The sequence below is a fragment of the Stenotrophomonas sp. Nf1 genome, from assembly GCF_003028475.1.
In the GTDB taxonomy this organism is placed as follows: Bacteria; Pseudomonadota; Gammaproteobacteria; order Xanthomonadales; family Xanthomonadaceae; genus Stenotrophomonas.
In genome coordinates, this window is the sequence record NZ_PYTV01000013.1 from 56118 (window position 1) to 108326 (window position 52209).

The 52209-nt window shown below is 66.3% G+C and carries 61 protein-coding genes, 6 tRNA genes and 1 riboswitch (1 of these 68 cut by a window edge); of the genes, 42 read left to right on the forward strand and 25 right to left on the reverse strand.

Going from position 1 to position 52209, the window contains the following annotated elements; translation table 11 throughout:
- The 3 genes from uvrC to C9412_RS19155 all read left to right on the forward strand — a co-directional run.
- On the forward strand, positions 1–26 hold the end of the coding sequence (uvrC, locus tag C9412_RS19145; protein ID WP_107233061.1) for an excinuclease ABC subunit UvrC. The gene continues 1819 nt to the left of window position 1, outside the view; 26 of the gene's 1845 nt are visible here — the last part of the coding sequence; its start codon lies off the left edge, out of view; it ends in the stop codon at positions 24–26.
- Positions 27–44: 18 nt separating this feature from the next.
- Positions 45–674 (forward strand): CDP-diacylglycerol--glycerol-3-phosphate 3-phosphatidyltransferase, encoded by a 630-nt coding sequence (gene pgsA, locus C9412_RS19150; protein ID WP_107233062.1) that lies wholly within the window; start codon positions 45–47, stop codon positions 672–674.
- Positions 675–918: 244 nt separating this feature from the next.
- Positions 919–994: transfer RNA gene (locus C9412_RS19155), tRNA-Gly, on the forward strand.
- A gap of 177 nt (positions 995–1171) precedes the next feature.
- Here the strand turns inward: C9412_RS19155 and C9412_RS19160 are convergent.
- Positions 1172–1903, reverse strand: coding sequence for a hypothetical protein (locus C9412_RS19160; protein ID WP_107233063.1), 732 nt, complete (start codon positions 1901–1903; stop codon positions 1172–1174).
- A gap of 258 nt (positions 1904–2161) precedes the next feature.
- The gene (locus C9412_RS19165; protein WP_107233064.1) at positions 2162–2722 is read right to left on the reverse strand and encodes an Rrf2 family transcriptional regulator; all 561 of its coding nucleotides are present in this window, start codon (positions 2720–2722) and stop codon (positions 2162–2164) included.
- A 285-nt stretch (positions 2723–3007) separates the two neighbouring features.
- Between C9412_RS19165 and C9412_RS19170 the strand changes: the two genes are divergently transcribed.
- Both C9412_RS19170 and C9412_RS19175 read left to right on the forward strand, forming a co-directional pair.
- Positions 3008–4219: an NAD(P)/FAD-dependent oxidoreductase gene (locus tag C9412_RS19170; protein WP_107233065.1), complete on the forward strand. Its 1212-nt coding sequence runs from the start codon at positions 3008–3010 to the stop codon at positions 4217–4219.
- A gap of 169 nt (positions 4220–4388) precedes the next feature.
- Positions 4389–4464 (forward strand) — tRNA-Gly (locus C9412_RS19175).
- A 67-nt stretch (positions 4465–4531) separates the two neighbouring features.
- Here C9412_RS19175 and C9412_RS19180 read toward each other — a convergent pair.
- Complete coding sequence (locus C9412_RS19180) at positions 4532–4846, reverse strand: hypothetical protein (protein WP_258190363.1); 315 nt, start codon at positions 4844–4846, stop codon at positions 4532–4534.
- 360 nt (positions 4847–5206) lie between these two features.
- Between C9412_RS19180 and C9412_RS19185 the strand changes: the two genes are divergently transcribed.
- Genes C9412_RS19185 through C9412_RS19200 form a run of 4 tightly spaced genes read left to right on the forward strand, consistent with a single transcriptional unit; the run spans position 5207 to position 9351 of the window.
- Entirely contained in the window at positions 5207–6532 is a 1326-nt protein-coding gene (locus C9412_RS19185; RefSeq protein ID WP_107233118.1) for a TolC family protein, read from the forward strand.
- Positions 6529–7668, forward strand: coding sequence for an ABC transporter permease (locus C9412_RS19190; RefSeq protein ID WP_107233066.1), 1140 nt, complete (start codon positions 6529–6531; stop codon positions 7666–7668). Before C9412_RS19185 ends, C9412_RS19190 begins: the two co-directional genes overlap by 4 nt.
- A gap of 10 nt (positions 7669–7678) precedes the next feature.
- Entirely contained in the window at positions 7679–8407 is a 729-nt protein-coding gene (locus C9412_RS19195; protein WP_107233067.1) for an ABC transporter ATP-binding protein, read from the forward strand.
- Positions 8404–9351 (forward strand): HlyD family efflux transporter periplasmic adaptor subunit, encoded by a 948-nt coding sequence (locus tag C9412_RS19200; protein ID WP_107233068.1) that lies wholly within the window; start codon positions 8404–8406, stop codon positions 9349–9351. Before C9412_RS19195 ends, C9412_RS19200 begins: the two co-directional genes overlap by 4 nt.
- Here the strand turns inward: C9412_RS19200 and C9412_RS19205 are convergent.
- The 3 genes from C9412_RS19205 to C9412_RS19215 all read right to left on the reverse strand — a co-directional run bounded on the left by C9412_RS19205 (position 9328) and on the right by C9412_RS19215 (position 10761).
- A complete protein-coding gene (locus C9412_RS19205; RefSeq protein ID WP_258190364.1) occupies positions 9328–9768 on the reverse strand; it encodes a hypothetical protein in 441 nt (146 codons plus the stop codon). The two genes, C9412_RS19200 and C9412_RS19205, sit on opposite strands and share 24 nt — an antisense overlap.
- Positions 9769–9875: 107 nt before the next feature.
- The gene (locus tag C9412_RS19210; RefSeq protein WP_107233069.1) at positions 9876–10319 is read right to left on the reverse strand and encodes a hypothetical protein; all 444 of its coding nucleotides are present in this window, start codon (positions 10317–10319) and stop codon (positions 9876–9878) included.
- Positions 10312–10761, reverse strand: a complete 450-nt coding sequence (locus C9412_RS19215; protein WP_146160189.1) for a hypothetical protein — start codon at positions 10759–10761, stop codon at positions 10312–10314. Before C9412_RS19215 ends, C9412_RS19210 begins: the two co-directional genes overlap by 8 nt.
- 81 nt (positions 10762–10842) lie before the next feature.
- On the opposite strand from C9412_RS19215, the gene C9412_RS19220 reads away from it, so the two are divergent.
- The 4 genes from C9412_RS19220 (at position 10843) to C9412_RS19235 (ending at position 11968) form a co-directional block, all read left to right on the forward strand.
- Positions 10843–10918, forward strand: a tRNA-Gly gene (locus C9412_RS19220).
- Between the two features lie 142 nt (positions 10919–11060).
- Positions 11061–11136 (forward strand) — tRNA-Gly (locus C9412_RS19225).
- 66 nt (positions 11137–11202) lie between these two features.
- Positions 11203–11276, forward strand: a tRNA-Cys gene (locus C9412_RS19230).
- Between the two features lie 182 nt (positions 11277–11458).
- Positions 11459–11968, forward strand: a complete 510-nt coding sequence (locus C9412_RS19235; protein ID WP_107233071.1) for a GNAT family N-acetyltransferase — start codon at positions 11459–11461, stop codon at positions 11966–11968.
- Between the two features lie 88 nt (positions 11969–12056).
- Here the strand turns inward: C9412_RS19235 and C9412_RS19240 are convergent, their stop codons facing one another.
- Complete coding sequence (locus C9412_RS19240; protein WP_107233072.1) at positions 12057–12512, reverse strand: hypothetical protein; 456 nt, start codon at positions 12510–12512, stop codon at positions 12057–12059.
- A gap of 199 nt (positions 12513–12711) precedes the next feature.
- Between C9412_RS19240 and C9412_RS19245 the strand changes: the two genes are divergently transcribed.
- Positions 12712–12981 carry a hypothetical protein gene (locus tag C9412_RS19245; protein WP_107233073.1) on the forward strand — a complete coding sequence of 90 codons (270 nt, stop codon included), beginning with the start codon at positions 12712–12714 and terminating at the stop codon, positions 12979–12981.
- Between the two features lie 16 nt (positions 12982–12997).
- On the opposite strand, the gene C9412_RS19250 is transcribed toward C9412_RS19245, so the two are convergent.
- The 3 genes from C9412_RS19250 to C9412_RS19260 form a co-directional block, all read right to left on the reverse strand.
- Positions 12998–13762: a thioesterase family protein gene (locus C9412_RS19250; RefSeq protein ID WP_107233074.1), complete on the reverse strand. Its 765-nt coding sequence runs from the start codon at positions 13760–13762 to the stop codon at positions 12998–13000.
- A 118-nt stretch (positions 13763–13880) separates the two neighbouring features.
- Positions 13881–14081 carry a hypothetical protein gene (locus C9412_RS19255; protein ID WP_107233075.1) on the reverse strand — a complete coding sequence of 67 codons (201 nt, stop codon included), beginning with the start codon at positions 14079–14081 and terminating at the stop codon, positions 13881–13883.
- Positions 14082–14172: 91 nt separating this feature from the next.
- Positions 14173–15249 carry a hypothetical protein gene (locus C9412_RS19260; protein WP_107233076.1) on the reverse strand — a complete coding sequence of 359 codons (1077 nt, stop codon included), beginning with the start codon at positions 15247–15249 and terminating at the stop codon, positions 14173–14175.
- A gap of 261 nt (positions 15250–15510) precedes the next feature.
- Between C9412_RS19260 and C9412_RS19270 the strand changes: the two genes are divergently transcribed.
- Positions 15511–16029: an ATP-binding protein gene (locus tag C9412_RS19270; protein ID WP_107233078.1), complete on the forward strand. Its 519-nt coding sequence runs from the start codon at positions 15511–15513 to the stop codon at positions 16027–16029.
- Positions 16030–16039: 10 nt separating this feature from the next.
- Here C9412_RS19270 and C9412_RS19275 read toward each other — a convergent pair whose 3' ends face one another.
- On the reverse strand, positions 16040–16957 hold the full coding sequence (locus C9412_RS19275) for a LysR family transcriptional regulator (RefSeq protein WP_107233079.1): 918 nt from the start codon (positions 16955–16957) through the stop codon (positions 16040–16042).
- Between the two features lie 103 nt (positions 16958–17060).
- Here C9412_RS19275 and C9412_RS19280 point away from each other — a divergent pair, with 103 nt between their 5' ends.
- Positions 17061–18080, forward strand: a complete 1020-nt coding sequence (locus C9412_RS19280; RefSeq protein ID WP_107233080.1) for an aldo/keto reductase — start codon at positions 17061–17063, stop codon at positions 18078–18080.
- Between the two features lie 20 nt (positions 18081–18100).
- On the forward strand, positions 18101–18511 hold the full coding sequence (locus C9412_RS19285) for an SRPBCC family protein (RefSeq protein ID WP_107233081.1): 411 nt from the start codon (positions 18101–18103) through the stop codon (positions 18509–18511).
- Between the two features lie 58 nt (positions 18512–18569).
- On the opposite strand, the gene C9412_RS19290 is transcribed toward C9412_RS19285, so the two are convergent.
- Positions 18570–19070, reverse strand: a complete 501-nt coding sequence (locus C9412_RS19290; RefSeq protein ID WP_107233082.1) for a DUF6265 family protein — start codon at positions 19068–19070, stop codon at positions 18570–18572.
- Between the two features lie 133 nt (positions 19071–19203).
- On the opposite strand from C9412_RS19290, the gene C9412_RS19295 reads away from it, so the two are divergent.
- Positions 19204–20037: an AraC family transcriptional regulator gene (locus C9412_RS19295; protein ID WP_057495859.1), complete on the forward strand. Its 834-nt coding sequence runs from the start codon at positions 19204–19206 to the stop codon at positions 20035–20037.
- 3 nt (positions 20038–20040) lie between these two features.
- On the opposite strand, the gene crcB is transcribed toward C9412_RS19295, so the two are convergent.
- Both crcB and C9412_RS19305 read right to left on the reverse strand, forming a co-directional pair.
- The gene (gene crcB / locus C9412_RS19300; RefSeq protein ID WP_107233120.1) at positions 20041–20433 is read right to left on the reverse strand and encodes a fluoride efflux transporter CrcB; all 393 of its coding nucleotides are present in this window, start codon (positions 20431–20433) and stop codon (positions 20041–20043) included.
- 82 nt (positions 20434–20515) lie between these two features.
- Positions 20516–20579: riboswitch (Fluoride riboswitch) on the reverse strand.
- A gap of 36 nt (positions 20580–20615) precedes the next feature.
- Complete coding sequence (locus C9412_RS19305; protein ID WP_107233083.1) at positions 20616–21017, reverse strand: helix-turn-helix transcriptional regulator; 402 nt, start codon at positions 21015–21017, stop codon at positions 20616–20618.
- A gap of 111 nt (positions 21018–21128) precedes the next feature.
- On the opposite strand from C9412_RS19305, the gene C9412_RS19310 reads away from it, so the two are divergent.
- The gene (locus C9412_RS19310) at positions 21129–21338 is read left to right on the forward strand and encodes a hypothetical protein (RefSeq protein WP_107233084.1); all 210 of its coding nucleotides are present in this window, start codon (positions 21129–21131) and stop codon (positions 21336–21338) included.
- A gap of 353 nt (positions 21339–21691) precedes the next feature.
- Complete coding sequence (locus tag C9412_RS19315; protein WP_019337197.1) at positions 21692–21928, forward strand: hypothetical protein; 237 nt, start codon at positions 21692–21694, stop codon at positions 21926–21928.
- 9 nt (positions 21929–21937) lie between these two features.
- Here the strand turns inward: C9412_RS19315 and C9412_RS19320 are convergent, their stop codons facing one another.
- Together C9412_RS19320 and C9412_RS19325 are read right to left on the reverse strand one after the other, a co-directional pair.
- A complete protein-coding gene (locus C9412_RS19320; protein WP_107233085.1) occupies positions 21938–22987 on the reverse strand; it encodes a 4Fe-4S dicluster domain-containing protein in 1050 nt (349 codons plus the stop codon).
- A complete protein-coding gene (locus tag C9412_RS19325) occupies positions 22984–23271 on the reverse strand; it encodes a hypothetical protein (protein ID WP_107233086.1) in 288 nt (95 codons plus the stop codon). The genes C9412_RS19320 and C9412_RS19325 overlap by 4 nt, the downstream gene beginning before the upstream one ends.
- 179 nt (positions 23272–23450) lie before the next feature.
- Here C9412_RS19325 and C9412_RS19330 point away from each other — a divergent pair, with 179 nt between their 5' ends.
- Positions 23451–23891, forward strand: a complete 441-nt coding sequence (locus C9412_RS19330; RefSeq protein WP_107233087.1) for a group III truncated hemoglobin — start codon at positions 23451–23453, stop codon at positions 23889–23891.
- Positions 23892–23935: 44 nt separating this feature from the next.
- Positions 23936–25345: an oxygen-independent coproporphyrinogen III oxidase gene (gene hemN, locus C9412_RS19335; RefSeq protein ID WP_107233121.1), complete on the forward strand. Its 1410-nt coding sequence runs from the start codon at positions 23936–23938 to the stop codon at positions 25343–25345.
- A 60-nt stretch (positions 25346–25405) separates the two neighbouring features.
- Here hemN and C9412_RS19340 read toward each other — a convergent pair.
- Positions 25406–25492 (reverse strand) — tRNA-Leu (locus C9412_RS19340).
- 132 nt (positions 25493–25624) lie between these two features.
- Here C9412_RS19340 and C9412_RS19345 point away from each other — a divergent pair.
- The 4 genes from C9412_RS19345 (at position 25625) to C9412_RS19360 (ending at position 29768) form a co-directional block, all read left to right on the forward strand.
- Positions 25625–26059: a BLUF domain-containing protein gene (locus C9412_RS19345; protein ID WP_107233088.1), complete on the forward strand. Its 435-nt coding sequence runs from the start codon at positions 25625–25627 to the stop codon at positions 26057–26059.
- A gap of 143 nt (positions 26060–26202) precedes the next feature.
- Positions 26203–27489, forward strand: coding sequence for a nucleotide sugar dehydrogenase (locus tag C9412_RS19350; RefSeq protein ID WP_107233089.1), 1287 nt, complete (start codon positions 26203–26205; stop codon positions 27487–27489).
- A 55-nt stretch (positions 27490–27544) separates the two neighbouring features.
- Positions 27545–29167 carry an FMN-binding glutamate synthase family protein gene (locus C9412_RS19355; RefSeq protein ID WP_107233090.1) on the forward strand — a complete coding sequence of 541 codons (1623 nt, stop codon included), beginning with the start codon at positions 27545–27547 and terminating at the stop codon, positions 29165–29167.
- 139 nt (positions 29168–29306) lie between these two features.
- Positions 29307–29768, forward strand: coding sequence for a GNAT family N-acetyltransferase (locus C9412_RS19360; protein WP_107233091.1), 462 nt, complete (start codon positions 29307–29309; stop codon positions 29766–29768).
- Positions 29769–29898: 130 nt separating this feature from the next.
- Here the strand turns inward: C9412_RS19360 and C9412_RS19365 are convergent, their stop codons facing one another.
- Together C9412_RS19365 and C9412_RS19370 are read right to left on the reverse strand one after the other, a co-directional pair.
- A complete protein-coding gene (locus C9412_RS19365) occupies positions 29899–31146 on the reverse strand; it encodes a TIGR03862 family flavoprotein (protein ID WP_107233092.1) in 1248 nt (415 codons plus the stop codon).
- On the reverse strand, positions 31133–31567 hold the full coding sequence (locus C9412_RS19370) for an FKBP-type peptidyl-prolyl cis-trans isomerase (protein ID WP_107233093.1): 435 nt from the start codon (positions 31565–31567) through the stop codon (positions 31133–31135). Before C9412_RS19370 ends, C9412_RS19365 begins: the two co-directional genes overlap by 14 nt.
- 70 nt (positions 31568–31637) lie before the next feature.
- Here C9412_RS19370 and C9412_RS19375 point away from each other — a divergent pair, with 70 nt between their 5' ends.
- The 4 genes from C9412_RS19375 to C9412_RS19390 all read left to right on the forward strand — a co-directional run bounded on the left by C9412_RS19375 (position 31638) and on the right by C9412_RS19390 (position 34618).
- Positions 31638–32003 (forward strand): DUF6164 family protein, encoded by a 366-nt coding sequence (locus C9412_RS19375; protein WP_107233094.1) that lies wholly within the window; start codon positions 31638–31640, stop codon positions 32001–32003.
- Positions 32004–32097: 94 nt separating this feature from the next.
- Positions 32098–32865, forward strand: coding sequence for a sulfurtransferase (locus C9412_RS19380; RefSeq protein WP_107233095.1), 768 nt, complete (start codon positions 32098–32100; stop codon positions 32863–32865).
- A gap of 191 nt (positions 32866–33056) precedes the next feature.
- Positions 33057–34052 carry an LLM class flavin-dependent oxidoreductase gene (locus C9412_RS19385; RefSeq protein ID WP_107233122.1) on the forward strand — a complete coding sequence of 332 codons (996 nt, stop codon included), beginning with the start codon at positions 33057–33059 and terminating at the stop codon, positions 34050–34052.
- Positions 34053–34120: 68 nt separating this feature from the next.
- Positions 34121–34618, forward strand: a complete 498-nt coding sequence (locus C9412_RS19390; RefSeq protein WP_107233096.1) for a pyridoxamine 5'-phosphate oxidase family protein — start codon at positions 34121–34123, stop codon at positions 34616–34618.
- Between the two features lie 130 nt (positions 34619–34748).
- Here the strand turns inward: C9412_RS19390 and C9412_RS19395 are convergent, their stop codons facing one another.
- Positions 34749–35408 (reverse strand): exopolysaccharide biosynthesis protein, encoded by a 660-nt coding sequence (locus C9412_RS19395; RefSeq protein ID WP_107233097.1) that lies wholly within the window; start codon positions 35406–35408, stop codon positions 34749–34751.
- Entirely contained in the window at positions 35392–36696 is a 1305-nt protein-coding gene (locus C9412_RS19400) for a hemolysin family protein (protein WP_107233098.1), read from the reverse strand. Before C9412_RS19400 ends, C9412_RS19395 begins: the two co-directional genes overlap by 17 nt.
- A 292-nt stretch (positions 36697–36988) precedes the next feature.
- On the opposite strand from C9412_RS19400, the gene C9412_RS19405 reads away from it, so the two are divergent.
- Complete coding sequence (locus tag C9412_RS19405) at positions 36989–37615, forward strand: DUF47 family protein (RefSeq protein WP_006431321.1); 627 nt, start codon at positions 36989–36991, stop codon at positions 37613–37615.
- Positions 37616–37628: 13 nt separating this feature from the next.
- Positions 37629–38750, forward strand: coding sequence for an inorganic phosphate transporter (locus C9412_RS19410; RefSeq protein ID WP_057495877.1), 1122 nt, complete (start codon positions 37629–37631; stop codon positions 38748–38750).
- 331 nt (positions 38751–39081) lie between these two features.
- Here the strand turns inward: C9412_RS19410 and C9412_RS19415 are convergent, their stop codons facing one another.
- The 3 genes from C9412_RS19415 to parE all read right to left on the reverse strand — a co-directional run bounded on the left by C9412_RS19415 (position 39082) and on the right by parE (position 43301).
- Positions 39082–40572, reverse strand: coding sequence for a S10 family peptidase (locus C9412_RS19415; RefSeq protein WP_107233099.1), 1491 nt, complete (start codon positions 40570–40572; stop codon positions 39082–39084).
- A 110-nt stretch (positions 40573–40682) separates the two neighbouring features.
- Positions 40683–41261, reverse strand: coding sequence for a GNAT family protein (locus C9412_RS19420; protein ID WP_107233123.1), 579 nt, complete (start codon positions 41259–41261; stop codon positions 40683–40685).
- Between the two features lie 150 nt (positions 41262–41411).
- Complete coding sequence (parE, locus tag C9412_RS19425; RefSeq protein WP_006431439.1) at positions 41412–43301, reverse strand: DNA topoisomerase IV subunit B; 1890 nt, start codon at positions 43299–43301, stop codon at positions 41412–41414.
- 172 nt (positions 43302–43473) lie between these two features.
- Here parE and C9412_RS19430 point away from each other — a divergent pair, with 172 nt between their 5' ends.
- From C9412_RS19430 to truD, 10 genes are all read left to right on the forward strand, one after another.
- The gene (locus C9412_RS19430) at positions 43474–43707 is read left to right on the forward strand and encodes a hypothetical protein (RefSeq protein WP_107233100.1); all 234 of its coding nucleotides are present in this window, start codon (positions 43474–43476) and stop codon (positions 43705–43707) included.
- Positions 43708–44107: 400 nt separating this feature from the next.
- Complete coding sequence (locus tag C9412_RS19435) at positions 44108–45772, forward strand: CTP synthase (RefSeq protein ID WP_057495881.1); 1665 nt, start codon at positions 44108–44110, stop codon at positions 45770–45772.
- An 89-nt stretch (positions 45773–45861) separates the two neighbouring features.
- The gene (gene kdsA, locus C9412_RS19440) at positions 45862–46692 is read left to right on the forward strand and encodes a 3-deoxy-8-phosphooctulonate synthase (protein ID WP_006431480.1); all 831 of its coding nucleotides are present in this window, start codon (positions 45862–45864) and stop codon (positions 46690–46692) included.
- Positions 46689–47036, forward strand: a complete 348-nt coding sequence (locus C9412_RS19445) for a hypothetical protein (protein ID WP_107233101.1) — start codon at positions 46689–46691, stop codon at positions 47034–47036. Before kdsA ends, C9412_RS19445 begins: the two co-directional genes overlap by 4 nt.
- Complete coding sequence (locus tag C9412_RS19450) at positions 47037–47366, forward strand: hypothetical protein (RefSeq protein ID WP_107233102.1); 330 nt, start codon at positions 47037–47039, stop codon at positions 47364–47366. It begins immediately after the preceding gene.
- Between the two features lie 96 nt (positions 47367–47462).
- Positions 47463–48755 (forward strand): phosphopyruvate hydratase, encoded by a 1293-nt coding sequence (eno, locus tag C9412_RS19455; protein WP_107233103.1) that lies wholly within the window; start codon positions 47463–47465, stop codon positions 48753–48755.
- A gap of 4 nt (positions 48756–48759) precedes the next feature.
- Positions 48760–49113, forward strand: a complete 354-nt coding sequence (ftsB, locus tag C9412_RS19460) for a cell division protein FtsB (protein ID WP_107233104.1) — start codon at positions 48760–48762, stop codon at positions 49111–49113.
- Positions 49110–49808 (forward strand): 2-C-methyl-D-erythritol 4-phosphate cytidylyltransferase, encoded by a 699-nt coding sequence (ispD, locus tag C9412_RS19465; protein ID WP_107233105.1) that lies wholly within the window; start codon positions 49110–49112, stop codon positions 49806–49808. Before ftsB ends, ispD begins: the two co-directional genes overlap by 4 nt.
- A gap of 34 nt (positions 49809–49842) precedes the next feature.
- Positions 49843–50340 (forward strand): 2-C-methyl-D-erythritol 2,4-cyclodiphosphate synthase, encoded by a 498-nt coding sequence (gene ispF, locus C9412_RS19470; protein ID WP_005409005.1) that lies wholly within the window; start codon positions 49843–49845, stop codon positions 50338–50340.
- A complete protein-coding gene (truD, locus tag C9412_RS19475) occupies positions 50337–51368 on the forward strand; it encodes a tRNA pseudouridine(13) synthase TruD (RefSeq protein ID WP_107233106.1) in 1032 nt (343 codons plus the stop codon). The genes ispF and truD overlap by 4 nt, the downstream gene beginning before the upstream one ends.
- Positions 51369–51555: 187 nt before the next feature.
- On the opposite strand, the gene C9412_RS19480 is transcribed toward truD, so the two are convergent.
- Positions 51556–52095, reverse strand: a complete 540-nt coding sequence (locus C9412_RS19480; protein WP_107233107.1) for a Smr/MutS family protein — start codon at positions 52093–52095, stop codon at positions 51556–51558.
- Between the last annotated feature and the right edge of the window lie 114 nt (positions 52096–52209).

Here is a 52209-nt window from a genome sequence, read left to right on the forward strand (position 1 = left end):
TGGCCACGCCCGATGCGGCCGAGTAGAGAGAGAAGCACGCAAGCATGAAGTTGACCCTGCCCACCTGGCTCACGTTGTTGCGGATCGTGATGATCCCGGTGCTGGTGCTGGTGTTCTACCTGCCCTACACCTGGACCAACTTCGCTTCGGCGGCGATCTTCGGCCTGGCCGCGATCACCGACTGGCTCGATGGCTGGATCGCCCGCCGCTACCAGCTGGAGTCGGCCTTTGGCGCTTTCCTCGATCCGGTTGCGGACAAGCTGATGGTGGCGGTGGCGCTGTTCCTGATAGTGCAGGGCCACCCGACACCTTGGATGGCGTTCTGGGCGGCGGTGATCGTCGGCCGCGAGATTGCGGTGTCTGCGCTGCGCGAATGGATGGCCGAGCTGGGCCAGCGCGCCAAGGTGCGGGTGGCGATGATCGGCAAGATCAAGACCACCGCACAGATGGTCGCACTGCTGTGCCTGCTGTACTCGGTGGCGCCGAACGTGCCGGTGGAAGATATCTGGATGGGCTGGCCGGTATTCCACATCGGTGATTGGACGCTGGCCATTGCCGCGGTGCTGACCCTGTGGTCGGGCCTGCAGTACCTGCACGCCGCCTGGCCGAGCCTGCGCGAAGATGAGCGCGCCGCGCGCGAGCGTTCGCGGCAGAAGAAGCTGGGCAACGGCTGAGCGATGCTGGGGTCGGAGCCGTTTCCGCAGGAACGGGATCCGACCCCGTCGATGCCTCCATCCACGCATGGCGTGGATCTACCGGATCATGGCGCGCTCCATCCACGCATGGCGTGGATCTACTGATGTGCGTGGGCGTTGGAGTAGATCCACGCCATGCGTGGATACGAAGTGCCAGGTACCGCGCAGACCCTGAAAAAGCGCTTGACGCCATCCTTGGAACAGGTAGAATTTCGCCTCCCAAGCGGGAATAGCTCAGTTGGTAGAGCGCAACCTTGCCAAGGTTGAGGTCGCGAGTTCGAGTCTCGTTTCCCGCTCCAGATTCAAGAAAAACGCTCCCGAAAGGGGGCGTTTTTTCGTTGTGGTCCTCCAAGGCGGCTATAGACGGCTTCGGCCAGGGTCTGAAAGATGCTCGATGTGGTGGCTACCAACATCCACCATCGCCCGCCAGACTTGACCCTTGGCTCGTCTTGCAGCCAATGAAAGCAGGGGGGCAGTCAACTGGGTTTGCCAACCAGTTGCTCTCGGGGCTTGGTGTCCTCCAGAAAGGTGTTCATCCATGCATCCATGGCTCTGAATACATCAATGTCGAATTCCGGAGTTGCAGGATTCTCATGCCACCAGATCAGGCCATCTGAATCACCATGGCTGTCGGCGTTCACTGCGACATAGTCTCCGCCACCGTTCGAGAACACGGTGATCCACCCTGCCGCAAAAGAGTCGTCTGCCTCATCGGCCAGCTCGGAGACCCTTGACTGGTCGCCAAGGTGTTGCGGGCCCATGGAGCGCGCAGGAAAGAAGGTGTAACCGTCGTGCACTTCGCGGTAGAAGTCCTGCAGTCTGCTGGGTAGATGCTTGAATTCAAAGGTCTCTGTGGATTCGCTTCCGATGGGCGTTCCGCCTACGTAGTAGTAGAGGCCGTTTCCGTCGTGAAAGATGTACGCCAGCTCAACTTCATCGCCTAGCAGCAGCACGGTGCCCAGCAGACAGTCGTTGAGCAGTGCAACTGTTGATGGGAACTCATTGGAGAATGAATTCCAGCCATCAGGAAAGACCGGGGCCATTTCAGGTCTGAGACCGAAATTTTCCCAGCTTCTGGGCAATGCGACATTCTGGGGAACATCCTTGAGTTCAAGGCAGACTTTGCGATGAGGGAATGTTTCACCAAGATCCTTGGCAATGTCCTCAAGCCTGATCATCTCATTCCTCATGCAGTGGCCGGCGACCATCTTCTGTAATCCAGACGTCTTGCTGACCAATGAACCCTGCTGGCTCAAAAGCCCGAATCAGCGTCTGCTCGACCTTTTGGCGGTGCGCTCATCGCGAATGGATTGTCGTACCTTGCTGCACTGGATCGAAAGGGTCTATGCAAATAGTCAGAAAAGGCACAGCAAACGCCCATGTTCAAAGCTGATGCAAGGGAAGGTGTCTGAGCAGCGCGGAAGAACCCACCAGCCTTTGGAACGATGCCAGCCCTCCGGTGCAGATCAATCATCATCCTGCACCGATGCGCGCGAACGCATGCCGGTGATGCGCGCTTCTTCCCGCGCGACCTGGCGGTCGGCAAACCACGCCTGCACATCACCCGCGAAGCTCGCCGGGCGCCCTTTGCCCTGAACGCCCTCGGCGATCGAGGCCAGGCTGGAACGCGCCAGTTCCGCACGCATGGCCTTCTGCGCATTGATCATCACCGCGTGGATGCCGCACACCCCGCGGTTGGCCCAGCGGGGTGGGGCGCCATCGAACAGTGCACAGCGCCCGCGGATTTCCTGGCAGTCAAACAGCGCCTTCTGCCCCTCAACGGCATCGACCACATCCAGCACGCTGATGTCTTCAGGTGCACGCGCCAACTGGTAGCCGCCGCGGATGCCGCCGGTGGACTCGACGATGCCCGCCTTCTCCAGCTTGGGGAAGATCTTGGCCATGAAGGCCGCAGGCACGCCCTGCAGTTCGGCCAGGTCGCGGCTGCTTGGCCGCTGCTCCAGCGGCGGGACCAGCCAGAGCAGGCAGTGCAGGGCGTACTCGACGCCCGTTCCGATGTGGGCCATGGGACCGGTCCAGAAGAATATAACGCGGACTATAGGGGCCTGAGTTACCGGTCGCAAGCCGGCGGCGCCTGTTGCAGGGCGTTGATTTCATTGACGTTGTGGCAGGCCAGGCGTGCCCGACTGGACGTCCCATGCTTGAACGCCGTCGATTTCCGGTGCTTGCGCCACATAACGCGGACTCATATGATCCGCGTTATGTGCTGCGCCAGCCCGGCACGTCACCTCCGCCCATGCCCTCCGCGCACCTGGGCGCCCGAACCCCCGATTCCCAGAAGGACTTCCTCCGTGTCCCAACGCATTCTTGTCATCGGCGCCGGCTTTGCCGGCATGTGGAGCGCGCTCGCCGCCGCCCGTCTTCTCGACCAGGCCGCGCGCCGTGATGTGGAGATCGTGCTGGTTGCGCCGTCGCCGGAGCTGCACGTGCGGCCACGCCTGTACGAGAAAGGACCGGAGCGCATGAAGGCGCCGCTGCAGGCCATCTTCGATGCGGGCGGTGTGCGCTACCTGGCCGGGCGCGTTGAGCACATCGACGTGGCCACGCAACAGGTACAGGTGGTCGGTGCGGGTGCGGATGCCGGCGCGCAGACGCTGCACTACGACCGCCTGGTACTGGCCGCCGGTAGTCGTCTGAACTGCCCGTCCATTCCCGGCTTGCAGGAGCATGCCTTCAACGTCGACCAGATTGCCGATGCAGCGCGCCTGCAGGCGCATGTGGAGGGTCTTGCCGCTCGGACGCCAAGCGCGGCGCGCAATACGGTGGTGATCGCGGGCGCGGGCTTCACCGGTATCGAAACCGCAGCGGAAATGCCGGCGCGCCTGCGCGAAGCGCTCGGTGCCGATGCCGCAGTCGACGTCATCATGGTCGAGCGCGCCGATGCGCTGGGCCCGGAGCTGGGTGAAGGCCCGCGCCCGGTCATCACGCAGGCGCTCAAGGAACTGGGTGTGTCCTGGCGTCTGGGCTCGGGCGTCGCTCGCGTGGATGCGGAGGGTGTGACGCTCGAAAACGGAGAACGCATCGACGCCGCCACTGTGGTCTGGACGGCCGGTGCACGCGCCAGTGCGTTGACCGCGCAGATTCCGGGGCAGCGCGACGCCGTCGGCCGGCTGCATGTGGACCGCCATCTCAAGGTGCCGGGCGTGGATGCGGTGTTTGCCACGGGCGACTGCGCACATGCCGCAACCGATGACGAGGGCAACGTGGCGATGATGTCCTGCCAGCACGCGATGAACCTGGGGCGCTCGGCCGGCCACAACGCTGCGGCCGACCTGATCGATGAAACGATGATTCCGTATGCACAGCCCAAGTACGTGACCTGCCTGGACCTGGGGTCGTGGGGCGCGGTCTACACCGAGGGTTGGGACCGCCAGGTGGTGTTGTACGGTGCCGAGGCCAAGGCGCTCAAGACCCGCATCAATACCGAATGGATCTATCCGCCCACGGGTGAGCGCGCGGAGATCCTGGCCTCGGCCGATCCACTGCGCATCGTGGTGGCCTGACAACACGGTCCCTCCCGCCGGTCAGTGGTCTACAGGCCTTCCGCCCAAGGCAAGGAAGCGCGCCCCCGGTGCCTGAACGCTGCCCGGCCATGCAGGTGAAATTTCCTGTTGACGCCGTGCAGCAATATCGACACAATAGCGCTCCTTCGACGCAGGTCGAACGGAATCTGCGGGAATAGCTCAGTTGGTAGAGCGCAACCTTGCCAAGGTTGAGGTCGCGAGTTCGAGTCTCGTTTCCCGCTCCAGATTCAAGAAGAACGCTCCCGCAAGGGGGCGTTTTTCGTTTGCCACAGCCGGTGCACCATCGCTCCGTCAGCGTGCCTTGACGGCCTGGGCGCTGCACCAGGTGCTGGCGTCCTGGGGGTCGAAGCCGGGGCAGCTGTTCTCCAGCGGGATGTAGACGTAGGGGACGTCTTCCTCGGAGGTGAAGTGGTAGTAGTATTTTCGATCCTTCCCATACAGCCAGTAGTTCGATGAGCCGTCGTTGATCGCGTACGGCTCGAACGTGAAGATCGAAGATTCACCGGGAATGAAGTTGCTGCGCTCCATCAGGAGCAGAACGGCGTTCGAGGCCAGTGGGGTGCTCAACGCGACTGCGAGTGCGGCGACAATCAGTGTGGTGATCAAGGCAGCCACTCGCCAGCGGCGGGGACGATTCACAGGCAGGCCGCATGAGACAGGACGATGCCGCAATGTGCAATACGCTGTGAAAGTCGTCCAGTGTTCCGTGCCGGGAACGCATTGAAAGCGGAGTGAAAGACTGGGGTCGCGCTGCCTGAACCGCACGCGTGCTGTGACCTTTTTCGGACCATTTCTCCATGTTCGCTCCACAATCGCACGGTAGCCTGCGTGCTCCCTTAACACGTTGGCGGGCTGGTGGTCAGGCGTATCACTCCAGTGGCAGTGCACAGGACCGGGCGCGGACTTACCTTGCGGGGGGCGCTGCGTCCGGCTGCACTGCTGGCCAGTCTGGCGCTGGCCGGTTGCATGTCGGTGCCCGTCCCAGACCTGCCTGACCGTACACCGAGCGCCTGGACCCAGCCACCACCGGGAAGGGGCGTGGCGGTGGATGCGCGGCAGTGGTGGAAGGTACTGTCCGACCCGGCACTCGATGGTCTGGTCGACCAGGCCATCGCCGGCAACCTCGACCTGCAGCAGGCCACGCTGCGCCTGCAGGCGGTGCGGATCGTATCCGGCACCGCCGACTCGCGCTTCCTGCCGGAGATCTCGGCCAGCGCCAAGCAGGTGCAGGACGCCGCCGCCGTCGATACGTATTTCCATGCCGGTATTGAAGCGATCTGGGACCTGGGCCTGTTCGGTGCTGCCGAAAGCGCGCATCTGGCGGCGCAGGCCTCGGCCGGCAATGCCGAAGCATTGCGCAGCGCGGCGCAGGTGGCGGTGATTGCCGATGTGGTGCGCAGCTATCTGGATCTGACCGTGGCACAGGCGCAGCAGGACCTGCTGGCCCGCCAGCAGGCCGTGGACGATCGTGGCGAACAGCTGGCCCGGGTGCGGCAGCGCCTGCGCCTGGATGAGCCGGGCGAGCTGGAACGCCTGCAGGCGCGCCAGGCGGCCACGCGCGCGGCGTCGGCGCAGGCGCGTGAGAATGCAGACAGCGCAGCGCGTGCACTGGCGCTGTTGCTCGGCCGCGATGGCCCGGACCCGGCGTGGCGCGCGTACCGCACGCCACCGAAGCTCGGTGCATTCGCGTTGCAGCAGGTGCCAGCGGACCTGCTGCGGCACCGCCCGCAGATCCTGCTGGCCGAATCGGCGGTGCTGCAGGCTGCGGCCGACAAGGGCACCGCGCGCGCGGCGATGTACCCGCGGGTCAGTCTGGGCGGCTCGATCCTGTACGCCTACAACCTCACCCAGAATGCGCGCTCCAACTCTGATTCCAGCCCCTCGATCGGTCCCTACATCGATATACCGCTGTGGGACTGGGGCCAGCGCCGTGCGCGCTTCCAGGCCGAGGACAAGCAGCTGGACGCCGCGTTGCTGGGCTACCGCAAGGCGGTGCTGGAAGGCGTAAGCGAAGTGGAAGGCGCACTGGGCAGCCTGGCCCGACAGGACAGCAGCATCCAGTCGCTGCGTGCGGCCAATGATGCTGCCGGACAGCAGGTCACGCGCCAGGCACGGCAGGTGCAGCTGGGCCTGTCCAGCGAATTCGAGGGCCTCGACACGCAGCGTGCCGCGCTGGCCTCGCAGGGCGATCTGATCGCGGCGCAGGGTGCGCGCGTGCTGGCGTTTGCTTCGCTGTACCGCGCCCTCGGTGGCGCGCCGCTGCCGGTCGAGGCCGAGGACGCGTCGCAATGATCGCGCTGGCCCGCAAGACCCTGGCCTATGAGTGGCGCCGGTTCCTGCCGGTGGTGATGGCGATGTGCTTTGCCGGCGTGCTGCTGATCGTGCAGGCGGCGCTGGTGCTGGGCATCTTCGGTACCGCCGCGATCTATGTGAAAGCCTCCTCGGCCGATATCTGGGCCGGCTTTCCCGGGACACAGAGCGTCAACTACGGTCATGCCATCAGCGCCGATGTGGAAAGCCACCTGCGCATGGACCCGGATGTCACCCGCGTCGAACCCTACGAGTGGGTTGATGGCGAGTGGCGCTCCAGTGCGCCGGGCACCGGCAATGTATCGGTGTACCTGTCCGGCATCGCCACCGCCGACGACGCGATGATGTTCGCGCGCATCCTGCCGGCTGACCTGCGTGCACAACTGCGCGAGCCGGGCGCGGTGATCGTCGACAGTGCCGATCTGGATACGCTGGGCGTTGACCTGCAGAACAACCGTGCCTGGATCAACGGCAAGGCGGTGCGTGTGGTCGCCGCACAACCCGGTCTGCGGGGTCTTGGTGGTGTCAACGTGCTGGCCTCGTTGGATACCGCACGTGCCATTGCCGGCACCGATCCGCATGAAGGCAGCACCTATTTCGTGGCGGGCTTGCGCTCGCCGGAGCTGGCCGATCGCGTGCGCGACCGCTTGACCGCCTCGATGGGGCAGGCCACACCGGTCGAGTTCTGGACGGCGCCCGAGTTCGCCAGCCGCTCGCAGCAGTACTGGTTGTTCGACACCGGCGCTGGCATCGCGGTGCTGTTCATGGCGGTCATCGTCTGCTTCGTTGGCGCGGTGATCACCAACCAGTCGTTCGCTTCGGTGGTGGCCGGTTCGGTGCGCGAGTACGCCACGCTCAATGCACTCGGTGCCGGTCGCTATGCGCTGGCGCGGGTGGTGTTCGAGCAGGCGTTGCTGATTGGTGGCGTCGGCATGTTGCTGGCGGCGGCGTTCAGCACCGTGGTGCTGTTGATCGCGCAGACCCAGCGCGTGCCGGTGCAGCTGACGCCGATGGTCATCCTCGGCTGCGTGGCGCTGGTCGCGGTGATGGCCATGCTGTCGAGCATCATGGCGGTGCGCAGTGTCGTCCGCTCCGATCCATCGTTGCTGTTGCGCTGAGGGCCGGCCGATGACATCCACACGCGCCGTTGCGCCAACCCTGCAGGCCGACGCACTGGAGAAGGGCTTCCTGTCCGGCGATGTGCAGGTGCCGGTGCTGCGCGGCCTGTCACTGGACATCTATCCCGGTGAACTGACCCTGGTCTCAGGACCGTCCGGCTGCGGCAAGAGCACGCTGCTGTCGCTGCTGTCCGGCCTGTCGTCGCCCGATGGTGGTCGCGTACATGCGCTCGGCCAGGATGTGGGGCACATGAGCCGCAGCGAGGTGGAGCGGTTCCGGCTGCATCATGTCGGGTTCGTGTTCCAGGGCTTCAATCTGTTCCCGGCGCTGACCGCGCTGGAACAGGTGCAGCTGCCCTTGGGCTACCGGGGAATGCGCAATCGCGATAGCGAACCGTTGGCGCGCAGAGCGTTGGAAGAGGTCGGCCTGGGCCATCGCAGCCATATGCGCCCGGCGCAGCTGTCCGGCGGTGAGAAGCAGCGGGTGGCGGTAGCGCGCGCGTTCGCCAAATCGCCCACGTTGATCTTCGCCGACGAACCGACCAGCGCGCTGGACGCCGAGAATGGCCAACGCGTGATCGACATCCTGCATCGCTACGCGCGTGCACATGGCGCCACTGTGCTGTGCGTGAGCCACGATCCACGCCTGATCCGGCATGCCGATCGGGTGATCGCCATGGAAGACGGCATGGTCCGTGACGATCGCCGCCAGAATGAAACCGTAGAGTCCGCCCCATGATCAGAACATCGCACCTGTTTTCGCTCAGCCTGGCCCTGTCCGCAGCGTTGCTGCTCGGCGCCTGCTCCAAGGACTCCCCCACCCCAGCGGCAACGCCTGCAGGCAAGGCCGGCAGCGCGGCCGGGAAGGTCGCGGTCGCGCGCGGCATCATCGACGTCGAAGGTGGGCTGATTGCACTGGCGCCGCCGCTGGATGGCTCGATCAGCGCCGCGCCGGTGAAGGAGGGGGCGCTGGTGAAGAAGGGACAGCTCCTGCTGTCGCTGGATGGTGCATTGCTGCAACAGGAGGTGGCGATGGCCAGCGCCGATCTGGCCTTGGCCAATGACCGGTTGAAGGGCAGCCAGGCACAGATGCGCGAACTGGAGCGTAACGCCAGCCGCCTGGCCACCGGCGCCAGCGAAGGCGTGTCGTCCAACCAGCAGGCTGACGCGGCCCGGCAGCAGCTGGCGGGTGTACGCGTCGATGCCGACGTGGCCGCTGCGCAGGTCGACCTGGCCCAGCACAAACTCGAGCACGCCCGGCTGAAGCTGCAGCAGATGTCGCTGAGTGCGCCGGAGGCCGGCACCGTGGTCGGCCAGGTGCCGGGCCCCGGTGCCTTCGTGCAGGCCGGCAAGCCGGCGATCTCGCTGCTGCCGGCGCGCCCGCTGCAGGTGCGCGCCGAACTCAGTGCCGCCTACGCCGATGCGGTGCAGGTGGGCATGCAGGCCACCGTGGTGCCAGACAGCGATGGCGCCGGCAACACCACCCCGCTGCCACTGGCGCGCGTGGTGCGCATCAGCCCGGTGTTCGCGCAGGCGCGCCTGCCTGAAGACGCCGGGCGTGGCGTAGCCAAGGTGGTGGAGTGCGTGCTCGAGTTCGATGGCGAGGCCAAGGCGCGCTTCGGCCAGCACGTGCGGGTGGAGTTCCGGAAGCAGGCGCGGTCAGCGGTTGAGCCAACGCCGTAGCCGAGGGCAGGCGGAGACCGGCACGATCACAAGCAGCGCCAGCAGCAGAATGACGCTGGCGGCCAGCAACCAGAGCATGTGCACGCCGCGCACGGGCGATTGATGCATGGCCGACGCGCCCCACAGCAGGGTCCAGCCAAACCACGGCAGGATGCCGATCAGCATGCGCAGCCACAAGCGATGGAATCGCCAGGGCTGTAGCATCAGGCCCAGCGCGACGATCTCTACAGCGATGATCAGTGCGAAGGTAATGACTGAGCCGGTGGGGTAGGGCCCTGTGCCGGAATCGGTGTGGTGCAACTGCCAGTGATCGGGTTGAAATCCTGCATGGACGAGCGCGCAGACAAGCAGCAGCCAGATCAATGATGCGAGCAGCCAGAAGACATGGGAGTCGCGGAGTGCGTTGGGCAGGAGCACGATTCGGGCGTTCTTCGCTGTCGGATACTCAACCTTGCCGCTCAGGTCGGTAGCAATCCATGCAAGAGATCCGAAAATGAGGTGGCGAAGCCCTTGGATCGAATGCGCTACGGAGCGCTCTTCCGGACCTTCTTCCCGTCGCGAAGTCTTCGCAGGAGACTCACTGCCGAGACCAGGCACAGCGCCAGCAGCAGGCCGACGTCCAGCAGCAGCAACCACAGCAGGTGCATGCCGTGCACGGGCGGTTGATGCATCGCCGACAGCACCCACGGCACCGACCATGCCAGCAGCAGGACAAAGGCGATCAGCAAGCGCAGCCACAGGCGTTTCAACCGCCAGGGCCGCACGATCAGTGCCGCCACCACCAGTTCAACGGTACCCAGCAGCGCGAACAGGATCACGGTGCTGGTCGGGTAGGGCAGCTCGGCGCCTTCCAGGCGGCGCAGCAGCCAGTAGTCGGGCGTGAAGCCGGCATTGACCAGTGCGGCGATCAGGGCCAGCCAGGTCAGTGCGACCAGCAGCCAGAACAAACGGATGTAGCGCCTAGGCATCTGCGGTGTCCGTGCTGGGCAGCGAAGGTCCGGGTGATGAAAGACGCCGGCTGGTAAAGACGGCAGCCAGTGTCAGCAGGCCGGGCCCGACGGTGAAATAGAGCATGCGCAGCGGATGGTTGTGCATCAGCGTCCAGGTGGCGAAAGCCAACGGAATTGCCAGGACCAGCAGCTTGGCCCGCAGCGGCCGCAGCACGGCGATCAGCGGCTGGGCACCGATGAGCATCCAGAACAGATGGAACTGGGCGATGCCCAGGCCGATGTCGCGATGCGAAGTGAAACCGATGGTGTCGCGATACCAGCTCATGCCCAACGGCATCAGTGTCCACAACAGCAGCGCCACCAGCAGATGCAGCAGCAGGGCGATCAGCAGGGGCATACCGCGAAGGAGCATGGGCGAACCGGGCCGGGCGGGGCAGCGTACCCCACGGCGCAGGGCCATGACCGCGTCGTGTGAAGACTGTTGACGACGTGAAGGAATTTGGACACAATAGCGCTCCTTCGACGCAGGTCGAATGAATCTGCGGGAATAGCTCAGTTGGTAGAGCGCAACCTTGCCAAGGTTGAGGTCGCGAGTTCGAGTCTCGTTTCCCGCTCCAGATTCTACAGGGCCCCGACAGGGGCCTTGTTTTTCTCCCGCCACGGCAAGGCGGGGCACGTTGAGCCACAAGGCTTTGCGCGCAGTCAGAAAGGTGAAATCGCTGGTGTGTGTTCCGGATTTCCGGTACCATGTCGGCTTACGCGGGAATAGCTCAGTTGGTAGAGCGCAACCTTGCCAAGGTTGAGGTCGCGAGTTCGAGTCTCGTTTCCCGCTCCATGTTCCGACAGGCCCCATCTTGGGGTTTTGTCTTGTCAGGGCTACGTTCCTGACGCGCAGTACGTTGGCCTCATGGCAGAGTGGCTATGCACCGGATTGCAAATCCGTTTACAGCGGTTCGATTCCGCTTGAGGCCTCCAATTGAAAAGCCCTGACTCCGGTCAGGGCTTTTTTGTTTTCGCGCAATGCCCGGGCCGCGCGCCCGTGCACGCTGCGTCAGTCACCCTCTGCGCTTGCCTGCCCTGAAGGCCAGGCATTGCTGCGTGCCCGGTCATGTTCCCGTGGCACGATGTGCGGGGCATCCGCTCCAGGAAGGAAGGCCATGCACATTCAGGTATCGAGCTGGGAAAGCGTTGCGCCGGAGCACCATCGCCAGGCGGTGGACCTGCTGCGCCAGGCATTCCCGGACATGCAGGGCGACGGCTACGGCAGTTCGTGGCCGGTCGCACTGGTCCTGGCCCTGCAGGGCGATCATGTGGTCGCCCACCTCGCAGTCTACGAGCGGGACGTGTTGCTGGACGGCGAGGCCGAACGCATTGGCCTGATCGGTGGTGTGGTGGTGCGTGCCGATGCCCGCCGGCAAGGCGTTGCCTCACGCCTGATCGAGGCGGCCCATGCCGAACTGCGCAGGCGCGGCATCGCGTTCGCCGTGCTGTTCGCCCTGGATCACCGGCACTATGCCTCGGCCGGCTATGTGCCGATGCAGAACGAGACCTGCTTCATCGAAGAGGGACACGCGCGCCGATTCGTGTATCGGGGCGGCATGGTCGCCCCGTTGGGCGCGCGTCCCTGGACTGCGGCCGTGCTCGATCTGCAAGGGGAAACTGTCTGAGTAACGCCTAGGTGCAGTCGCCGCGTGGCGTTAGCGCGCGCGGCAGGAGACAGGAGCAGCAGCGTGCTGGCCTGCACCCGCCGACCGGTCAGGGCTGCGCCTGCATCGCGCAAGCATCCAGCAACGGCAGCAGGCCCTGCGTACTGAACGTATTGCGTGCAACGCTGTCGCGCGCGGTGATGCGCTGGCCACCGGTACGGATCTGCTCGAGGATCACGGCCGTGTCGCGATCCAGGATGATCCTTCGATCGCTTGCTTCCGGATGGGCATCGACCTTTACACCGATCTCGGTGTTGCCGACCTCACTGAACGACACCCCGATGGTGGGCTCCAGCCCCGGCTCGAAGATGAAGAACGGGTAGGGGCGTGATGGGGTACGCGGAAAGACCGCGCATCTGCCGGCACTCTCGTCGGTGGCCTCCTTGCGCACCAGTGTCCACGCCGAGGATGCGCCTGCGGGCGTACCGTCCTCCGCGCGAACCGGTTGCATGCCGAGAACGGCGACGATGGAAGCGGCCGTGATGAGCAGGAGGTAGCGATGCATGACGATCCTTGTCGTGGCGGCAGGTGATGGCCGCGGCCGAGTGGGCGTGCAGCATAGCCCGGCGGGCGCCCACAGGCCTGCTTTTCAGTCTCATTTCCCCACGACATGGCAAGGCGCTATGGTCAGGTTCCAAGTCTTAGGGAGCTGCAATGGCGAGCAAGGACATGAACGACCGTGGCATGCAGCCGGCAGGCCGGCAATGAACAAATCCTCTGCGGAAGTACGCTGGCTGACGTTCCGGCTGATGAACGGCCAGTCGATCGGGCCGGACCGTTTGAGGGACGGATGGGTGGTCGCATCGGAAACCCGCCATTGCGGCGTGCGCCGCGAGGCCATCGAAGGTGCCGGCGTGGTCTACGCGCTGTATGCCCCGGCCAACCTGGCCTCGCCGCGACGCGCGGAAATGCGCATGCGCGAATTCCTGATGAGCTCCGGCTACACCTTCACGATGGGCACGCTGGGCGGCTGAGGCCGCCCGCTATCGGTTACGGACGCACGGTAAGGGCCTGGGCAAGCGTCCCGATCGGGCCGCGTGCATCGTGCAGCACCGTGCTGGTCAGGCCCAGGCCCTGCTGGCCGAACGACACCGAGGTGTCAAAGCCCAGCCATTCGCCTTCAGGCATGCCGAACAGGTGCGCGGTCAGGTCCAGGTTGGGGAAGGCGACAGTCCTGGGGTCGGCGCGCACCGCCATGCCGTTGGACAGGTCGAACAGGGTGGCGGCACGGGCCAGCGCACTGACCGGCTCGTCATCGAGCAGCGCATGCCTGGCGCGGGCCCAGTAGGTGGCGCGGCCCGGCCCCTGCTCGTGGCGACGGATGTCCACACTCTTGATGAAGCCGCCCGGCCAGACCGTGCCCGGGTCCCACACCGGCATGGAGTCCGGCGGTGCGATCGGGGCGATCGGTGTGCCGGCGATGGCGCCGGTATCGTTCGGTCGCATCAGCCAGGCGCGTACGCGCAGCGCCGCGCGATCGTCGTGGCGCAGCGTGGCTTCGACCAGTTCGATGGTGCGGCCAGCACGCAGCACCTGTACCTCGGCCTCCATCGCTTCGATCGGAATGGTGCCGAGGATGTCGTAGGACAGGCGCGCGATCAGGAAGCCGTGGCCACGCGTGGCGGCGTCGCGTTCCAGGTGGTGGGCGAGCAGCCCGATGGCCGGGGCGATGTGCTGTTCGCGGATGTTCCAGGCGCCGCCGGTGTGTTCGGTCGGCAGGTAGCGGGTGTCACTCAGTCGTTCGAAGAAGGCCATCGTGTGCGTTGCTTCAGCAGGGAGAGGCGGCGGCAGGGGCGCTACCGGTCTCTGTATCGTAAGCGTTTGCCAACGTGGCGGGCTGAGCCGGCTCCCGCAGGAGCCGGCCGGACGCCGGTCAGGGAGACGGGCAATCCGTTTCGCGGCACAGGCGGTACTCGGCGTCGCACTGCTCGGAGGTCTTGCCCAGCGGTCCATGCGTCGCACGCAGGCACTGTTCGTACTTCAGCGTGCAGAAGTCGCAGGAATCTGCGGCGAAGGCCAGGCCGGTCATGGCCATGCCAAGGAGCATCACGGTCTTCAAGGTCGTCTTGATCATCACGTCAGTCCTTTGTCTGCCCGTCAATGGGCCAGACCACCATAGCAATCGGTGCCGCGTTGTCCCGCCGCACTGCGGCACGATGCTGCGCTCAGCGCTGCACCGCCTTCAGCGCCTCGACGACCTGGGCATCGGAGAAGCCGCAGTGACCTTCCCCCACCGCCGGCAGCACCTGTGGCAACGGCGCAGCGCCGGCACTCTTGGCCAGTTGCGGATACAGCGTCTGCATGTGCGGCACGATGGTGGGATCGTTGTGGTTGAACTGGATCACCAGAGGCCGCTTCAGGGCGCCGGTCAGCGCCAGCGTGCTGCGCACCCTGGCCTGCGCGGCAGGCACCGCGTCGAGGCGCTGCACGCCGGCATTGAATGCGGCATCGTCACCGAAGCCGCTGTAGTCCACGTTGCGGTTGCCGACCGGCAGGCCGCCGCTGCGCGTGGCCAGCTCGTGCAGGACCAGCGCATGCAGGCTGATGGTGCCGGCCAGTGCATCGCCGGAGACCTGCAGCCGCTGCGCCAGCACCGCCGCGCGCGCGGGATCGCGTTGCAGGGCAAGGGCGATGCCCTGGTACAACGCGCCCTGCGGCAGCGCTGCCGCTTCCCGCGAAACCAGGCCGCTGCGCGGCAGGCCTTCGGCGGCGGGGAAGAAATAATCAAATGCGACCAGTGTCGTCAGCAGGTCCGCGGCGATCTGCTCGCCGCTGAGGTTGGCGCCGCACAGCGAAACGCCGCCGGCGTAGTGCTGCGGGAAGCGCTCGAGGCTGCCGATGGTCACCGCACCGCCCATCGAGAATCCCAGCATCCAGGTATGGCGCACGTGCTTGAGTTCGCGCGCGGCATGTTCGCGCAGGCGTTCGGTGTCATTGATCGCTTCGGCCACCGCCCAGCCCTGGCTGGAATACGCGCTCTGCGCGACGGCGTAACCTGCGCTCAGCAGCGCTGCGGTGCTGTCATTGGCGGTCATCGGTGTGGTGCGTGGAACGCCCACAGGTTCATAGCCGTGGGCGAGCATCACCAGCTCGCCGTTCCAGTCTGCAGGCACATCCAGCCGCCACGGCGCCCCCTGCAGTCCGCCGCTGAGGGTGCGTGGTGTCGTGGGCGGTGCCGCCAGCAACGATGTCGCAGGCAACAGCAGGGCGAGGGCGAGGGCATGTCGAAGCAAGCGACGCATCGTGATCATTCCATCCGGGAATGGCGCCGAGCATAGAGCGCGGCGCAACCTTGCGCGCGCTGCACTGCCGCAGGGGATTGCAGCGTGACCAGGTGGCGCTCTACGCTGGCTGCATGGCCCTGCACGTCACCGCGTCGATTATCCGCATTCCCCACGGGAAGGCGGGGTAGCACGCGGCCGTCACGGCCATGCAACCCGCCCGGGAAGGCGGATTGCATGCAGCGTTCTCCCGGGAACTGGAATCCACCGAGGAGATCGCAGATGCAACACCCTTCATCCACCGGGAACACCCCGATCCTGCACCTGCTGTGCGGCAAGATCGGCGCAGGCAAGTCCACGCTGTCGCAGCAATTGGCGGCGAGGCCGCACCACGTGCTGATCAGCGAGGACGCATGGTTGGCTGCGCTGTATCCGGGCGAAATCCGTTCCATCGCCGATTACCTGCAGCGCGCCACTACGCTGCGCAGCGTGCTGACCGATCATCTGCGTGCACTGCTGCAGGCCGGCGTTTCGGTGGTGCTTGATTTCCCCTTCAACACGCCGGCGACACGCGCCTGGGCGCGCGATCTGTTTGAGCCGACCGGCGCCGCGCACCAGCTGCATTTTCTCGATATCACCGACGCGGCCTGCAAAGCGCGACTGCGCGCACGCAATGCACGCGGCCAGCATCCGTTCCAGGCCAGCGATGAGCAATTCGAGCAGATCACCCGTCACTTCGTGGCACCGGCCAGGGAAGAGGGCTTCGTGGTGATCCGGCATACGGAACACGGCCCGGCATAATGCCCTCGGTTCAGTCGCCGAAGGCCGGTTTGCCTTCGGTGGCGGTCCGTACGAGCGTCTTGCGGAAGGTCTCGACCAGCGGGCGCAGGTTGATGCGATGCCAGGCCGCCCACAACGGCGTGCGGTAGCTGAACCACGGCAGCTCGCGCAGCACCACGCCGTCCGGCGCCTGGTGATCCAGGCTCTGCTGCACGGTGGTCAGGCCCAGGCCGGCGGCCACCAGGCCCAGCGCGGCCAGTGGCTCGGTCGCTTCCATGGCGATGGTGGGGGTGAACCCGGCCTTCGCGCACGCGGCGATGAAGGTATCGTGGCGCAGTGCGTTTTCCCTGTGCATCACGCCGATCCACTGTTGGCTGGCCAGATCCGCAGGTGTGATGACTTCTGCATTGGCCAGTGCGTGCGCGGCCGGCACGGCCAGCAGCATCGGGTCGTTCAGTACCTGTGTGGCCTCCAGATCCGGATCGTCGAACGCCGGCGGTTCGCAGACCAGGGCGATATCCAGGCTGCGTTGCCGCAGGCCTTCCAATTGAACGTCCGACTGCTGGTTGTAGAGCGCGATGTGCACCGCCGGGCGATCGCTGCGCAGTTCGCGCAGGGCGGCGGGCAACACGCCCGAATGCATCGCGTATTCCAGATAGCCGATGCACAGGCCACCTTCATCGCCGCGGCCGAGCCGGCGCGCCAGCGATTCCAGCCGGTTGGCGTGGGTCAGCAGGGCCCGCGCCTCGGCCAGGAAGGTGCGGCCATCGGCGGTCAGCCGGATGCGCTGCTGTGAACGTTCGAACAGCTGCAGTTCCAGCCGTTCCTCCAGCTGGGCGATCTGCCGGCTGAGCGGGGATTGGGAGATGTGAAGGCGCTCTGCCGCGCGACCGACGTGTTCATCTTCGGCGACGGCCACGAAGTAGCGCAGTTGGCGGAGATCGAGCATAAGACCACTCAGGACTCAAGTTTGAGAAATTATGTCTTGGACAGTCTTGAGGGGCAAGCCTAGCCTGTGCCTCAACCTCAACAACCTCCCCAAGAGGAACCCCATGAGCATCAACACGCTGCTGGCTGGCAAGACCCTCGGCTTCGGTACCGCGCCGCTGGGCAACATGTTCCGTGACATCCCCGAAGCCGAGGCCCAGGCCACGGTGGACGCGGCCTGGGAACAGGGCACCCGCTACTTTGACACTGCCCCGTTCTACGGCGCCGGCCTGGCCGAGATCCGGCTCGGCGACGCGCTGGCCAGGCGCAACCGCGATGACTTCGTGCTCAGTACCAAGGTCGGTCGCCTGATCCTGGACGAAGTGGAAGACACCAGTGCTCGCGACCTTGGCGAGAAGGGTGGCCTGTTTGTCGCCGGCCGCCCCAACAAGCTGGTCAACGACTATTCGGCCGATGCCACCCTGCGCTCGATCGACGACAGCCTCAAGCGCCTGAAGACCGATCGCCTCGACATCGTCTGGGTGCACGACATCGCCCAGGATTTCTACGGCGATGAGTGGCTGTCCTACTTCGAGACCGCACGCCGCGGCGCTTTCAAGGTGCTGACCCGCCTGCGCGATGAAGGTGTCATCAAGGCCTGGGGTCTGGGCGTCAACCGTGTCGAGCCGATCGAGCTGACCCTGGACCTGGACGAAGTCCGTCCGGATGGCTTCCTGCTGGCGGGACGCTACTCGCTGCTCGACCACGAGCGTGCGCTGCAGCGGGTGATGCCCAAGGCGGCCGAGCGCAACACCGGCATTGTGGTCGGCGGCCCGTACAGCTCCGGTGTCCTGGCCGGTGGCAGCCACTTCGAGTACCAGAAGGCGTCGCCGGAGATCCTGGCCAAGGTCGAGCGCATCAAGGCCATCGCGGGCGAGTACGGCATCAGCATCAAGGCGGCCGCCCTGCAGTTCTCGCTGGCCAATCCGGCGGTGGCTGCGGTGATCCCGGGCGCCAGCCGTCCCGAACGCATTGCCGAAGACTATGCCGCGCTGAAGGAAGTCATCCCGGCGGCGTTCTGGCAGGAACTGCGCGCCCAGGGCCTTGTTGCGGCCAACGCCCCGCTGCCGATCGACAACATCTGAGCCCCCAAGGAGTCCTTCCCATGGCAAGTGCATCTGTATCCATCACCGTACCGACCCCGGCCGACCAGGTCTGGAACCTCATCGGCGGCTTCGATTCGCTGCCCGATTGGCTTCCGTACATTCCCCGGAGCACGCTCAGCGAAGGCGGTCGCGTGCGCCATCTGGCCAATCCCGATGGCGATGCCATCGTCGAGCGCCTGGAAGCCTTCGACCAGGCCGGTCGCAGCTACACCTACTCGATCCTGCAGGCACCGTTCCCGGTTACCGGCTATCGTTCGACCCTGAGTGTGGTCGAGCAGGGCAATGGTTCGAGGATCGACTGGTCCGGTGAGTTCACCCCGGTCGGCGTCAGCGACGCAGAGGCGTCCGCGCTGTTCGAGGGCATCTACCGCGACGGCCTGAAGGCACTGGAAGGCACGCTGGCCGGGTGAATGCCCGAGTGGTGTTGATCGCCTGCAGACGCCCCGGCCGGTCCGGGGCGTCTGCGTTTCAGTGGGTGGGTGATGGTCCACCACAGGCAACGCGGTGCATCGGGAAATCCGCCGCCTGTTCCGGGTTGTCCTGCGCGACTTCGATACGTGCGTGCGCGCGCTGTTCGTCCAGGCGGCGGTAGCGGATGCGCTGCGGGAAGTCGTTGGCCGGATTCTCGAACACGGCCTCGGTGTCATCGACCTGGGTGGCGTTGAAATCGGTGGGGTTCTGGCCGGAGGGCAGGGCGGTCAGCACCAGACGACCATCATCGTGCTGGCGCAACTGCATGAACTCGAAGCCGACGGTGCGCCCGTCGCGCACGCTGCGGCTGCTGCCGAACAGCGTGCCACCGGCCAGCGTGGACCACTGCTCGCCGGCGCCTTCGGGGTGGCCATCAAGCTGCCAGCATCCGGCCAGCCAGGCCAGCTGCGCGATCTTCGGCGGCGAGGCCGCCTGCGTGTGGGCGGATGCCGCCAACAGCAGCAGCGGCAGCAGGGTCAGGGCGATGCGGTTCGACATCGGTGCCTCCGTGCGTGGGATGTCTGGCGTGTATAGCGCTTGATCCATCGCCAGGCCAGTGTCGCCCCATACGGCGCTGATTCCGATACGATTTGCCGTATTGAACGCTATCTGCGTGATCTGGAGTCCTGTCATGGTTGACCGCCTCGCCATCCTGCTGGAGCGTTTCGCGGTCACCGCCTCGGTGTTCCATGCCGGTGCGTTGTGCGGCATCAACAGCCTGGAGGGCGAGGACGAGGCCGGTCAGTTGCACCTGGTGAGGCGGGGGCCGTTGCAGGTCCGCCACGGCCAGCAGACCGTGCAGGTCGATGTGCCCAGCCTGTTGCTGTATCCGCGCCCGATGCCACACCGTTTCAGCACCGATCCGCAGCACGGTGCCGACATGGCCTGCGCGAACCTGCATTTCGAGGGCGGCCGGCTCAACCCGATCAGTGCGGCGCTGCCCGATTTCATCTGCCTGCCGCTGGCCGAACTGTACGGTGGCAATGCGGCACTGGAGTTGTTGTTCGAAGAAGCGTTCGAGCAGCGCTGCGGGCGCGCGGCGATGGTCAACCGCCTGTTCGAGGTGGTGATGATCCAGGTATTGCGCCAGTTGATGGAAGGCGGCGAGATGCGCGGTGGCCTGTTCGCCGGGCTGGGCCATCCGCGGCTGCGATTGGCGCTGGTGGCGATGCACGAAGCGCCGGCGCAGGCGTGGACGCTGGAAGATCTGGCCGAGGTGGCCGGGATGTCGCGCAGTGTGTTTGCGGCCAGCTTCCGCGAGGCGATGGGTACCACGCCGGGCCAGTACCTGCAGGGCTGGCGGGTGGGATTGGCGCAGCAAGCGTTGCGTCAGGGCCGGCCGCTGAAGCGGATCGCCGATGAGGTGGGCTACGGCAGCGAGGCGGCACTGTCGCGGGCCTTCAAGGCGCACACCGGGCAGTCACCCCGGCAGTGGCGCGGGCAGGACCGCGCCAGCGCGGCCTGAGCCTCAGCCCAGCGCCAGCCGGGCCAGCTTCATGCCGCCGAACAGGCCGGCCACGCCCAAGGCCACCGAGCCGCCGGCATACAACGCGGCCAACCCATGCTGGCCACGCTGCAGCAGCAGGCCGATTTCAAGCGCATAGGTGGAGAAGGTGGTGTAACCGCCCAGGATGCCGGTGGCCAGCAGCAGGCGCAGCTGCGGCGAGGCGCCATTGCGCAGTGCGAAGGCCTCCACCACCACGCCCATCAGCAGTGCACCGCTGAGATTGATCAGGAACGTGGACCACGGCCACGGGCTGCCCACGGCCACCCGTGCGCCGATCAGGTTGCAGGCGTGGCGCAGGCAGGCGCCGACACCGCCTCCGACGAAGACCAGAAGATAGTTGTTCAGTGATTGCATCGCATGCCTCGAGAGCGGGTTCGCAGTGTTGATGGCGAACGCCGAAGGCAGGCACGGCCTGCCATCGACGAACGCCACGTTCGTCCTGGCAGGAGCCATCAGCCTTCTCAGGCGGTTATCGGGGGAGCCCCATCCCCATCGAGGTCCATGCTACCAGTGCCGGCGTGCAAGCGTCAGCGCGTTCAGGACATCGAGGTCTTCAACACCCGGGCCACCTTGCTGCGGCTGAAGCCGTCCATCAACAGCTCGAACGCCAGCAGATCCAGTGCGGCGTGGCGACGGTGGTCGATCTCCAGGCCGTTCTCCTCGACCAGGTGGCTGACCAGCTCGTAGGCGTCCTGCCAGACATCCAGATGGGCCTGGCTGGGCATGTAGGCGTTGCCGCGTTCACCGACCCCACCGCCGCTCACCCCGTACAGCAGTTCGCGCGCGTCCAGCTTGGCCGCATCGGCGATGCGGAACAGCTGTTCGGCCTTCACATGGGCTGGGCTGACATGGTCGTTGAGCCAGTTGCTGATGGTTGCCGTCGTTGAATCGGCGGCGCGGGCCAGATCGGCCGGGCGCGGGTGCCCGGCTTTCTTCATGGCAATGGCGAGTCGTTGGCCGAGAGTATTCATCTATGCAAGCCAGCTTAACGCCTGGATCGCAAAGAGGCCTTGTCGCAAGAATCGCTCTGATTAGCAGAAGGACCGATCATGACTGGATTCTGGAGCAAGCGGCAGGTGCGCGACCGGCTGGGCTTTCTTACGGACGCCGAACTGGCACGCTTCTTTGGCATAAGCCGATCCGCAGTGTCGCAATGGCCCAAGGATGGCCCGATTCCTGCGTTGCGGCAGTACATCCTTCATCAGCAATACCCGAACCTGTTCCCGGTCGTCGAGGCAGCCGAACCCGAATTCGGGTGATCTGCGCCGCAAGATGTCGCCTTTAGCGCGCTAAGCGTGAAACGCAAAGCATGCTTAACAAAGTAGGGAAATTCGATGAAGCGGGCCCTGGCCATTGGCAGTGCCTACTGAATTGGGGCCACCGGGTGACGGGCGTCGTGTCGGGTCTGGCCCATCCGGAGCCATGGTGCTTCCGTATGCAGTTTTGTGAACGATTAATAATTTCGATCACGAAAGCGAGCGGATGTAATTGACCTGTCGTGAAATCTATGACTAATTGGAGTCAACCGGTCGTGAAGCCCGGGAGTCTTTCAGTAGCACGCAAGTGAGTCGGTAGACCGTCAACGATGCAGAACAAGTCCAACGGAGGTCGTATGGAATACGGCATGCATGGCTTGGCTGAACGGGTACGCCGCGAACTGGAAGCCAGCTATCACAAACACGGATGCGGTCCGGCGTTCTGGGATACCTACCAGCAGGTGCTGGATCGCCTGGTTCCGCAGGGGACCGAGCGTACCGAGGTCACCAACGAAATGGCGCTGATCATCGAACAGCTGGGCATCGTACGGCGTGCGCAGCTGGTTCCGCCGCACGCCAACGGGTCGCGTTGAAGCGTTGATTCAAAGCAGGCGCCAGGCGCCCCAGGCCAACAGCGCCAGCAGCATCGACAACAGAACCAGGGTACGGGGGCGCCATCCGCGCCGCGGCTGTCCTGCCATCGCCTGTGGACTGCAGTAGCGCACCAGGCCGGGACCGAAACCGGCCTGGTGTTGCTGCCGTGCGCAGGCTTCCAGGCAGGCGCCACAGGCCAGGCAGTCGGCCTGCGGCCCCTGGCGGATGTCCAGCTGCATCGGGCAGACGCGGACACAGGCCAGGCAATCGGTGCAGTCGCCCAACCGGTTGTCGCTGAAGGTCGGCGTCGGCCCGGCCAGCAGCGGGTGCGCTGCACGGAATACGTAGTCCTGTGCGGTGGTCGGGTCGAGCAGGCCACGACCACGGCCGAGCACACCGCCCAGACCGGACGGGCGGGGCCCGCGCGGTTCCCCGCGCCGGGCGTCATACAGCATGCGCGGCGTGTACGGGTCGGTCAGCAGCGGCTGCGCGCGCGCGAACGGGCACAGTGAGCGGCAGACCTGTTCGCGCAGGAAGCCTGCATTGCCCCAGGTGGCAGCGGCGTAGAACAGCACCCAGAACGTTTCCCAACCGCTCCATCCCGTGCGGGGCAGGGCGCTGACCAGTTCCGCGATCGGGCTGAACAGTCCGACGAAGGTGATGCCGGTCCAGAGTGACAACAGCGCCCAGGCCAGCTGCGTGGCCGGGCGCGCGGCCCGGACCGGCAGCAGCCGGGCCATGCCGTGGGCGATCCAGTCGAAGGCGCGCCGCCACAGCGTCTGTGGGCAGGCATGGCCACACCACACCCGCCCGGCGAGGTGGGTGAGCAGGGCCAGGCCTACGGCCAGCACCGCCAGCAGGCCGATCAGCACGCCGACGTCACCGGGCCAGAGGGTCCAGCCGAACAGGTCGAAGCGTCGCGCGTTGATGTCCAGCAGCAGGGCCTGGCGACCGTCCCAGCGCAGCCACGGCAGCGCGTAGAACAGCACCAGCAGGGCGGTACTGAGCGCGCTCCGCCAGTGCCAGGGACGGGATGCAATGGCGCAGGTCGTGTTCATCCCAGCGGCAGCTCGTCGTCGTCGTCGCTGGGTAGCGGTCGTTGCAGGTACCAGGTGACGGCGCTGGACAAGGCCGTCACCGCCCAGAACATGAAGAAGCCTGCGGTATAGCCCAGCTCGCGGCTGATGGCCGTCCCCGGGAAGCTGATGGCCTGCAGCCGCAGCGGATCGACGAAGGCGAAGAACACCACGCAGGCCAGGCCCGCGGCGATGAAGCTGGGCCAGAGGATGGCGCCCCAGTGCTGGATCAGTTGCTGGCGGCGGTTGGGAGGAGGTCTGTTCATGCTGTCCCGGATCGAAAAGTGGGCGGCGCGTATACTTCGCCCAGGTTGGCGCCGCATCCGCAGGGCATGCTTCCTGCAAGCATGGCAGCCTAGGTGCAGCCGAGTGCGCCGACATTGATCTGGATCAACGGCGATGCCGCTCTGCCGCGGCACACTGCCGGCACGCCTTGGGTACCCCGATGAACGCAACACCGCCGCCTGTCCTTCCTGTCGCCTCGCCCGAGCTGTGCACCGAGGAGGAGGTGACCCGCCTGGTCCACGACTTCTACGCCCGTGTGCGCGAAGAGGAGCGATTGGGTCCGGTGTTCGAGGCGCACGTGCATGACTGGCCGGAGCACCTGGCGCAGCTGGTCGACTTCTGGTCGGCGATGCTGCGCGGTACCCGCCGCTTCAAGGGTTCGCCGATGTCCAAGCACATGGCCATCGAGCTGGACAAGGATCTGTTCGACCGCTGGCTGGTGCTGTTCCGGATCACCACCGCCGAGTGCGGCAACCTGCCCATGCAGGAGCTGGCCAACGACGTGGCCGCGCGCATCGGTGACACCTTCTGGAAGCGCTACCAGATGCTGCGCTGGCCGCAGGTCGGGCTGCCGGTGCTGGGATTGCCCGGCCAGGATTGATCTGGGTCAAGGCGGCACCGTCCGTCCGGCGCGATGCTGGCGGCATGGACACGTTCTCTCCCGCTGCCGGCGGCCTGGCCTGGACCTTCGACCCCGATCTGCTGCGCCGGCACGACCGGCCTGGGCCGCGCTACACCTCGTATCCGACCGCGCCGCACTTCCACGAGGGCTTCGACGCCCCGGCGCTGCGCCAGGCGATCGCCGACAGCAACCGGCAGGCCCGGGCCTTGTCGCTGTACGTGCATGTGCCGTTCTGTTCCAGCCCCTGTTTCTACTGTGGGTGCAACCGGATCATCACCCGCGACCGGGGGCGCGGGCACAGCTACGTGTCGCGTGTGCTGGCCGAGGCCGATCTGCTCGCACCGCAGTTCGAGGACGGCCGCGAAGTGATCCAGCTGCACCTGGGCGGCGGCACGCCGAACTTTCTCGATGCAGACGCGATGACCACGCTGGTGCAAGGTCTGCGCCGGCGCTTCGACTTCAGTGATTCGTCACAGCGCGATTTCTCGATCGAGCTCGATCCGCGCTTCATCGACGCCGGTGACGTGGCCATGCTGGCACGGCTCGGCTTCAACCGCGCCAGTCTGGGCGTGCAGGATTTCGATCCTCAGGTGCAGACATCGATCAACCGGGTGCAGGGCGTGCGCCAGACGCTGGACATCCTGCGCGCCTGCCGCGACAGCGGCATGCGCTCGGTCAATGTCGACCTGATCTATGGCCTGCCCGGACAGACCCTGCAGGGGTTCGGCCTCACCCTGGAGCAGGTGCTGGCGCTGCGCCCCGATCGCCTGGCGGTCTACGGCTATGCGCACCTGCCGCATCTGTTCCGCGCGCAACGGCAGATCGATGAAAGCCGCTTGCCCACGCCGGAGGACAAGCTGGCGCTGCTGGGCCTGGCGGTGGAGAGGCTCTCGGCCGCCGGCTACCAGTACATCGGCATGGATCATTTCGCACTGCCGGAAGAGGATCTGTCGCGCGCACAGCGTGCCGGGCAGCTGCACCGCAACTTCATGGGCTACACCACGCACGCCGATACCGATCTGTTGGGACTGGGCGTCAGTGCAATCAGCCACATCGGTGCCAGCTACAGCCAGAACCCGCGTGATCTGCCGTCGTGGGAGGAAGCGGTAGACCAGGGCCAGCTGCCGGTCTGGCGTGGCGTTGCGCTGAGTGCGGATGACCAGCTGCGCGCGGAGCTGATCCAGCAGCTGATGTGCCAGGGCGAAGTGGACCTGCACGCGCTGGGCCAGCGCCATGGCATCGACGCCGGACAGTACTTTGCCGAGGATCTGCGCTCGGTCCGGCAGTTGCAGGCCGATGGTCTGGCCGAGTGCCACGACGGCGTGGTACGTGCCAGCGAGCCGGGACGGCCGCTGCTGCGGCTGCTGGCGATGTGCTTCGATCCCTACCTGCGCAGCGCGCACGAACAGCCGCGCTATTCGCGTGCGATCTGAGCGTTTGCAGGTTCCGCGTGCGATGTGCCGAAGCGCGGACACCCTGCTGCATTGCCATGTTGGTGCCCGGAGCCGGAATCGAACCGGCATGACCTTGCGGTCGGCGGATTTTAAGTCCGATGCGTCTACCAGTTTCGCCATCCGGGCGCGCAGCGCGGCGCCGATTGTAGCCCACCTGTGGCGGGCCGGCCGGTTCGACGCCGGGCGGTGGCATGCTTAACTGCCGCTCCTATTCATGTCATAGTCCCGGCCATCGTTCCCAGGGGGGGGAGCCACCTCATGTCGCTGCACGCGATTGCCTACGCCAGCCAGGCCCATGCCGAACTGCGGACAACCGACCTTGACCGCCTGCTGGCCGATGCCACGGCGTTCAATCGTGTAGCCGGCGTCACCGGCGTGCTGATGTTCGATGGCCGACGGTTCCTGCAATACCTGGAAGGCCCCGAAGACGGCATCGATTCGGTGTTCCCGCGCATTGCCAATGCGCGCAGCCACGGGCAGCTGCAGCTGCTGTGCCGCGCACCGGTGGCGCAGCGTGCATTCCCGCGCTGGTCGATGGGCACACGCCGGATCGATCCGGATCTGCTGACACAGATCGTCAATGCGGCCTGGCCCGGGTTCCTGCACGGCAGTGGTGGCTTCGAGCGCCTGCGCCAGGCCTGGACCGGCGCCGATGGCGAACTCGAGCCGGCGGCGGTCGCGCTGGGTTCATGAGGCCGCCTTGGCGGCAGGGCGCCGGGGCCGTTACGCTGTAGCCTTTCTGGCCTGGGTTTCCCCGGAGTGGTGCAGCGGATGAGTGTGTTGGTCGGAGCCATGGCAACGCGCGTGCCACCCCGCTGGTTGCGCGCGGTGCTTCGATGAGCGCGCCGCTGGCAGCGGCGGTCGCTCCTCGCTTCGCGGTGATCGGCCTGGGCTATGTCGGCCTGCCGTTGGCGGTGGCCTTCGGCCGGCACTGGCCGACGCTGGGGTTCGACATCGATCCGCAGCGCATCGCCGAACTCGGCCGCGGGCAGGACCATACGCTGGAGATGGAGGCCGATGAGCTGTCCAGCGCGGAGCAGCTGCAGTTTGGCAGCGATGCCGCACAGCTGGACGCGGCCAATGTCTACATCGTCACCGTGCCCACGCCGATCGACGCCTACGAGCAACCCGACCTGGAGCCGTTGCGCTCGGCCTCGCGGCTGATCGCCAGCCACCTGCGCGCCGGCGATCTGGTCATCTACGAATCGACGGTCTACCCCGGCACCACCGAGGAAGTGTGCGTGCCGCTGCTGGAGCAGGGCTCGGGGCTCCGCTTCAACGAGGACTTCTATTGCGGCTACAGCCCGGAACGGGTCAGCCCCGGCGACCGCCAGCGGCGCCTGGCCGATATCCGCAAGATCACCTCCGGTTCGACGCCGGAGGTCGCCGCTGTCATCGATCAGCTGTACCAGCGCATCATCGCTGCCGGTACCTTTCCGGCACCGTCGATGCGGGTGGCCGAGGCGGCCAAGGTGGTCGAGAACATCCAGCGTGACGTCAACATCGCGCTGGTCAACGAGCTGGCCCTGATCTTCGACCGGCTCGGCATCGACACCCAGGACGTGCTGGACGCGGCGGGCAGCAAGTGGAACTTCCTGCCGTTCCGGCCCGGCCTGGTCGGCGGTCACTGCATCGGCGTGGATCCGTACTACCTGCTGCACAAATCGGAGAGCGTGGGCTACCACCCGGACCTGATCCACACCGCACGCCAGGTCAACAACCGTGTCGGCGCCCATGTGGCGGCGCGCGTGTTGGCGATGCTGGCAGAGCGCGGCCGTTCGCCGGCGCAATCGCGCATCCTGGTACTGGGCGTGACGTTCAAGGAAGATTGCCCGGACCTGCGCAACAGCCGCGCGCTGGAACTGGCGCAGCGCCTGGGCGAGGCCGGGGCCGAGGTGGACGTCAGCGACCCCTGGGTGGGCCCGGCGGCGCTGGCGCAGGCCGGTGTGCAGTGGCTGGCCGAACCGGTTTCCGGCCGCTATGACGCGGTGGTGCTGGCGGTGGCGCATGCCCGCTTCAAGGCCATGGATGAAGCAGCCATCCGTGGCCTGCTGGCACCGGGAGGCCTGGTCTACGATGTGAAATCGGCCTGGCCGCGCAACGTGGTTGACGGTCGACTGTAAGCGCGCGCGACGGGCCGCGCGGTAGACTCGGTGGCAGCTGCAATCGAGGAACGCCATGCACCGGTATATCGTCTACCTGCTCGCCATCCTGATGTTTCCTGTCTGCCTGTGGTTGGCCACGTTGTGGCCGGCCTGGTACTGGGGCGTTGGCCTGACCGCCGCCATGGTGGCACTGGGAACCTGGGACCTGCTGCAGAAGCGCAGTACGCTGCGCCGCAACTATCCGGTGATGGCGCACTTCCGCTACGGGCTTGAATCGATCGGCCCGGAGATCCGCCAGTACTTCGTGCAGAGCGATCTGGAAGACGTACCCTTTTCGCGGCAGCAGCGCGCCTTGATCTATCAGCGCGCCAAGAACGAAATGGACACGGTGCCGTTCGGTACCCTGCGCAGTACCTATGCAGTGGATTATGAATGGATCAACCATTCGCTGGCGCCGACCGCCATCGCCAAGCACGACTTCCGCGTGCTGATCGGCGGCAGCTGCGCCAAGCCCTATTCGGCCAGCGTGTTCAACATCTCGGCGATGAGTTTTGGCTCGTTGTCGGCCAATGCGATCCGCGCGCTGAACGAGGGTGCGCGGCGCGGCGGCTTCTATCACGATACCGGCGAGGGCTCGATCTCGCCGTACCACCGTGAAATGGGCGGCGACCTGGTGTGGGAAATCGGCTCGGGCTACTTCGGGTGCCGCGATGAGAAGGGCGGCTTCAGCGAGGAGCGCTTCGTTGCCAACGCCACCCACGACCAGGTCAAGATGATCGAGATCAAGCTCTCGCAGGGCGCCAAGCCGGGCCACGGCGGCGTGCTGCCGGCGCCGAAGGTGACGGCCGAAATCTCGGTGACGCGTGGCGTTCCCATGGGCGTGGACTGCGTGTCGCCGTCGCGGCATTCGGCCTTCTCCACGCCGGTCGAACTGCTGCAGTTCGTGGCCCGCCTGCGTGAGCTGTCTGGCGGCAAGCCGGTCGGTTTCAAGCTGGCCATCGGCCATCCGTGGGAATGGTTCGGCATCGCCAAGGCCATGAACGAAACAGGACTGCTGCCCGACTTCATCGTGGTCGATGGGGCCGAGGGCGGTACGGGTGCAGCGCCGGCCGAGTTTGTCGACCATGTCGGCGTGCCGATGCACGAGGCGCTGTTGCTGGTACACAACACCCTTGTGGGCCTCGACCTGCGCGAGCGCATCCGCATCGGTGCGGCCGGCAAGATCACCAGTGCCTTCGACATCGCGCGCACCATCGCGCTGGGTGCGGACTGGTGCAATGCCGGGCGGGGCTTCATGTTCGCGCTGGGGTGCATCCAGTCGCTCAGCTGCCATACCGACAAGTGCCCGACCGGTATCGCCACCCAGGATCCGGCCCGCTGGAAACACCTGGATGCCCCGGACAAAGCCACCCGCGTGCACAGCTTCCACGAGCACACGCTGCATGCATTGAAGGAGCTGCTGTGTGCGGCGGGGTTGAACGACCCGGCCGAACTGGGGCCCGAGCACATCCTGCGCCGGGTATCGCCGGTGGAGATCCGTTCGCTGGCTTCGCTGTACCGCTATCTGGAGCCTGGCGAACTGCTGCACAAGGTGCCGGACCACGCGGTGTTCCATGCGTTCTGGGCCGACGCACGCATCGATTCGTTCCAACCGCCACCGAAGATCCAGGCCCTGCGCGCCAGCAAGTCGCGATAACGTGTTGTTGTAGCGCCGAGCCCATGCTCGGCTGCCTTTTTGTAGCGTCGAGCTTGCTCGACTGCCTTGCTTGGTAGAGTCGAGCTTGCTCGACTGTTTTTCTCGCAGTCGAGCAAGCTCGACTCTACAAGGAGATGTCATGCAGTTCAGGACCGGCACCCTCGACGATGTGGCTACGCTGTGGGCGCTGCGCACACGCTGCGTGCGTGAGACCTGCAGCAGCCACTATCCGCCGGAGGTCATCGCGCCGTGGTCGGCGTCGCCGCCACCGTCGCAGTACGCGCGCCTGCTGGGGCAGGGCGGTTGCGTGGTAGCCGAGGATGCGCAGGGCGTCCTGCTCGGATTCGGCGTGTTTGACAGCGACGCCAATGAAGTCGATGCGTTGTTCGTCGATCCTGATCGTGGTGGCCAGGGCATTGGCCAGGCGCTGATGCAGCAGTTGCTGGCCATGGCCGATCGCGGGCGTGAGGTGGTGCTGTCGGCCTCGCTCAACGCAGTGCCGTTCTACCAGCGGCAGGGTTTCATCAGCATGCGCGAGGAGAGCTACGCGCATCCCAGCGGCGTCGCGCTGGCGTCAGTGAGCATGCGCCGCCCGTGGTGACGTAGCGTCGAGCTTGCTCGACGGCTCTTGTAGAGTCGAGCCATGCTCGACTCCTTTTGATTCAACCCGAACGCGGGCTCGGCTCTACCGCGTGAAGCAGTCGAGCAAGCTCGACTCTACCGGGCCGGTCCTACCGCCCGGCCAACCACTCGATCACACCGTCGGCCGCACACAGGCCGCTGGCATAGCAGGCGGTCAACAGGTAGCCGCCCGTCGGGGCTTCCCAGTCCAGCATCTCGCCAGCGCAGAACACGCCGGGCAGGGCGCGGAGCATCAGGCCCTCATCCAGCGCCTCCAGGCGCACGCCACCGGCGGTGCTGATCACCTCGGCCATCGGCCGTGGCCGCAGCAGGCGCAGTGGCAATCGCTTGAGCGTGGCGGCGACCGCAGGCAGGTCGTTGCCGGCTTCCTTGCCGAGGATCTCAAATACCAGCGCGGCCTTCACCGCATCCAGGCCCGCCTGGCGGCGCAGGTGTTCGCCGAAGCTGCGCCCCTTGCGCGCGCGCGACAGGTCGGCCAGCAACCGCGCCTCGTCACGGCCGGGCACCAGATCCAGCCACAGCATGGCGTGGCCGTCGCGGTTGATGGTTTCGCGCAGGTCGGCGGCCAGGGCATAGACCAGGCTGCCTTCAATGCCGTAATCGCTGGCCACGCATTCGCCCTGCAGCGACTGCGGCTGGCCGGCCAGGTCGATCCAGTGCGCGACCACCGGTTTCAGTGGAGCGCCGGCATTGCGCTGGGCGAAGAACGGGGTCCAGTCCACGTCGAAGCCGCAGTTGGCCGATTGCAGCGGCGCGATGGCCACGCCGCGCGCCTGCAGGGGCGCGACCCACGCGCCGTCACTGCCCAGCTGCGGCCAGCTGCCGCCACCCATCGCCAGCACCGTGGCATCGGCGTGGACATGGATTTCCTGCGCTTCGGTGGCAAAGCGCAGTGCGCCGTCATCGCTCCAGCCGATCCAGCGGTGGTTGGCATGCAGGCGCACACCCTGTTCCTTCAAGCGGCGCACCCAGCCGCGCAGCAATGGCGCGGCCTTGCGGTCGACCGGAAACACGCGGCCGGAGCTGCCCACATAGGTCTCTACGCCGAATCCGGCGGCCCAGTCGCACAGTGCCTGCGCGTCGAAGCCGTCCAGCCAGTGGCCCACGGCAGTGGCCTGCTCGCGGTAGCGGCTGTCGAACAGCGGGCGCGGATCGGAATGGGTGAGGTTGAGCCCACCCTTGCCGGCGATCAGGAACTTGCGGCCGGGAGAGCCTTTGGCCTCGTACAGATCCACGTCCAGACCGGCCGCGCGCAGGCGCTCGGCCGCGAACAGTCCGGCCGGGCCGCCGCCAACAACGGCAACCCGGCGCGGCGCGGTGGCATTACGGTTTGACATCGAGCAGCTCGACGTCGAACACCAGTGACGAGCCAGCCGGGATCGGGCCGACGCGGCGGTCGCCATAGCCGTAGTCAGGCGGGATCATCAGCGTACGCTTGCCGCCGACCTTCATCCCGGCCACGCCTTCATCCCAGCCGCGGATGACCTGGCCGGCGCCCAGCGCGAAGGTGAACGGTTCGCCACGGCTGACCGAGCTGTCGAAGGTCTTGCCGTGCTTGTTCCCGGTGCGGTTGTCGTAGATCCAGCCGGTGTAGTGCACGGTGACCTTGTTGCCGGCGACGGCTTCAGCGCCGGTGCCGGGAACGGTATCGATGCGCTCGAAGGTGGTCAGGGTGCCACCCGGCGGTGGGCCGGCCGGTTCGCTCGAACAGCCAGCGGCGGTGAGGGACAGCAGCAGGGGAAGCAGCAGGCGGCGCATCGGGCGTCTCCGGAAGGGCGCAGGGCGAGGGCGGCAAGGGTAGCGCATCGGCGCCGGGTATCATGGCGGCATGGCCAAACTCCTGCTCAATCTGCGCAATGTCGGTGACGATGAATATGCCGATGTCTGCACCCTGCTGGACCAGCACGGCATCGCCTGGTACCGCACCGAACCCAGTCCGTGGGGCATTTCCAACGGCGGCCTGTGGCTGCGCGAGGATGCCGATCATCCCCGCGCCAAGGCCCTGATGGCCGACTACCAGGCCGAACGCGGCCCGCGCATCCGTGCCGAGCGCGAGCAGGCGCTGCGCGATGGCACCGCCGAGACCTTCGGCAGCCTGTTGCGGCGGCGCCCGCTGTATGTGGTGCTGGTGCTGCTGGCGATGGTGGCTGCGGCGGCGCTGGTGCTGCTGCCGTTCATGCTGCTGCGCGGGTAAGGGGTCGGATCCCTCTGCTGCGCAGAGGGCGCTGACCCCTGAATTCGTGAACGCGGAATCTGACCCCGGCGCGCTCTGGCGCTAAAATGGCCGGATGATCGCCAACACCGCCGCCTACCATTTCGCCGTCATCGACGCTCCCCAGGCCCTCTGCGACCAGCTGCTGGCGCGTGCCGAGGCGGCGGCGCTGCGCGGTACGATCCTGGTGGCGGGCGAGGGCCTGAACCTGTTCCTGGCCGGCGCGCCGGACGCGATCGATGGGTTCTATTCGACGCTGCGCGAAGACACGCGCTTCGCTGACCTGCGGGTCAAGACCAGCCTCAGCGAACACCAGCCGTTCGCGCGGCTGAAGGCCAAGGTGAAGGACGAGATCATCAGCTTCCGCCGCGACGACGGCCAGCCGTTGGATTATCCGCGTGCACCGGCGGTCGATCCGGCCACCGTGCAGCGCTGGTTGCGCCAGGGCCACGACGATGCCGGCAAACCGGTGGTGATGCTCGATACGCGCAACCTGCAGGAGGTCGAGTACGGCACCTTCAAGGATGCGCTGGTGCTCCCGATCCACAAGTTCACCGACCTGCCCGAGGCGCTGGCGCCGCATCGCGAGGCGCTGAAGGACAGCACCGTGGTCAGCTTCTGCACCGGCGGCATCCGCTGCGAGAAGGCCGCGCTGTGGATGGTCAACGACGGCATGGACAACGTGCTGCAGCTCGATGGCGGCATCCTGGGCTACTTCGAGGAAGTGGGTGGGGAAGGCTATGAAGGCCGTTGCTTCGTGTTCGATGAGCGTGTGGCGCTGGATGCGGAGCTGAAGCCGATGGTGGACCAGCCGTTGCCTGAGCCGCGCCCCAGCGCGTTCTGACGCTTCCGCGGTAGAGCCGGCCGCTGGCCGGCTGCCAGGACACTTTGCCTGCCGGCCAGCGGCCGGCACTACCGGATCAAGGCCTGCGGGTGCTGAGCCCGTCCCACGGGAATCAGCATCCTGCCACCGTCACTGGCCGCCACGCCTGGCCGACCCCATGGAAGGAGGATCCTGTGACGGAAACCCGCCTGATGATCCCGTTGTCGATCCTTGACCTGGCCCCGGTCTGCGAGGGCAGTGACACCACTGCCGCCTTTGCCAACATGCTGGAACTGGCCCAGCACGCCGACGCGCTGGGCTATCGCCGCTACTGGCTGGCCGAACACCACAACATGCCCGGCATCGCCAGTGCGGCCACCGCCGTGCTGATCGGCCATGTGGCCGGAGGCACGAAGCGCATCCGTGTTGGTGCCGGCGGCATCATGCTGCCCAACCATGCACCGCTGCAGGTGGCCGAGCAGTTCGGCACGCTGGCCTCGCTGTATCCGGACCGCATCGACCTCGGCCTGGGCCGCGCGCCGGGCACCGACCAGCCTACTGCGCGCGCACTGCGCCGCTACTTCGACAGCGCCGACCAGTTCCCGCAGGACGTGCGCGAACTGCTGCACTACTTCGAACCGGTGCAGCCTGGCCAGGCCGTGCAGGCTGTTCCCGGTGGCGGCCTGCGCGTACCGACGTGGATTCTCGGTTCCAGTCTGTTCGGCGCGCGCATGGCCGCGTCGATGGGCCTGCCGTACGCGTTCGCCTCGCACTTTGCACCTGATGCAATGGACGAAGCGCTGGCGGTGTACCGCCGCGAGTTCCGCCCCTCGGCCACGTTGAAGCAACCGCATGCGATGCTGGCCCTGAACGTGGTGGCCAGTGACAGCGAGGCGGAGTCGCGCCGCCTGTTCACCAGCCAGCAGCAGAGTTTCGTCAACCTGCGCCGTGGCCGTCCGGGCAAGATTCCGGCACCGGTCGATGACATTGAAACCTTCTGGGAGCCGCACGAGAAGCTGGGTGTGGAACGGGCGCTGGCCTGCACCGTACTCGGCGATCCGCAGCAGGTCGCTGAGGGCATCGCCGCCTTTGTTGAACGCCACAAGCCCGACGAGCTGATGCTGACTGCCAACCTGTTTGACCACCGCGCGCGCCTGCGTTCGTTTGAACTGGCCATGCACGCCTGGCATGCCCGCCACGCGGGCTGAACAATTGCGTCACGGTCCATTGCGCTCAATGCGCGTCTGATGGGGGCCCCACACCGATGGAGCCCCCCATGGCCGACACCCGCGCCGAACACATCGCCCTGCTGGCCGAGCTGATCCAGGACGTGGAGGTGGCGATGTTCACCACCACCGGCGTTGATGGCCGCCTTTACAGCCGGCCATTGGCCACCCAGCAGGTCACCTTCGACGGTGAGCTGTGGTTCGTCATCACCGCCGACAGCCCTAAAGTGGCCGAGATCGCGCTCGATCCGCAGGTGAATGTGGCGTATGCCTCGCCGTCGAAGAACACCTATGTGTCGGTGGCAGGACGTGCATGCGTGGTCGATGACCGCGCAAAGATCGAAGAGCTGTGGTCGCCGGTGATGAAGCTGTTCTTCCCCGGAGGCAAGGATGACCCCAATCTTCGCCTGATCCACGTGCGTGCGGATTCGGCCGAGTACTGGGATGGCCCGGGCACGCTGCTGGGCAAGGCGCTGACGTTCGTGTTGTCGGCGGTGCAGGACGAGCCAGCGGCGTTGGCCGACAACGGGTTCATTGATCTGCGGTGATCGTTGCATCCACGCATGGCGTGGATCTACTGCATCACGTCGCGCGCGGTGGGTTGGGTAATGCCGGCCGCTGGCCGGCAATCCCGGAAACGTGGCAGCCGGCCAGCGGCCGGCTCTACCGGGTTCCGGTTCAGAACCAGCGCTGGAACAGATCCACCGTGTAGCCCACCAGCTGCCCCGAACTGAAGCCGAAGAAGGTGATCGCCGCCAGCGCAGCGATCCAGTTGAACAGCATCAGCGCGCCATCACGTTCCAGCAGCGCCAGAGAGAACAGCAGCAGCTGGAAGCCGAACAGGAAGTTGGTGAATGGAATCGGCAGCGACAGCAGGATGCCCAGCAGCACCAGCAGCAGGCCGGTGAAGGCGTGCGCCGGCAGCGGTGTCAGCAGCTGCGGCAGGCGTGGCTTCAGCATCCGGTCCAGGCGCCGCAACGGCCGGTCGATGCGGTCAAGGAAGCGATGCATGGTGCCGCGCTTCGGTCCGCGCCGGGCGATGAAGCCGGGCAGCCATGGGCGGCGCAGGCAGCACAGCATCTGCAGCCCGATCAGGATCACCAGCGGGCCGCTGACCGCGCCGCCCATGCCCGGAATCGGAATGAACGAGGGCAGGATGGCCACGAACAGGAACACGCCGAACGCGCTCTGCTGCAGGTTGCGCAGGATCTGGCCGAGCGGCATGTGCTCGGCCGGGTCGCCGGAGGCGAACATCTCCAGCAGCGTGCGGATGCCCTCGTTGCGATAGGCCGGGCGGTCGTCGCCCGTGCCCGGGTCGGCCTCAGGCGGTGAGCTCATCGGCCTGCTCGTCGGACAACGTACGCAGCAGCAGCTTGTCCACGCGCGCGCCGTCCAGGTCGACGATCTCGAAGCGCCAGCCGGCCCAGTCGAAGTATTCACCGGCGTGCGGGATGCGGCCGAAATAGTGGATGCACATGCCGGCCAGCGTGTAGTAGTCGCCGTCCTCGGCATCGGGCAGGTCATTGCTGCCGATCAGCTCGCGCAGGTCTTCGATCGGCAGCGAACCGTCCACCAGCAGCGAGCCGTCCTCGCGGGTCACCACCAGTGCGTCCTCGTCGGCGTTCTCAACGGCCTGCAGGCGGCCGACCACCGCGCCCATCAGGTCGCTGATGGTCACCAGGCCCTGGATTTCGCCGTACTCGTCCACCACCAGTGCCATCGACTGCTGTTCTTCGCGGAAGATCTCCAGCAGCTTCATCGCGTGGGTCGATTCGGAGACATACAACGCTTCGCGCAGGGTCTGGAACAGGGCGTTGTCACCGCGCGCCATGCGCGTGGCCAGTGATTTCAGCTCCAGCACACCGACCACGTCCTGGTCGTTGTCGCGGTACACCGGATAGCGCGAGAACTCATGCTCGGCCATGATTTCCAGGTTGCGCTCCAACCCGGCCTGGGTATCGAGCCAGGCGATGCGGTTGCGCGGGGTCATCAGGCTGTCGGCGGTGCGGTCGCCCAGGCGCATGACGCGGTTCATCATGTCGCGCTCATGGGCGTCGATCACGCCGGCCTCGTGGCTCTCGGCCACCAGCATGCGGATCTCTTCTTCGGTCACCTGGGCGGCCTCGTCCTTGCCCAGGCCGAGAATCTTCAGTACCAGCTGGGTGGTCTTGGACAGCAGCCAGACAAACGGCAGGGCCAGCTTGGCCAGCCAGCTCATCGGCATGGCCACCAGTCCGGCAATGGCCTCCGAACGGGTCAGCGCAAGGCGCTTGGGCACCAGTTCGCCAAAGATGAGCGTGATGAAGGTGATCAGGCTGACCGCCAGTACCGTGCCGATCTTGCCGGCATAGGCGAAACCGGGCATCAGGCCCTGGATCCAGCCGGCAAAGGCGTCGCCCAGCGCTTCACCGCCGAGATAGCCGGTCAGCACGCCGATCACGGTGATGCCGATCTGCACGGTGGACAGGAAGCTCTCCGGCTTCTCCGACAGCTCCAGCGCCTTGGCGGCGCGCTTGGAGGTGGCGGCCATCTGCTTCAGGCGGCTCTTGCGCGAGGTCATGACCGACATCTCGGACATGGCGAAGAAGCCGTTCAGCAGAACAAGCGCGAAGACAATCAGGATCATTTCAAACACGGGCGTCGTCCCCGGTTGGTGGCAGGGAGGGCGGGTGCTGGCGATGGCGGCAGGCGCTCAGGAACGGGGTCCGGCGCGGCGCAGGGGGATAAGGGTCGTCGTCCATAAGGTGCGCCCGAAGGCGCGCTGGCATCTTAGCAAAGGGGCATGGCCGGGTGGCAACCGCCTGTTCAGGTTGGGGGTCTCGAGGCCCGGGAAGGGGGCGGGGATACCCGAGATGGTCATCTAGCCGTCATAATTCCGTCTGGTGCCGTCCTTCCCGCGACGGCTGACAGGTTTCTCAATGTTCTCTCTGCAGACCATTTTCGGTTCCGGCAAACAGTTCTACACCCTGCTTGATGAGGCTGCCGTGGCGGCCTCCGACGCCGCCAAGGCGCTGCATTCCATGCTGCGTGAGGCTGACCGCCAGCCCGCGCTGGACGCCTTCAAGCTGGCCCGCCTGCGCGAACGCGCGGCCTCGGACAAGATCAGCCAGGCGCTGGTGGACAGCTTCATGACCCCGATCGAGCGCGAAGACATCGAAGCGCTGGGCTCGGCCCTGTACAAGATTCCCAAGCAGATCGAGAAGTTCGCCGATCGCTATTCGCTGGCCACGACCCACCTGGAGCACATCGACTTCGCGCCGCGCGCGGCGATGCTGGAGCAGGCGGCCAGCGTGGTGGTGGAGATGGTGGCCGATCTGCGCCACATGAACCTGGACCGGATGACCGCGCTGAACGAGAAGCTGCGCTCGCTGGAGAACGAGGCCGACCGCCTGATGCTCGAGCTGTACCGCGACATCTATTCCGGCCGCCTGGACAACCTGCAGATGTTCCTGTTGAAGGAATTCTTCGAGATCCTGGAAAAGGCCATCGACCGTTGCCGCGAGGCCGGCGTGGTGGCGTACCAGATCGTGTTGAAGAACAGCTGACGGACGCCGCCGCATGTTGACCCTTGTCCTGGTGGTGATCCTGGCCGCGCTCGTCTTCGAGTTCATCAACGGCTTCCACGACACCGCCAACTCCATTGCCACCGTGGTCGCGACCAAGGTGCTCTCGCCCGGCTGGGCGGTGATGCTGGCCGCCTTCATGAACCTGATCGGTGCGCTGACCGGTACGGCCGTCGCCCTGACCATCGCCTCCGGCCTGCTCAACACCAACGTGGTCGATGTCACCCCGCAGGTGATCCTGTGCGCGCTGCTGGGCGGCATCATCTGGAACCTGATCACCTGGTGGAAGGGCCTGCCGTCGTCCTCCTCGCACGCGCTGATCGGTGGCCTCTGCGGCGCCGGCCTGGCCGCCGCCCACAACAACTGGGACGCGCTGATCTGGTCCGAGCGCCTGGGCAACTGGGCGCAGAACAAGGGCCTGCTGTGGAAGGTGTTCGTGCCGATGATCACCTCGCCGATCGCCGGTTTCCTGCTGGGCATCGTGGTGATGGTGCTGCTGTGGGCGCTGATCGCTGGCCTGGCCAAGGTTGGCGGTGCCATCGGCCGCCTGGCCCGTCCGCGCATCGTCAACGCCTTCTTCGGCAAGGCGCAGATCGCCTCGGCGGCCTACATGGGCTTTGCCCACGGCCACAACGACGCGCAGAAGACCATGGGCATCATCGCCATGACCCTGATCGGCGCTGAAGCCACCGGCGCGCTGGACAACCTGCCGTCGTGGCTGGCCTTCATGCACCCGGATGCGCATGCCGGTGATGGCATCGCGATGTGGATCGTGCTGACCTGTGCGGTGGTGATGGCTGCCGGTACCGCATCCGGCGGCTGGAAGATCATCAAGACCCTGGGCCACAAGATGGTCAAGCTGCACCCGATCCACGGCTTCGCCGCGGAGACCAGCTCGGCCACCATCCTGACCCTGGCCGCCCACTTCGGCATGCCGGTCTCGACCACGCACAGCATCTCCACCGCCATCATGGGCGTTGGCTTTGCCAAGAACCCGCGTTCGCTGAAGTTCGGCGTGATCGAGCGCATCATCTGGGCCTGGATCCTGACCATTCCCGCTGCCGGCGGCTGTGCGTACCTGATCCTGAAGCTGTTCGAGCTGTTCGGCTGGACCTGATGCCCGCAGCCTGGGGGGCAGAGCCCTTTCCCTGCGGGAAAAGGATCTGACCCCGGAAAAGAAAAAGCCCGCCGGATTCCGGCGGGCTTTTTCGTGGGGAAAACATTATTTCTGCACCCATCGTGTCGACCAAGGTCGACACCTACCAGAGCAGAACCAGGGTCAGAGCCCGTTGCCAAGCAACGGGATCCGACCCCGTGCCGACCAACGGTCGGCACCCACCAATAGCAGCAGGAACCTGTCAGCAGCAGGAACCTCGCCAGCCCTCAGGAAGCCAGCTTTTGCCGTTGCCGTCAGGGGGTGCCGGGCCGCAGGCCCGGCCGGAACCCCCTCAGTTGCGCTGGAACAGCGCCTGCACATCCTTGCGGAATGCGGCCTGGCTGTCGGCGCGGCTGTAGAACATGTGGCCGCCCGGGTAGCTGCGCACCTGCACCCGGTCCGGGTTGCTGCCCATTGCCGGCATCTGGTCCACGGTCAGGATCGAACCCATGAACGGGCAGGACAGGTCATTCCAGCCGTGCACAATCAGCACCTGCAGATGCGGATCGATCGCCACCGCCTGGCGCAGCTGGGTCACCGCGCCCTGGCGCAGTTCGCCATTGCGGTCCCACAGCCGGTTCACCTCGTAATTCAGCGCCTGGTAACGCGCATCCACCTTCCAGCCGACCACGCGCGTCACGAAGTCGACCATCGCGGTGGTGGTCGGCGCGATGATGCTGTCCAGCAACGGATCATTGGCGCGCTGTTCCGGATCGTTCGGGAACGGATCGAACGCGGTCACGTTGGAGTCGTAACGGCTGCCGAGCGTGCCCTTGTCGCGGAATACTTCGCGCAGGTAGGCCTGGGTCTCCAGGCGGCCGCCGGCACGGCGCACGAACTGCGGGTCCAGCCCGGTCAGTTCGGTCACCCGGCGCAGCATCGCCTCGGTGGCCTGCGGGTCGCTGCGGCCCTTCATCAGTGCGGTGGCGTAGTCGCCACGGGTGTATTCGACCACCTCGCGCATCGCCGCATCGGTCAGCTTGCCCTGACGCTCCAGGTGCGCTGCGGCGATCGATGGCAGCGTCTGCATCCAGGCCATCGGCGAGACGTCGGCGTTGTCTTCCAGCGTCGGGCTCAGGTAGGGCGAGACCAGCACCAGGCCGTTCATCGCCACGCCCAGCCGGGTCTGCAGGAAGTGGGTGATGCGCGGGCCGCGATAGCCGCCATAGCTCTCACCGGTCAGGTACTTGCGCGAGGCCATGCGCTGGTTGCGCAGCAGCCAGTCGTAGATCGAGCGCGACAGGTATTCAATATCGGCGCCGGGGTTGTACAGCTGCTTCTTCGCTTCGTCGTCGCCGATGCGAGCGCGGCTGAAGCCGGTGCCGACCGGGTCGATGAACACCAGGTCGGTGAAGTCCAGCCAGGTGCCCGGGTTGTCGTGCAGGGTGGCCGGCGCCGAGGCGCTGTCTCCCTCCGAACCGAAGGTCACCACCTTCGGCCCGATCGCGCCCATGTTGAGGTAGACCGACGACGCGCCGGGGCCACCGTTGAGTGCGAACGTCACTGGCCGGTCCTTGCCCGGCATCGTGTAGGCGGTGAACACCACATCGGCAATCACCTTGCCCGACGCATCGCGTACCGGCAGGGTGCCGACGGTGGCGGTGTAGTCGAGGGTGCGCCCGGCCAGACGCATGCTCTGGCGGGCCGAGGCGTCGGCCGGCAATGTGGGAGCTTCGCTGGTGTCGCCTTTCGAATCAGGCTGGGCGGCGGGCGCGGCCAGCACGCTGGCAGGGGCGATGAGCAGGCCAACGCAGAGCGCGGCAGTGTGCAGCAGGGACTTCATGGCACCGGATCGGCAGCGGAAGGGGATTCCGATGCTAGGCCGCCCGGGTCCTGCGACGAATGTGTCCAAAGGCATGCCCGCGCGCACTGGCCGGTTGTGGCCAGATTGGGTCAAGCGGGCAGGGCGGCTGCCGCCGTGTCGTTGGCCAGCAGGCCATACACGGCCGAGTCCGAGAGTTCGCCCTGGATGCGCCAGCGCTGGCGCAGGATGCCTTCGCGGTGGAAGCCGAGGCGTTCCAGCACATGTGCGGAAGGCGCATTGCGCGGATCGATCTCGGCTTCGATCCGGTGCAGGTGCAGGGTGCCGAACAGGTAGGCCAGCACCTGCTGCAGGGCTTCGTGCATGTAGCCCTGGCCCTGGCGGTCGGGCGCCAGCAGGTAGCCGATCTCGGCGCGTGCGGCGTCGCGATCGACGGCGAACACCACGCAGATGCCCAGCAACGGGCCGTCCAGGGTTTCGCGCACGGCCAGCTTGAGCTGGGTGCCGATGGCATGGGCGGCCAGGTCGTCGTCGATCTGTTCGCGGGCCTCGGCCGGTCGGGTCCAGGCCGGATGGTTCCACCAGCGCATCACGTCCGGATCGGACTGCAGCGCGAACAGCGCGGCAGCGTCGTCACGGCGGATCGGGCTGAGGACCAGCCGCGCACTGTGCAGCGGCAGGCCGGGGAACAACTGCGAGTGGCTGGCCAATACGGTGGTCCACACGGAGGGACGCGCATTATGGCGCCGCCGGGTTTGCCGATGGCGGCGGATGGGGCCGGCCGCCCGAACCGGTAGTGCCGGCCGCTGGCCGGCAGTCGAGGTTGCCGGCCAGCGGCCGGCACTACCATGGATCCAGGGTCAGACTTCCAGTGAGGCCAGGTCGCCCTTGGTTTCCAGCCAGCCCTTGCGGTCCGAAGCGCGCTTCTTGGCCAGCAGCATGTCCATCAGCGAGCGGGTCTGCTCGCCGTCGTCCACGGTCAGCTGCACCAGGCGGCGTGTATCCGGGTGGATGGTGGATTCACGCAGCTGCGGCGGGTTCATCTCGCCCAGGCCCTTGAAGCGGGTCACGTTGATCGCGCCCTTGATCTTCTCGCGTTCGATCTTGTCCAGCATCGAGCGCTTTTCTTCCTCGTCCAGGGCGTAGAACACCTGCTTGCCCACGTCGATGCGGAACAGCGGCGGCATCGCCACGAACACATGGCCGGCATCGACCAGCGCCGGGAAGTGCTTCAGGAACAGCGCGGTCAGCAGGGTGGCGATATGCAGGCCGTCGGAGTCGGCGTCGGCCAGGATGATGACCTTGCCGTAACGCAGTCCGCTGATGTCATCCTTGCCCGGGTCGCAGCCGATGGCGATGGCCAGGTTGTGCACTTCTTCCGAGGCCAGCACGCTGTTGGACGACACTTCCCAGGTGTTCAGGATCTTGCCGCGCAGCGGCATGATGGCCTGGAAATCCTTGTCGCGCGCCTGCTTGGCGCTGCCGCCTGCCGAGTCACCTTCCACCAGGAACAGCTCGGTGCGCGACAGGTCCTGGCTGATGCAGTCGGCCAGCTTGCCAGGCAGGGCCGGGCCCTGGGTGACCTTCTTGCGGACGACCAGCTTCTCGGTCTTCAGGCGCGCGCTGGCGCGCTCGATGGCGATCTGCGCGATCTTCTCGCCCAGCTCCACGTTCTGGTTCAGCAGCAGGCTGAAGGCATCATGCGCGGCGCCTTCGACGAAACCGGCGGCCTGGCGCGAGGACAGGCGTTCCTTGGTCTGGCCGCTGAACTGCGGGTCGGTCATCTTCAGTGACAGCACGAACGACACGCGGTCCCAGACATCTTCCGGGGCCAGCTTGACGCCGCGCGGCAGCAGGTTGCGGAAGTCGCAGAACTCGCGCAGCGCTTCGGTCAGGCCGGTACGCAGGCCGTTGACGTGGGTGCCGTGCTGCGCGGTGGGAATCAGGTTGACGTAGCTTTCCTGCACCAGTTCACCTTCCGGCAGCCAGGCCACGGCCCAGTCCACCACCTCGGTGTCCTTCTTCAGGTTGCCCACGAACAGGTCGGCCGGCAGCGATTCGCGCTCGCCCAGCTCCAGCTTCAGGTAATCGCGCAGGCCGTCTTCGTAGTACCAGGTATCGACTTCACCGGTGGCTTCGTCGGTCAGCTTGACGGTCAGGCCCGGGCACAGCACCGCCTTGGCGCGCAGCAGGTGCTTGAGCGCACGCACCGCAAACTTCGGCGTGTCGAAATACTTCGGGTCCGGCCAGAAGCGCACGCGGGTACCGGTGTTCTTCTTGCCGACGCTGCCGACCACTTCCAGCGGGGTGGCGCGGTCGCCGTTGCGGAAGGTGATGCGGTGTTCGGCGCCTTCGCGCTTGATGTGCACTTCCACCAGGGTCGACAGCGCGTTGACCACGCTGACGCCGACGCCGTGCAGGCCGCCGGAGAAGGTGTAGTTGTTGTTGCTGAACTTGCCGCCGGCATGCAGGCGGGTGAGGATCAGCTCGACGCCCGGAATCTTCTCCTCCGGATGGATGTCCACCGGCATGCCGCGGCCGTCATCGCTGACCTCCACGCTGCCGTCCTTGTACAGGGTGATCTCGATCGAACGGGCGTGGCCGGCGAGGGCCTCGTCCACCGAGTTGTCGATCACTTCCTGCGCCAGGTGGTTCGGGCGCGCGGTGTCGGTATACATGCCGGGACGGCGCTTGACCGGGTCAAGGCCGGACAGGACTTCAATATCGGCGGCGTTATAGCGGGCGTTCATCTATCTTCTAAAGCGCGGAGCGACGCGCAAGTGTGCGGTCTGTGCGGCGAATTTGCACGCCTGCGGTTCAGCCTCGGCGGCGGGGAGGGGGTAAAATGGCAGCCGCTGGAATCTGAACGCCGGCGACCCCCATCGGGTCGAAACGTCCAAGCCATACCGCGAGGAGGACCTCATGAAGAAGTTGCTGACCATTGCGATCCTGGCCGCTGCCGCCGTTGCAGTGCCGCTGGTGCTGGCGCAGAACGCCGGCCAGCCGGCTCCGCAGCAGGGTGCCCAGGCCGACAAGGCCCAGGCCGAGGCGGACGCCAAGGCCAAGCGCCGTGCCCAGGCCAATGCCGAAATGAAGGCGCAGGGCCAGCCGGCCCCGCAGCAGGAAGAGGAAGAAGAGGCAAGGAAGAAGAAGTAACGCTTCCGCCCTCTGAAGCCCTTGCCGCAAGGGATTCGCCCCCCGACGCCCCGCTCAGCGGGGCGTTTGTTTTGGCTGATGATCGCAACTGCCCCTTGGGTTGGCGGCCATCAATCTGTAAACTATGGCTTTCCGGGAGTAAGTGCGTGTCCACCCTTTGCGAATGGGCTGGCACGGCCAAGCGTGGCCGCCAGCAATGCGGGTCGCAGGTGACGGTCGATGTGACCGGCACGGCCGCCCCGACCTCGCACGGTGGTCCCCGTCCGGCGCCTGCCGCCGCACGGCCCAGCACCTCCCTCGCTGCCCCAGCGAACCGGAAAACCCCCTTCAAGCCCCATGTCCGCCCACCGGGCGCGCGTGGTGCTGCCGTTTTCCATTTCCAGACAGGATGCTTGCAGCCATGACTCCCTTGATTTTCGTAACCGGCGGCGTGGTGTCCTCGCTCGGCAAAGGCATTGCCGCCGCGTCACTGGCCGCTATTCTCGAAGCCCGTGGCCTGAAGGTCACGATGATGAAGCTCGACCCGTACATCAACGTCGACCCGGGCACCATGAGCCCGTTCCAGCACGGTGAGGTCTACGTCACCGACGACGGCGCCGAGACCGACCTCGACCTGGGCCATTACGAGCGCTTCGTGCGCACCCGCCTGAGCCGCAAGAACTCGGTCACCACCGGTCGCATCTACGAGAACGTGATCCGCAAGGAGCGCCGCGGCGACTACCTGGGCGCGACCGTGCAGGTCATTCCGCACATCACCGACGAAATCCGCCGCTGCATCGACGAAGCCACCGAAGGCTACGACGTGGCCCTGGTCGAGATCGGTGGCACCGTCGGCGACATCGAGTCGCTGCCGTTCCTGGAGGCGATCCGCCAGGTACGCACCGAGCGCGGCCCGGAAAAGGCGCTGTTCATGCACCTCACCCTGGTGCCGTACATTGGTGCGGCCGGTGAGCTGAAGACCAAGCCGACCCAGCATTCGGTGAAGGAACTGCGCTCGATCGGCATCCAGCCCGACGTGCTGCTGTGCCGCTCGGAGCAGGCCGTGCCGGATTCGGAGCGCCGCAAGATCGCCCAGTTCACCAACGTCTCCGAGCGCGCGGTGATCAGCGTGCCGGACGTGGACGTGCTGTACCGCATCCCGTCGGGCCTGCACGCGCAGGGTCTGGACGAGATCGTGGTGAACCAGCTGAAGCTGGCCGACAAGGCCGGCCCGGTCGACCTGTCGATGTGGGAGGACGCAGTCGACGCGACCCTGCATCCGCTGGACGAAGTGACCATTGCCGTGGTCGGCAAGTATGTCGACCACCAGGACGCCTACAAGTCGGTGGGCGAGGCGCTCAAGCACGGCGGCCTGCGCCAGCGCACCAAGGTCAACCTGAAGTGGCTGGAAGCACAGGACCTGGAAGGCACCGACATGGCCGCGCTGGCCGATGTCGACGGCATCCTGGTGCCGGGCGGCTTCGGTGACCGTGGTTTCGAAGGCAAGGTGCTGACCTCGAAGTTCGCCCGCGAGCAGCAGGTGCCGTACTTCGGCATCTGCTACGGCATGCAGGCGGCGGTGGTCGATTACGCACGCAACGTGGTCGGACTGGAAGGCGCCAACAGCACCGAGAACGACCGCCAGTCGCCGAACCCGGTGATCGGCCTGATCACCGAGTGGCGCACCGCCAGCGGCGATGTCGAGAAGCGTGACGACAAGAGCGACCTCGGCGGCACCATGCGCCTGGGCCTGCAGGAACAGCGTCTGAAGCCGGGCACGCTGGCCCGCGAGCTGTACGGCAAGGACGTGGTTGCCGAGCGTCACCGCCACCGCTACGAGTTCAACAACCGCTACCGCACCCAGCTGGAAGACGCGGGCCTGGTGATCGCCGGCAAGTCGATGGACGACACCCTGGTGGAAGTGGTGGAACTGCCGCGTGATGCGCACCCGTGGTTCCTGGCCTGCCAGGCGCATCCGGAATTCCTGTCCACGCCGCGTGACGGCCACCCGCTGTTCATCGGTTTCATCCGTGCAGCGCGTGAGCGCAAGGCGGGCGGCAAGCTGCTTTCCGAAGTGCGCGCCTGACTTGTGAATGGGGGCTCCGGCCCCCATCCTGCATGCTTCAACCCCCAGCGCACCGGCCCGGCCGGTGCTGCGGACAACAAGGAAACGCCATGAAACTGTGTGGATTCGAGGTCGGGCTGGACCAGCCCCTGTTCCTGATCGCCGGCCCCTGCGTGATCGAGTCGATGCAGCTGCAGCTCGATACCGCCGGCAAGCTGAAGGAGATCACCGACAGGCTCGGCGTCAACTTCATCTTCAAGTCCAGCTTCGACAAGGCCAACCGCACCTCGGGCACCGCCTTCCGCGGCCCGGGCATGGAAGAGGGCCTGAAGGTCCTGGCCGAAGTGAAGAAGCAGATCGGCGTGCCGGTGTTGACCGACGTCCATGAATACACCCCGATGGACGAAGTGGCCTCGGTGGTGGACGTGCTGCAGACCCCGGCGTTCCTGGTCCGCCAGACCGACTTCATCCGCAAGGTGTGCTCGGCCGGCAAGCCGGTCAACATCAAGAAGGGCCAGTTCCTGGCGCCGTGGGACATGAAGCCGGTGGTGGAGAAGGCCAAGGCCACCGGCAATGAGCAGATCATGGTCTGCGAGCGCGGTGCCAGCTTCGGCTACAACAACCTGGTCAGCGACATGCGTTCGCTGGCAGTGATGCGCGACACCGGCTGCCCGGTGGTGTTCGATGCCACCCATTCGGTGCAGCTGCCGGGCGGGCAGGGCACCAGCTCGGGCGGCCAGCGCGAACACGTGCCGGTGCTGGCCCGTGCCGCGGTGGCGGTGGGCATCTCCGGCCTGTTCGCCGAGACCCATCCGGATCCGTCCAAGGCGCTGTCCGATGGCCCCAATGCGTGGCCGCTGGACCAGATGGAAGCCCTGCTCGAGACCCTGATGGAACTCGACGCGGTGACCAAGAAGCACGGCTTCTCGCGCTTCGCGTGAGTCGTGACCCGTGGCAGGCGCTGGAAAACCAGCGTCGCCGCCGGCACTGGAGGCAGTGGCCCTGGGGCGTGATTGCGCTGGGCCTGGCGGTGCTGTTCACCGTGGGCCTGTTCGGACTGGTGCTGATCGGCGCCGCGTCCGTGCGGCCACCGGGTGATGGGGGCAGCGGACTCAATCTGCGCGCGTATTTCATTGCGCTGCTGGTGGCCGAGCTGCTCGGCGCCGTGGGCTGCGTCGCTGCCGCTGTGTTGGCCTGGCGCCTGAATCGCGGCAAGGTGATGGCTGGCCTGGCGATCATCCTGCTTTCGCTCTGGTTCGGTGTCCTGTTCTACGGGCTGCTCTGAATGAATGCGACCCTGGCAACCCGTGATCGGCCCTGGGGCCTGATCGCGCTGGTGCTGGCTGTTGTTTCCTGGGCCGGCCTGGTGGCAGCCGTATTCGCCTTCGCCGCCAGTTTCGGCTCGCCCGGTGATGGCAACCATGGCGTGCAGGCCATGCAGTACTGGATTCTGGCTGCACTGGCCATGCTGGTGCTGTCCTTCGTTGGCAGCCTGGTGGCGATGGTGATGGCCTGGCGTCGCCGCCGCGGCGGCCTGTTGGCCGCCATCGCCGGTGGCCTGCTGGTGGTGATGATGTCGTTGATCCTGATGGTGATCGGGGCCAGTCTGGCCTGACGGCGCCCGCGCCATTTGGCAAGTGGCGGGCAGCCGGGGATAATCACGCGGCATTCGTTTTGTCGCCCCCTCTCCATACAGGTAACCGGCCCGACCATGAGTACGATCCGCAGCATCCACGCCCGTGAAATCCTCGACAGCCGTGGCAACCCCACGCTGGAAGCCGAAGTCATCCTGGAGGACGGTTCGTTCGGTCGCGCCGCGGTTCCCTCCGGCGCCTCGACCGGCACCAAGGAAGCGGTCGAGCTGCGTGACGGCGACAAGACCCGTTACCTGGGCAAGGGCGTGCGCAAGGCCGTCGACAACGTCAACACCACCATCGCCGCCGCGCTGAAGGGCTTCGAGGCCACCGACCAGGCCGGCCTCGACCGTCGCCTGATCGACCTGGACGGCACCGAGAACAAGGGCCGCCTGGGCGCCAACGCGCTGCTGGGTGTTTCGATGGCTGCCGCGCATGCCGCCGCCGCATCGAACAAGCAGGCACTGTGGCAGTACCTGGCCGCCAAGACCGGCGTGACCCCGTCGCTGCCGGTGCCGATGATGAACATCATCAACGGCGGTGCGCATGCCGACAACAACGTCGACTTCCAGGAGTTCATGGTGCTGCCGGTGGGCTTCACCTCGTTCTCCGAAGCGCTGCGTGCCGGCACCGAAATCTTCCATTCGCTGAAGTCGGTGCTGAAGGGCCACGGCCTGAGCACGGCCGTTGGCGACGAAGGCGGCTTCGCACCGGACTTCCGCAGCAACGTCGAAGCGCTGGACACCATCCTCGAAGCGATCGGCAAGGCCGGCTACACCGCCGGTGAAGACGTGCTGCTGGGCCTGGACGTGGCCTCCAGCGAGTTCTTCGAGAATGGCAAGTACAACCTGGTCGGCGAGAACAAGCGCCTGACCTCCGAACAGTTCGTCGACTTCCTCGCCGACTGGGCCGCGCAGTACCCGATCATCACCATTGAGGACGGCCTGGCCGAGAACGACTGGGCCGGCTGGAAGCTGCTGACCGATCGCATCGGCAAGAAGGTGCAGCTGGTCGGCGATGACCTGTTCGTGACCAACCCGAAGATCTTCCAGGAAGGCATCGACTCGGGCACCGCCAACGCGATCCTGATCAAGGTCAACCAGATCGGCACCCTGAGCGAAACCCTGGAAGCGATCGCCATGGCCGACCGTGCCGGCTACGCCGCCGTGGTCTCGCACCGTTCGGGCGAAACCGAAGACACCACCATCGCCGACATTTCGGTGGCCACCACCGCCACCCAGATCAAGACCGGCTCGCTGTGCCGCAGCGATCGCGTGGCCAAGTACAACCAGCTGCTGCGCATCGAGGAAGCCCTCGGCGCCGGCGCGCGTTACGCCGGTCGTGACGCGTTCGTTTCGCTGAAGCGCTGAGCCGATGCGCGACTGGCGCTGGATGCTGCTGGTGCTGGCCCTGCTGCTGGGCTGGCTGCAGTATCGCTTCTGGTTCGGCCCGGGCAATTCGGGCGAAGTGATGATGCTCGAAGCCCAGGTCGCCAACCAGGAGCGGGACAATGAGGGCCTGCAGCAGCGCAACGATGCGTTGGCTGCGGAAGTGAAGGACCTCAAGGAAGGCCAGTCCGCCATCGAGGAACGCGCACGCAGTGAGCTGGGCATGATCAAGCCCGGCGAGAAGTTCTACCGCGTGGTCGAGGATGCGCCGGTCCCTCCGGCGCAGCCCGCTGCGGGCGTCAGTGCCCAGGCCGGCGAACATCCGGCGGACGTGCCATGAGCGCGGCGATCTGGGTGGTGGTTCCGGCCGCCGGTCGTGGCGCGCGGTTTGGTGCGCCGTTGCCCAAACAGTACCTGCAGGCGGGTGGACAGATCCTGCTTGCCCACACCCTGGATGCGCTGCTCGCGCACCCGGCCGTGGCCGGGGCGATGGTGGTGATCGGCCAGGACGATGCCGATTGGCCGGGCTGGAATGAATGGGCCGGCAAACCGGTGTTGACCTGCACCGGCGGCGCGACCCGTGCCGCCTCGGTGCTGGCCGGTCTACAGGCGCTGCCGGACTCGGTGCGGGCCGATGAATTCGTGCTGGTCCACGATGCGGCGCGGCCGAACCTGTCGCCGACCGATCTGGGCCGTCTGCTCGAAGTGGGGCGTGCCGATCCGGTCGGTGCGATCCTGGCCGCACCCGTGCGCGACACGCTCAAGCGTGCGGGTGACGACGGTGGCATCGATGCCACCGAGCCGCGCGAACGCCTGTGGCGCGCACTGACGCCGCAGCTGTTCCGTCGCCACCAGCTCAGCCGCGCACTGGCCGAGGCGGCCGCCGCCGGCGTCGAAGTGACCGACGAGGCGATGGCGATGGAGCGCCAGGGCCAGCGCCCGCTGCTGGTGGAAGGCAGCGAGGACAACTTCAAGGTCACCACCCCGGCCGATCTGGACCGGTTTGAATTCGTACTTTCCCGCCGCGCCAGCTGATTGCCCGCGCGGCCCTGCTGCAAGGGTTGCATCCATGAGCACCGCACCGTTCCCGCCCGTCCGCATCGGCCAGGGTTATGACGTCCATGCCTTCGGTGAAGGCGACCACATCATGCTTGGCGGGGTGAACGTCCCGCACAGCTGCGGCGTGCTCGCGCACAGCGACGGCGACGTGATCCTGCATGCGCTGTGCGATGCGATGCTTGGCGCGCTGGCGCTGGGCGACATCGGCCAGCATTTCCCGCCGAGCGACGACCGCTGGAAGGGCGCCGACAGCAGCGACTTCGTGCGTCACTGCGACAGCCTGCTGCGCGAGCGCGGCTGGCGTGTCGGCAACACCGACATCACCGTGATCTGCGAGCGTCCCAAGGTCGGTCCGCATGCACTGGCGATGCGCGAGCGCATCGGCGGTCTGCTGCAGCTGCCGCTGGATGCGGTCAGCGTCAAGGCCACCACCTCGGAGAAGCTGGGTTTCACCGGCCGTGGTGAAGGCATCGCCGCACAGGCCGTCGTGCTGCTGGTGGCGGCATGATCCCGGTACCGCTCGCGTTCGGTACGCCGTTGCTGACGGCACGCATCCGCACCACGCCCGACGATTTCCAGGTGGACGAACTGCCGGCCTTCGAGGCCAGCGGCGAAGGCGAGCACCTGCTGCTGCACATCCGCAAGCGCGGCGCCAACACCGTGCACGTAGCCAAGCTGCTGGCCAAGTGGGCGGGTCTGCCGGAAATGGCGGTCAGCTACGCCGGCATGAAAGACCGCCACGCGGTCACCACCCAGCGCTTCAGCGTGCACCTGCCCAAGCGCGTCGCGCCGGATCTGGCCGAACTGGCCAGTGACGAGATCGAGGTGATCGAGTCCACCTGGCACAACCGCAAGCTGCAGCGCGGCGCATTGGCCGGCAACCGATTCAAGCTGGTGCTGCGCGAGGTGCGGGGCGATGCCGTTGCGATCAGCGAGCGCCTGCAGCAGATTGCCGGGCGCGGCCTGCCGAACTGGTTCGGCGAGCAGCGCTTTGGCCGCGACGGCGGCAACGTACCGGCGGCACTGGCGATGTTCGGTGGCCGGCGCATGCGCAAGGATCAGCGTTCGCTGTTGTTGTCGGCGGCGCGTTCGGCGCTGTTCAACCGCGTGCTGGCCGCGCGCGTGGAGCAGGGCAACTGGGATCAGCCACTGGACGGCGAGGTGTGGATGCTCGACGGCAGCCGTAGCGTGTTCGGCCCCGAGCCGTACACCGACGTGCTGGCCGAGCGCCTGGCGCGGTTCGACATCCATCCCAGCGCACCGCTATGGGGCGAGGGCGAACTGCGCAGCGCCGATGCGGCACGCGAGCTGGAGCTGGCCGCGCTGGACGACGAGGAGTCGAAGGCATTGCGGGCTGGCCTGGAAGACGCGCGCCTGAAGCAGGAGCGCCGCGCGTTGCGCCTGCGCCCGGCGCTGTTGCAGCACCAGTGGCTGGCCGACGACGTGCTGGAGCTGTCGTTCGCACTGCCGCCGGGTTGCTACGCCACCGCCGTACTGCACGAGCTCGGCCCGGTCGAAGACGCCTCGCAGGCCTGAGCAGAAGAAAGGGGGGCGGAGGCGAAAAGCATCCACGCATGGCGTGGATCTACCATCTCTCCGCCCACAGTAGATCCACGCCATGCGTGGATGAGTCAGTAGATCCACGCCATGCGTGGATGAGTCAGTAGATCCACGCCATGCGTGGATGAGTCAGTAGATCCACGCCATGCGTGGATGGTTTGCCTCAACGTCGCGCCAGCAGCACCAGCACCGCGCCGGTGCCGCCTTGCCCGGTCGGCGCCGAATGGAACGCCAGCACGTCGTTGCGCAGCCGCAGCAGGCGGTCGACCAGGTTCTTCAGCACCGGCGCACCGCCATCGGACTGCAAACCCTTGCCGTGGATGATGCGCACGCAGCCGTACTCGTGTGCATGCGCGTCCTGCAGGAACTGCCGCAACAGAACTTCCGCCTGCACGGCGGTGGCGCCATGCAGGTCCAGTTCGTCCTGTACCGAGTACTGGCCACGTTTGAGGCGCTGGAACAGGCGTGGCGGCAGGTTGTCGCGGCGATAGCTGGCCACGTCGCCCGCCTCCAGCGGCGAACTGTCACGCAGCAGCCGCGCGAACTCGCCGGCCGCTTCGGCCTCATCGCGCTCGGCCATGCGCGCGCGCGGCTTCGGCCGGGGCGCCGCCGGTGCCGGCTCGGCATCCTTGCGCAGCGGCGTCACTGCGCCGATGGCCGCACGGAACAGGGCGGCCGGGTCTTCGTCTTCAGGGGGCGACATGCGCACAGGGTAAACCGCCGGCGCGGGTCTGCCTATGACGGTTCGATGTCGGTCGTGACCGCCGGCAGGGTAGGACCGGCGGCTCGCATGCGGCACAATAGACGATGCCCTTGC

Coding starts and splice junctions, on each gene's coding strand:
- pgsA (WP_107233062.1), top strand. CDS start 45: ATGAAGTTGACCCTGCCCACCTGGCTCACGTTGTTGCGGATCGTGATG.
- C9412_RS19160 (WP_107233063.1), bottom strand. CDS start 1,903: ATGGTCGCCGGCCACTGCATGAGGAATGAGATGATCAGGCTTGAGGAC.
- C9412_RS19165 (WP_107233064.1), bottom strand. CDS start 2,722: ATGGCCCACATCGGAACGGGCGTCGAGTACGCCCTGCACTGCCTGCTC.
- C9412_RS19185 (WP_107233118.1), top strand. CDS start 5,207: ATGTCGGTGCCCGTCCCAGACCTGCCTGACCGTACACCGAGCGCCTGG.
- C9412_RS19190 (WP_107233066.1), top strand. CDS start 6,529: ATGATCGCGCTGGCCCGCAAGACCCTGGCCTATGAGTGGCGCCGGTTC.
- C9412_RS19195 (WP_107233067.1), top strand. CDS start 7,679: ATGACATCCACACGCGCCGTTGCGCCAACCCTGCAGGCCGACGCACTG.
- C9412_RS19200 (WP_107233068.1), top strand. CDS start 8,404: ATGATCAGAACATCGCACCTGTTTTCGCTCAGCCTGGCCCTGTCCGCA.
- C9412_RS19210 (WP_107233069.1), bottom strand. CDS start 10,319: ATGCCTAGGCGCTACATCCGTTTGTTCTGGCTGCTGGTCGCACTGACC.
- C9412_RS19215 (WP_146160189.1), bottom strand. CDS start 10,761: ATGGCCCTGCGCCGTGGGGTACGCTGCCCCGCCCGGCCCGGTTCGCCC.
- C9412_RS19235 (WP_107233071.1), top strand. CDS start 11,459: ATGCACATTCAGGTATCGAGCTGGGAAAGCGTTGCGCCGGAGCACCAT.
- C9412_RS19240 (WP_107233072.1), bottom strand. CDS start 12,512: ATGCATCGCTACCTCCTGCTCATCACGGCCGCTTCCATCGTCGCCGTT.
- C9412_RS19245 (WP_107233073.1), top strand. CDS start 12,712: ATGAACAAATCCTCTGCGGAAGTACGCTGGCTGACGTTCCGGCTGATG.
- C9412_RS19250 (WP_107233074.1), bottom strand. CDS start 13,762: ATGGCCTTCTTCGAACGACTGAGTGACACCCGCTACCTGCCGACCGAA.
- C9412_RS19255 (WP_107233075.1), bottom strand. CDS start 14,081: ATGATCAAGACGACCTTGAAGACCGTGATGCTCCTTGGCATGGCCATG.
- C9412_RS19260 (WP_107233076.1), bottom strand. CDS start 15,249: ATGCGTCGCTTGCTTCGACATGCCCTCGCCCTCGCCCTGCTGTTGCCT.
- C9412_RS19270 (WP_107233078.1), top strand. CDS start 15,511: ATGCAACACCCTTCATCCACCGGGAACACCCCGATCCTGCACCTGCTG.
- C9412_RS19275 (WP_107233079.1), bottom strand. CDS start 16,957: ATGCTCGATCTCCGCCAACTGCGCTACTTCGTGGCCGTCGCCGAAGAT.
- C9412_RS19280 (WP_107233080.1), top strand. CDS start 17,061: ATGAGCATCAACACGCTGCTGGCTGGCAAGACCCTCGGCTTCGGTACC.
- C9412_RS19285 (WP_107233081.1), top strand. CDS start 18,101: ATGGCAAGTGCATCTGTATCCATCACCGTACCGACCCCGGCCGACCAG.
- C9412_RS19290 (WP_107233082.1), bottom strand. CDS start 19,070: ATGTCGAACCGCATCGCCCTGACCCTGCTGCCGCTGCTGCTGTTGGCG.
- C9412_RS19295 (WP_057495859.1), top strand. CDS start 19,204: ATGGTTGACCGCCTCGCCATCCTGCTGGAGCGTTTCGCGGTCACCGCC.
- crcB (WP_107233120.1), bottom strand. CDS start 20,433: ATGCAATCACTGAACAACTATCTTCTGGTCTTCGTCGGAGGCGGTGTC.
- C9412_RS19305 (WP_107233083.1), bottom strand. CDS start 21,017: ATGAAGAAAGCCGGGCACCCGCGCCCGGCCGATCTGGCCCGCGCCGCC.
- C9412_RS19310 (WP_107233084.1), top strand. CDS start 21,129: ATGACTGGATTCTGGAGCAAGCGGCAGGTGCGCGACCGGCTGGGCTTT.
- C9412_RS19315 (WP_019337197.1), top strand. CDS start 21,692: ATGGAATACGGCATGCATGGCTTGGCTGAACGGGTACGCCGCGAACTG.
- C9412_RS19320 (WP_107233085.1), bottom strand. CDS start 22,987: ATGAACACGACCTGCGCCATTGCATCCCGTCCCTGGCACTGGCGGAGC.
- C9412_RS19325 (WP_107233086.1), bottom strand. CDS start 23,271: ATGAACAGACCTCCTCCCAACCGCCGCCAGCAACTGATCCAGCACTGG.
- C9412_RS19330 (WP_107233087.1), top strand. CDS start 23,451: ATGAACGCAACACCGCCGCCTGTCCTTCCTGTCGCCTCGCCCGAGCTG.
- hemN (WP_107233121.1), top strand. CDS start 23,936: ATGGACACGTTCTCTCCCGCTGCCGGCGGCCTGGCCTGGACCTTCGAC.
- C9412_RS19345 (WP_107233088.1), top strand. CDS start 25,625: ATGTCGCTGCACGCGATTGCCTACGCCAGCCAGGCCCATGCCGAACTG.
- C9412_RS19350 (WP_107233089.1), top strand. CDS start 26,203: ATGAGCGCGCCGCTGGCAGCGGCGGTCGCTCCTCGCTTCGCGGTGATC.
- C9412_RS19355 (WP_107233090.1), top strand. CDS start 27,545: ATGCACCGGTATATCGTCTACCTGCTCGCCATCCTGATGTTTCCTGTC.
- C9412_RS19360 (WP_107233091.1), top strand. CDS start 29,307: ATGCAGTTCAGGACCGGCACCCTCGACGATGTGGCTACGCTGTGGGCG.
- C9412_RS19365 (WP_107233092.1), bottom strand. CDS start 31,146: ATGTCAAACCGTAATGCCACCGCGCCGCGCCGGGTTGCCGTTGTTGGC.
- C9412_RS19370 (WP_107233093.1), bottom strand. CDS start 31,567: ATGCGCCGCCTGCTGCTTCCCCTGCTGCTGTCCCTCACCGCCGCTGGC.
- C9412_RS19375 (WP_107233094.1), top strand. CDS start 31,638: ATGGCCAAACTCCTGCTCAATCTGCGCAATGTCGGTGACGATGAATAT.
- C9412_RS19380 (WP_107233095.1), top strand. CDS start 32,098: ATGATCGCCAACACCGCCGCCTACCATTTCGCCGTCATCGACGCTCCC.
- C9412_RS19385 (WP_107233122.1), top strand. CDS start 33,057: ATGATCCCGTTGTCGATCCTTGACCTGGCCCCGGTCTGCGAGGGCAGT.
- C9412_RS19390 (WP_107233096.1), top strand. CDS start 34,121: ATGGCCGACACCCGCGCCGAACACATCGCCCTGCTGGCCGAGCTGATC.
- C9412_RS19395 (WP_107233097.1), bottom strand. CDS start 35,408: ATGAGCTCACCGCCTGAGGCCGACCCGGGCACGGGCGACGACCGCCCG.
- C9412_RS19400 (WP_107233098.1), bottom strand. CDS start 36,696: ATGATCCTGATTGTCTTCGCGCTTGTTCTGCTGAACGGCTTCTTCGCC.
- C9412_RS19405 (WP_006431321.1), top strand. CDS start 36,989: ATGTTCTCTCTGCAGACCATTTTCGGTTCCGGCAAACAGTTCTACACC.
- C9412_RS19410 (WP_057495877.1), top strand. CDS start 37,629: ATGTTGACCCTTGTCCTGGTGGTGATCCTGGCCGCGCTCGTCTTCGAG.
- C9412_RS19415 (WP_107233099.1), bottom strand. CDS start 40,572: ATGAAGTCCCTGCTGCACACTGCCGCGCTCTGCGTTGGCCTGCTCATC.
- parE (WP_006431439.1), bottom strand. CDS start 43,301: ATGAACGCCCGCTATAACGCCGCCGATATTGAAGTCCTGTCCGGCCTT.
- C9412_RS19430 (WP_107233100.1), top strand. CDS start 43,474: ATGAAGAAGTTGCTGACCATTGCGATCCTGGCCGCTGCCGCCGTTGCA.
- C9412_RS19435 (WP_057495881.1), top strand. CDS start 44,108: ATGACTCCCTTGATTTTCGTAACCGGCGGCGTGGTGTCCTCGCTCGGC.
- kdsA (WP_006431480.1), top strand. CDS start 45,862: ATGAAACTGTGTGGATTCGAGGTCGGGCTGGACCAGCCCCTGTTCCTG.
- C9412_RS19450 (WP_107233102.1), top strand. CDS start 47,037: ATGAATGCGACCCTGGCAACCCGTGATCGGCCCTGGGGCCTGATCGCG.
- eno (WP_107233103.1), top strand. CDS start 47,463: ATGAGTACGATCCGCAGCATCCACGCCCGTGAAATCCTCGACAGCCGT.
- ftsB (WP_107233104.1), top strand. CDS start 48,760: ATGCGCGACTGGCGCTGGATGCTGCTGGTGCTGGCCCTGCTGCTGGGC.
- ispD (WP_107233105.1), top strand. CDS start 49,110: ATGAGCGCGGCGATCTGGGTGGTGGTTCCGGCCGCCGGTCGTGGCGCG.
- ispF (WP_005409005.1), top strand. CDS start 49,843: ATGAGCACCGCACCGTTCCCGCCCGTCCGCATCGGCCAGGGTTATGAC.
- truD (WP_107233106.1), top strand. CDS start 50,337: ATGATCCCGGTACCGCTCGCGTTCGGTACGCCGTTGCTGACGGCACGC.
- C9412_RS19480 (WP_107233107.1), bottom strand. CDS start 52,095: ATGTCGCCCCCTGAAGACGAAGACCCGGCCGCCCTGTTCCGTGCGGCC.